This window comes from Clostridium beijerinckii HUN142, from assembly GCF_000621745.1.
GTDB classification, from domain to species: Bacteria; Bacillota; Clostridia; order Clostridiales; family Clostridiaceae; genus Clostridium; species Clostridium beijerinckii_A.
The window spans coordinates 124,339-182,009 of the sequence record NZ_KK211338.1 but is presented as its reverse complement, the minus strand read 5'-3'; the positions used below and the strand labels follow the sequence as shown (position 1 = coordinate 182,009).

Below are 57,671 nucleotides of genomic sequence, written 5' to 3'. Positions count from 1 at the left end.
AAATGGTGTTAATGCCTTACTTTAATTATCTATGAAGAATACCTTTCTCATTTAAATAGCCATAAAGATCCTGATTAAGGACCTTTATGGCTATTATAGTCTATATATACTTCAATAATGAATTTACATTTAAAATTCTAGGAAATCATGCACTTAACTAACACTAAAATGTAGAGGCTTTATTTTAATATATATAAATTTAGCATTCCTTACTTTATATACATTCCGCCAGGAGTTTCTGATAAATTAATTATAATATTTTTCTTTTGAGTATAAGCTTCTAATATAACCTTGTGAGTTTCCCTACCTATACCAGATTCTTTATATCCACCAAATGTTGCACCTGCTGGAAAAGTATTATAAGTATTAACCCATATACGTCCAGTCCTTATTCCTTTAGCAACTCTTATGGCACGATTTAAGTTAGTAGTAAATACTCCACCACCTAAACCATACTCACTGTCATTTGCCATAGCAATGACTTCTTCTTCAGTCTTAAATTTAATTACAACTCCAACTGGCCCAAATATTTCTTCTCTAGCTACTCTCATATCATTAGTGGCATTTGTAAGTAAAGTAGGTTTCATAAAGTATCCATTCTTAGCATCACCCTCAATGAATCTTTCCCCTCCTGTAGCTACTTTTGCTCCTTCTTGTTTCCCTATTTCTATATATTTAAGAATTTTCTTAAGTTGAGCTTCACTAACTTGTGCTCCCATTTGAGTACTAGGATCTAATGGGTTTCCAACTTTAACTTTTTCAAAAGCAGCAATTGCTTTTTCCATAAATTCATCATAAAAATCTTCTTGTACAAATATTCTAGAACCTGCAGAACAAACTTGTCCTTGGTTAAATAAAATTCCCAATTGAATACCTTCTAATGCAATGTTCATATTTGCATCACTAAAGAAAATATTAGCTGATTTTCCTCCAAGCTCTAAAGTTGCAGGAATAATACGTTTAGCCGCAGCAAGTCCAATTTGTCTTCCAACTTCTGTAGAGCCTGTAAATGCTAATTTATCAAGTCCTTCATGATTTTGCAAATATTCACCGCTCTTTGATCCTTTTCCTGTAATAACGTTAATTACACCATTAGGAACAATATTTTGTATTAGTTTCATAAGCTCTAATACACTCAATGAAGTAGTGCTTGATGGCTTAAATACTGAAACATCTCCTGCAGCCAACACTGGAGCTAACTTCCAAGCCGCCATTAGGAATGGAAAATTCCAAGGGACTATTTGCCCTACAACACCAATTGGCTCACTTAATATTAAATTTAAAGTATTTTCATCTATCATTGTTGCAGAACCTTCATCAGCACGAATAACACCTGCAAAATATCTAAAATGATCTGCTGCTAATGGAATATCTGCTCCTGTTGTTTCTCTAATTGGTTTTCCATTATCTAAAGTTTCTACTGTAGCTAAGTATTCTGCGTTTTCTTCAATAATATCAGCAATTTTATTTAATATATTTGCTCTTTCTACAACAGTAGTTTTGCTCCATGTAGCAAAGGCTTGTCTTGCAGAATTAACAGCATCATCTACATCCTTTTCTGTAGCATCTGAAATCTCAGCTAAAAGTTCCCCATTAGCTGGATTATAAGTCTTTATTGTAGCTCCATCTGAAGCGTCTCTCCATTCTCCATTAATAAATAATCTATATCTATTTTCTAATTTAATATTCATAATAAACACCTTTTTCCTTTATATAATCGATCCTTTATAACTTTATTATAGCATTAAATTAATTGTATTCAATATAAAATAATTATTTAACAATAATAATTATCTATATTGTATTGGTAAATATTGCAATTGTAAGGTATTCCTATAAAAATTTTTTATTTAAAAACAAAAAAGTATAATATAAAACAAAAACTTTGTTAAGAATTTATTTTATATTATACCTTTCATATTTGAAAAAGGTGCTATATTTATTCCTTACTAATAATTAAAATTTAGCTCTCTTACTTTCTTTCCCTATTCCTTTATTAAAATATCTAACGTATGTGCACTTGCTCCAAGTAAATCTGGCCTTTCACATGTAGAAAAATGATAATTAATAAAAAGCTTAAATGTCTCTTCATCCATAGCATTCAAAACAGATCTCATATAATTCGCTGGTCCATCTGCTGAAATTAATTTTATCCTTTTTAGTCTTACTTCTTCATTTAACTTATTGATATCTTCAATCCTTACATAATCATATAAATCTTTTGGTTCAGATATAACATGAAAATCATCAGTAAGCTTTCCATTTTCAATAGACGCACGAATATTATTTTCCTTAAAACCATATGTTATTACGCTATACTCATTCATGCAATAAGCTACTAAGATAACTCCTCCAATTTTTGTTACTCTCTTCGCCTCTTGTAAGGCTTTTGCTTTATCCTGAAAATTGTATAAGTGATACATCGGTCCAAATACCAATGTCATATCAAATGTATTTTCTTCAAATCTTGATAAATCTAATGCTGTCCCTTGATATGCTTTTACTGAACTTCCTTTTGATTTTAAAATACCTAGATTATGCTTTACAAGCTCAATTGCTGTAACATCATACCCATCGTTTGCTAGCTCCACAGAGTATCTTCCTGTTCCAGCACCAACATCTAAAATTTTGGAACCATTATTCTTTTCTAGATACTCATGAATATATTTCATAGAAGTTAAAAACTCAACTTGTGCATATTTTCTAGTTAATCTTTTATCTTCACAAAATTTATTATAGTATTTCTCTAATTCCATTGTCATCTCTTTACGTTCCTCACCTATCATTTATTAGAAATTATTAAATATAAATATTAATTTCTTTCCTGATTTCTAACAACTATTATACTATATATTGCAACTATTAAAAATATAGATTTATTCTTTAAACATCTATAAATAAAAATGCCCCCAAGAACCTAATTCCCAGATTCTTACGGGTTTATCATGAAATATAAATACTATCTTTACAAATACACAACTATTAGAAAAATAATATTTTATAAGTTGATATAAATATTATTCCCTATCATCTTATAATTGTCACTATATTTTCCTTCAGTATTTTTTTATCTGGCTTAACACCATCTATATAACCAATACAAATAGAACCACAAACCTTATGTTTTTCTGAAATTCCTAAGCGTGTAAGTAACTTTCTTACATTTTCATCATTGTCAAACCATGTTAATTGATTTATCCAACATGCTCCAAGTTCCAAGTAATTTGCGGTTAAAAGCATATTTTCTATAGCACAAGCACTATCTGCCATTGCATTACTATAGTTAGACTCATTCGATACTATAATTAAGGTTGGAGCATTGTAATAAAAATTGTAGTTATCTTTCTTCGATGCAACTTTACCTGCTTTTTTACTTTTATAGGTATTTTCATCAACTTCAAGCTTTTCAAAAGCTTCTTTAATATATCCATTTAACTCTAGAAGAATTTCTTTATTTTGAACTACAGTAAATTGCCATGTTTGAGAGTTACCTCCACTTGGTGCATGTTTTGCTGAATCTAAAATTGTAAATAGTTCCTCATCTTTTATTTGTTCCTCTTTGTATTTTCTTATACTTCTTCTTGATTTTATATTTTCAATTACATTTTCCATATTAATCCTCCCTTTTAATAATTATATTCTAAGTCTAATTCAAATAAAATGCTAATCTTGGATATTAGAAAAGTTATTAAAACCTTGCAATCACTTTTCTTTGCCTATTTAATGATATCTAAAGATATAAATTAATAAATAACTTGCCATAACCTATGCCATATCAACTCTTTCTTTAATATTCTCTCCTCTTTTAGAATATAAAAGAAATAAACTTAACCCTAGTGCAACTACAAAGAAAATTGTAAAAAATCTGAAACTTGAATCTATAGACTTAACTAAATTCCCACTTATATTTACATTAGCAAAGCTTCCCAAACCTATAATTGCCTTAGAGACTACATCCGCAGGTATAATAACTTCTATTGTTAATATTGCCAATGTCTGACTTAATGCTTTACCAACATTCATTATAGTATAATGCATCCCTGATGCTGAACCAGATTGTTCTTTAGGCACTGCTGACAATACAGTTTTCGCTAACGACGGCCAAGCTAAGCCATTTGCTATTGATAATAATATTAGTGGTGTAACTATAGCTTTAACTGATAGCTCTCCCCCAAGATTTCCAAGAAAGAATATTCCTATAATAAGAAATACAATTCCAAATGTAAGAGTCTTTAATGATCCGATATTATCTACAAGTTTACCTGCAAACGGACCCAATATAAGCTGCGGTACAGATAGTGAAATCATCAATAGCCCCGACATAGTAGGACTCAAATGTAATGCACTTTGCAAATATATACTCAACAATAAAGGTAATGAAAAATATGCAATACAATAAAATAATGTAATTACAAGTCCAATTGAATAATTTCTGTACAAGAGCAGCTTGAAATTAAATAATGGATTTTCTACGCGTGATTCTGTGATTATAAATGCAACCCATAATAGAATTGTAACTATACATACTCCTAAAGTTTTATATGATACCCATCCTAATGATTGTCCTTCTGAAAGTACTATCATCGTTAATATTAGACCTAAACTAAATGTTAATATCCCAATCCAGTCATTTTTTTGATTAATATTAGGTTTGGTCTCTTCCATTACTAAAAATGCTCCAATTATGCAAAGAAGTACAAAAGGTACTGTAATAAAGAATATTGATCTCCAACCAAAGCTGCTAATTAAAACACCACCAGCTACTGGTCCAATTATTGCTCCAATAACCCATGAAGTAGCATTAATACTCAAAGCTAATCCAAGTTCACTACTAGGAAAAGTCTTGATTATAGTTGGAGTTGCAGTTGCCATAGCTAATGCTGCTCCACCTCCTTGAATTAACCTATATAAATTTAAAGCCAATCCGGAGTTTGCAATTCCACAAAGTATTGTACCGACTGCAAAAATTATAAGTCCCAACATGAAAATACGCTTTGTTCCAACTGTATCTGCCCATTTTCCAGCAGGTAATATTAAAACTGTACTTGCAATAATGTAACCAGTAATTATCCACAATCCAGTAGTTACTGAAATATTTAATCCTTCCATCATATTAGGCAAACCTATTATTACAATAGTAGAATCCAAATTTGTAATAAATGAAACTAATGTAACAACAAGTAAGATGCTCCATTTGTGTGATTTAAAATTTGTCATATAATCTCCTTATCTATAAATGGAATAAATTTTCGACTGCAAATAAAACCTTATATAGTTCATCCCATCGAAGCCATTTAATTTTGTTTTCTACATATAGTTTACAGGAGATAACACATCATGTAAAATGATTATATTAGATACTAAGATTCACTTTTTGTGATTTATATATTGGGGTGATAAAATGGAAAGTAACGAATTAAGAATTTTCAGAGCTGTTGCTCAAGCAGGCAGCATAACAAAGGCAGCAAAAGCTTTAGGCTATGTTCAATCTAATGTCACAGCTAGAATTCAGCAATTAGAATCTGATTTAAATACACAACTTTTTTATAGACAGCGAGGCATGATTTTAACTCCTACAGGCGAGAAATTGTTAGCTTATGCTGAAAAAATCATTTACTTACTAGACGAAGCTGATAAAGCCTTAAATGATTGTTGTGATCCTTCTGGAAGCTTATCAATTGGTGCTGTTCACACAGTGTCTTCCATACGTCTTCCTGAACTCTTAGCGCAATATCATAAAGCTTATCCAAAAGTTGATCTGTCCCTTATAACAAGTCAATCAGATGAACTTATTTATAAGATAAAGCACTTCCAGTTAGATGGTGCTTTTGTCAAAGCCCATTCCTTTAGTGATGAGAATATCTTAAGTGAACTTGTAGTTGAAGAAACCTTAGTGCTAATATCAAATCCTAAATATACTAATATAGAAGATCTATATTCCAAGCCATTTTTGATGAGTACAACTGGATGTCCTAATAGAATTCAACTTGAAAACTGGCTTAAATCTAAAGGGGTTTATAATATTAGATATATGGAATTTAATAATTCAAATTCTATTATTGAGGGTGTTATTGCTGATCTTGGTGCATCTTTTATACCGAAATCCACCATTAAAGATTATGAAGAAAATGGCCTACTAAAATCATTCTCGGTTCCTGATAAATACAATACTACAAAAACATTTTTTATACGGCGAAAGGATTCCTTAATGACTACATCTCTTTCAAAATTCATTGAAATGATCGAACTAAATACGCCATATAAAAGAATTTAAAATGTTAGGTAAATAAAATCCCCATGAAAAATTAGACTTTCGTGGGGAATAGTTAAAACTACTCCTTGACCTATAAATCTAATATCAAATTATATTGTTCTTTCGGATCTAAAACGACCACTCACTAAATACACTTTCGCCTTTACATAAAGGCTTTCTATCTCCTTCATAAAAACCAAATTCATCATCTTCTTCCTCATCAGTAACTTCAATATCCGTATTTTTCTTTATATTTTTCTTTGACTTCTTATTTTTATTCATTCCTAAAAGTATAGGGATATTATCCATCAGTCCGCCAGTAATTTTTCCTGTACCTATTATGTTTTTACTATCCCTTATTCCTGTATTTTCAATTTCTATATTATTCTTAGTATCAATGACATTCTCCATATTACACATATTGTTATCTTTTTGCTGCTGTTTTTCACTAATTTTATTACCAATTTCTTTTTCTTCACTATCATGATTTTGATCATAAGTCTTCCCAACAATTTTAGTCTCTTCACTTTTTAAATCACTCTCTTTTGGTTTTATTTTTTCTTTATTCTCATCAATATCCTTTGTTTTTACTTTAATATTTTGATGCTTTGCAAAATTCTTTACTTTATAAACATTTTCTTCGGTAACTTCAACCATTTCTAAGTCCTTAAATGTATCTAATGCCAATTTCACTTGACTTTCATCTCTATTAAATTCTATAGCTAAAGTCTTTAATGTATATGGAATGCTTTTTGACATATATAAATTACCATCTAGATTAACTCTCCCAGCTAAAATTACAATTCTGGTCCAGATATAATAAATAACATCTCTTTCTGGCATTCTATCTATTATTTTAAACTTTGTATCCTCATACATATCAACTCTAAATCTTACATATCTTCTCTCTTTCATCTTAATTGCTCCTCCTAAAAATTTTTATTTTTCTATTCTTTTCAATTAAGATATATGTCCCAATTCATAAAATAACAGAATATTTATAAATTTTTTTCTAAAACTTTCTATAAACTAAAACAACCCACGAAAATCAAAATGTTAGATTTTCGTGGGGGTTATGATGAAGGACAATTTATATACTCTAAAGTTCACTACGCCCTCCAAAGACAGTTACCTGTATAATGGTTTTAATTATATAGTTTTATAAAATTTCGCCAATGAATTATTTATGCTTAAATATATAAGTGGTATTATATTTAATTGAATTTGGCATTAATATTGTACTTGTACTCTATTTACATCTCTTAATAAAATTACTTTTACTTAATATTATTGGAGTTACAGGTTCCCCATAAAAATCTTCTACATCTCCAATTACTTTGCATTCAAATTTCATTAACATATTTAGAGTTGCATCTCTTGCTTCGATATAAATTTCGTCAGTATAAGAATTAAAAATTTCTTTTAATGAAGCTATGGCAAGCTTTTGACCAATTCCTATGCCTCTTAATCTTTTATCAACAGCAAATCTTCCCCAATGCCATTTATCTTTTTCTTTCCAGGCTGATACCACTCCAATGATATCTTCTCCGACTCTTGCACACCACCAAATTGGTTTTAAATACTCACTCACCGGAACCAATTCTTCTGGAATGCTTTGCTCATTAGTAAATACTTCTGTTGCTAATTTAATTGCTTCTTCCATATAATTCTCAGAAATTCTTTCTATTAATATTCTAGAATCATTCTTTTTAAGATTGTTTTTTAATGCAAGAACTCTAAATACTCTAAATGCTCCTACAATATTTTCTGTGTCCTCGCTATCTCCTAAATTTAAAATTTCATTGATAAATTTATTTGCTTCATAATCTCCATTATTTATGGCATCAATACCTGATGGAAGAATACAAATATCTTTCATTCTTTTATCAGCTTCAGATTTCTTTAGTTCCAAATAATTTTTATCCTCTAGATTATTAAGTATCCTACTTAGTGAGGCTTTATCAATACCTAAATTTATTAGTAATTCATTAAAAGGAGTTTTTCCATTTTGTTTTATGTAATTTAATATATGAGCTTGAGCTAGTGTCAATTCAGAATTTAAGCAATTGTGATTAAGTAATCCTAATTCTCTTACAATTAATCTTATCTCTTTTCTAATTATTTCTTCATTCCTCATATTCGCCCCCAAATTAATTGATATTATCAACAATTATATCTCATTTTCGTTTTTGTTACAAGTTAACTTTATAAATGAGTTTGAAATTTGGTTTATATTTATAAATAATACAGAATAAAAAGGAGTATAATTCATCATTTTTCAACGCTTATCATAAACACATAATCTTATATTTATATTTCTTTTTAACACTCCTATAAAAAAAGAACCCATGAAAATTCTAATTGGATATATTCCCTTTATAGAAACAGTTTCATTATTTTAACTGTCTATTATAAAAGGAGCATATCAATTTTAGATTTTCATGGGTTCTATGTTGAAGATTAAGCATAACCTCTAAATTTATCAATAAATCTCACCTGATTTTACCTATCAATATATTACGCAATTAACAACTTTATTTATAAAATATTAGCTGAAATCGGATTACCTTATAGCTTCTTTAATTGATCAGCTCTTCTTAAATGTAGATTTCACTGCTCGTTTTACCACATCAAGAAAACTTAATGAATAAACCATATGATTTGGATCAACATAATTTCTAACAGAACGAAGTACTTTCTTTGCTTCTTTAGAAGAAAAAGTATATGTTCCATTTTTCTTTGTTCGAATTGCATATCGTGGAATCCATTTTCCTTTAAATAATACAGATGCAATTACATAGTCAACCTCTTCCCAAGGGATTTGAATAAATTTACGATAATCACGAGAATTATAGAACTCAAAACCTTTGTCACCTATCATAATCTTGCCATAATTTGCAAGACCTGTAAAAGCTGTTGCTTCAATTGTTAGATCTACTTTTGTATTGAGTGATTGAACCATCTGCTCTACCTCTTTTCTACTTAAATATATGCACTTATATTTATTATATATTTTTTATATGTTTCTATCAATTATTCGAAAATCCATTAAACTTAACAGATATTTCACCAATTTAGCCGATACCTAGCATTCATAACTCTCCAACCCAAATCAAGTTTCACTTGATTTGTTAACAAAAGCCTAGGCTAAAAAGCCTAGGCTAAGTAAAAAAGTATTACATTAAACCAATCAAATGGAAAACAATACCAATTGCAAATAATCCAAGGATGATAACAATTGGAGATACTTTTTTCTTAAGTAACCACATACAAAGAAGTGTAATTAGCAACCCTGCAAGACCAGGAATTAATGAATCCAAGTTATTTTGTAATGTAGTAACCTTAGTATCAGTTAATGACATGCCAGATGATTGTTGTAATAAAGCTTGCTTAACACCCTCTGCTCCAGAAGGAAGTTTGCTCCAATCAATAAATGCACCATCACTTAATTTAACAGATGATACTATTGGTGAAAATTTAACAGATACCCATCTGTTAACTAATGACCCTAAAATGAACATACCAAGGATGGATGCTCCTTTTGTGATATCTTGCAACATATTACCTGATAAATCATCACTAATACGAGATCCTGCTTTGTAACCAAACTCTTGTGTATACCATGTAAATGCCATACGGATGATATTCCAAGCAAGGAAAAAGATAATTGGTCCAAGAATGTTACCACTCATAGCAAGTGAAGCACCTAATGCTCCTAAAATTGGTCTTACAGTAAACCAGAAAACTGGATCTCCAATACCAGCTAAAGGCCCCATCATACCAACTTTAACACCTTGAATAGTTACATCATCAATTGCCATACCATTTGCACGTTCTTCTTCTAACGCTAATGTTACACCAATAATTGGTGAAGCTACATATGGGTGAGTGTTAAAGAACTCTAAGTGACGTTCTAATGCCGCTGCCCTATCTTCTTTAGTCTTATATAATTTTTTGATTGCTGGAATCATTGCAAATGCCCAACCACCATTTTGCATTCTTTCATAGTTCCAAGAACCTTGAAGGAAAAATGAACGGAACCAAACAGAAATACGGTCTCTTTTACTTAATTTTAATTCTTTTGACATTTTCGTTTCCTCTCCCTTCTTAGTATCTATCAATTAGATCCCCTAAAGGATCACCAGTATTTGAACTTCCACCATTGCCTGAGCCACCTTGTTTGCTAAGTGCTAAATAAATAAGAGCTATAGCTACACCGATAGCGCCTAGTCCGATAAGTGTAATTTGTGAAATAGTTGCTAGTACAAATCCAATTGCAAAGAATGGCCATACTTCTTTTGTAGCCATCATATTGATTACCATTGCATAACCAACAGCTACCACCATTCCACCACCAACTGCTAAACCACCAGTTAACCAAGAAGGCATTGCAGCAAGTAATGAACTAATTGGACCAGCACCGATTGCTAATACTAGTGCTGCTGGAATCGCAATACGTATACCTTGCAAACAAATACCAGCGATTTGCCAAAATTCAATAGCTTTGATATTTCCTTCTTTAGCAGCAGCATCCATAAAATGTACAAATGCTGTAGCTATCGTACGACAAATAATTGTTAATAATAATCCTGCAACTGCTAAAGGAACAGCAATAGCAATTGCTGGAATAACTCCTGCTTCACCTTGACCTCCAAGAACTAGAATAATTGCAGATGCAACAGATGCAAGCGCTGCATCAGGTGCCACGGCAGCACCGATATTTGCCCAACCTAAGGCCATCATTTGAAGACTGCCACCTAATATTAAGCATGGTACTAAATGCCCTGTAACTAAGCCGATTAACGTACAAGCAATTAATGGTTGATGGAATTGAAATTCATCCAATATACCTTCTACACCAGCTAGAAATGCTATAAAAATGACTAATATAATTTGAACTATATTTAAAGTCATGGTTATTAATCCTCCTTTATCTCTAAATAATTAGATTATTTTAATTTTTTTAATTCATCTTGTGCTTTTTTAAGTATTTCGTTCATATTTGCTTTTGAATCATTTGGTACTTTACGCACATCAAAAGTAAGTCCAGCTTGTTTAAGCTTATTAAATATATCGATATCTTCTTGATTGAAAGCAAGCACTTTGCTTGGTTGAACCTTACCTGGAGAGTGAGCCATTGAACCAACATTGATTGTCTTTAGTGGTATTCCGCCTTCTACAGCTCTAAGCACATCTTTTGGATTTTCAAAAAGAAGCATTGCACGTTGGCCTCCAAAATGTTGGTCATCTTTTGCAAGTTTAATCATATGATCAACTGGAACAACATGAGCCTTAACCCCAGGAGGAGAAGCTTGCGTAATCAAATTCTTGCGAAGAGTATCTCTAGCTACATCATCTGACACCACAATAATTCGTGTAGGATTTACAGTTTTTGTCCAAGCAGTTGCTACTTGACCATGAAGTAAACGAGAATCAATACGAGCTAAAACATATTCGAATGATCCAGGTGTACCTGCATTAGATTGCCCTGCTCCCGCTCCTGAAGTTTTACCAGTATCTGCTGGTTCTAATTCTTCCGGCTTAACTTTAACTCCTTCTTTACCTGCATTTAAGATATAAGTTGCAATTTCATGAGCAGATTCCATTGAAAGACGTGCACCATAAGCTTCAATCAGCATTGGTAAATTCAAACCAGCTACGATTGCCCATTTATCTTTGTGTTCTTCAAATAGCATATTAGCTTGGTTGAATGGTGTACCGCCCCAAAGATCAACTAAGAATAAAACCTCATCTTGGTTGTCAAAGGATGCAATTGCGTCTTTCATTTTTGCTCTAAGATCATCAGGTCCTTCGCTAGGCATCAACGTAACAGCTTTTACGTTTTCTTGTTCTCCGAAAATCATCGCACCAGATTGCATGATGCCTTTAGCAAATTCTCCGTGACTAGCAAGAATAATTCCTACCATTTTTATACCTCCTATTTTTTATTTGTTACAAAAACAAAAGGCATAAGCATTAGAAAATAAAACAAGATTATATATTCGTATTTCGTCACAATTTTTGTACACTAAATTAAATCATAAAAAAAATATGATAATACCCTATAAAAACTGTACAAAATATGTGATATAACGAATAAATATTACTTCATTTTACTTCTCTATGCTTATGCCTGATCGAATCAGTAACATGCTAGATATTATTATTTTATAGTCCACTTAGGAATCTTAATTAGATACCCCACATCTGACTACGTTTTCATGATAACACGTTTTTTATCATTATGCAACATGTTTTTTAAAATTTTTTAACTTATTTTTATACAATAAGTTTTATACTATGATTTCACCCTTTTTATAAAAAAACACTCTCTACTCAAACTTAATTTATTTAGAAATTCCTTAACTATTTTAAAAACATCAAAAGAATAAACTGGAGTAATATTTTTAAATTAACATGTACACTATTTATATAAGGTAACAGAAGTCTAGATAGTAATTATTTATTTATATTCAAACTTTTTGTATTATTTTTGCTTATGCCAAATAGAAACCTGATTCCAGGAATTCTATAAACTACTTCGGATATAATAATTGTTACCACAAAAGACAATATCAATACAAATATATAGTTGAAAATTAATGGAAGTTTCAACTATATAGTAAGCAATAATATTCATAGGAAGGCGGTGGAATATATAAATCAAGAAACCTTTGCTACTTAAATATATTTAGTAAATCTATTAGAATAGTTAAAATAATTTTTAAAGTTTCCAATGGCTATAAACATGCATTAAAAAATAAAAAACCCATCAAAATCCAATTTTTAGATTTTCTGGGTTTCATGGTGGAGGCGAAGCGTGACTTTTGAAATCCACTATTCTCTATCTTATTATTTCCGATTTAAAAATTCATATAGTCACGTTTTAAGTATAGTGAAATTCGACTTTCATATGATTTATTAATATTAGGTTAATGTTACCAATTTCAATTTTGCAAACTATATTTACTATAATTTAAATAACATCAATGCTTTCACATAATTAGTTTTAATTAATATTTCAATCTGAACACCAAACATTTGCTTTTAATTCTACAAATCAGCTATAGATACTTTCCCAAAGACTGACTCCCAATCTGTAGCAAAATCATCAACAGCTTTTTGGATGACTGGCATTTTTAATGCATCAAATAAGATTTCGGGTGCCATTGTTGCGGTTTGTGCTCCAGCAGCGTACGAATCATTAACTTGACCTATATTTTTAAAGCTTGCCGCAAGTATTTTGGTTGGGTAGTTATATTTTTCAATCATATCCGCAAAAGCTTTTATAACTTCGCGTGGGTTAATATTCATATTTTCCATACGATTAAAATATGGGGCAATAAAATCTGCACCTGCTTCCATAGCTAACATTCCTTGAGCAGTTGTATAAATTGCTGTAGCAGTTATAGAAACTCCTTGTGCTTTAAGTATTTTAATTGCTTTTAATCCTTCTGCATTAACTGGAATCTTAATACATACTTTATTATCAACATTTTCTAAAATAGCTTTTGCTTCTCTTAATATTCCTTCACAATCCTCAGCAACAACTTGAATATGAAGTGTTTTATCCATTCCTATTATTTCACGAATCTTTTTGAAATGATTGAAGAAATCAATTTCCCCTTCTTTTTTTAGTATACTTGGGTTACTTGTAACACCTGTTATAGGAAAAATTTCATTACATTCTTTAATTACTTCAATATTAGCTGTATCTAACATATACTCCATTTTAACTCTCTCCTTTTCAAACACATACATTCGCCAGGAATATTTCCCAAAAACAGTTTTATCTTGTTCTTAATGTTTAAAATTAAGTTTCTTCTATGGAAAATATTTACCTTGAGAAATATCTTAGTGTAAAATTTGTCTCAGCTTTACAAAAAGTATTCAGCTTATAAAACCAGTTCTGTTCTTTCAATTATATCATCTTGAGTTTGCTTAGAAAGTACATTAAAGAATGCGCTATATCCTGCAACTCTAACAATTAAATCTCTATATTTTTCCGGATTCTTTTGTGCATCAAGAAGGGTATCTCTAGATACTACATTATATTGTACATGAAATCCCTCTAATCGATTAAAGAACGTTCTAATTAATAAAATTAGCTTCATTCTATCCTCTTCTTTAGATAACATTTGTGGCGTTACTTTTTGATTTAATAATACTCCACCTGTGATATCATGTGTTGGTAATTTAGAAACTGATTTAAATATTGCTGTAGGACCGTTTTTATCCATAGCATGAGATGGTGAACAGCCTTCTGCTAAAGGCTCTCCAGCTTTTCTTCCATCTGGAGTTGCTAAAGTTCCTGCTCCTTGTGGTACATTAGCTGAAATTGAAGAAGTTCCAGCATAATAGCATCCTCCAATTGGTCCTCTACCATATCTAGTATTTTTATGTTTCTTTATCTCATCAATATAGATTTCATAAGCCTCTCTTAATAATAAATCTATATAATCATCATCATTTCCATACTTAGGAGCGTCGTTAATTAATATATCTTGAATCTTTTTACCCTTTTCGCCTTCAAAATTATCAAGCAGTTCATTCCATAATTCAGCTGGGGTAAAACTTTTATCTTCAAATACGCATTTTTTAATTGCTGCAAGAGAATCTCCAAGGTTCGCAATACCTACTTGTAGATCACTAATAAAATCATATACTGCTCCACCTTCTTTTAGGTTCAAACCTCTTTCAATACAATCATCAGTTAAAGCTGAGCATAATATATCTGCTGTAACTTCTTCTATTGCTAAATCTGCGCAACTATCAATTATTACGCTATGTCTTGTAAATTCACGAATTATCTTATCCCAAGCTTTCATAACTTCATCAAAGGTCGTCATATCCTTAAAGTGGCCTACACCATCACAAAGCTTAGTTCCTGACTGCAAATCTACTCCATCATTTAAAGCTATTAGTAATGATTTAGGGAAATTTAAAAAGCTCATTCCAGTACATCTATAACCCCACTTACCCGGAACCGCAACTTCTACACATCCAATTGCACTATAGTTATAAGCATCTTTTTCATCTACACCTTTTTCTATAAATGATGGAATAATAACTTCATCACTATTAAAGGCTGGCATTCCAAAACCTAATCTTACTACTTCAATACATTCTTTCATAAAATCATCAGATAATCCTCTATGGTAACGTACTGTTAAGTTAGGTTGTGGTAATTTTGTCTCAGCAACACTCTTTAGAATCAAGTAGCTTAATGGATTTACTGCATCTTTTTTATCTACAGTCTGTCCTCCAACTGTGACATTTTGATATAGCGGACTACCTGCACTAAAACGCGTATGTGACCAGCTTCTTATCTTATTTATTGTAAAGGTCTTAAGCCACAAGTTTGTTAATAATTCAGTAGCACTATCTTCAGTAATCTTTCCAAGTTTTAAATCTTTTTCATAGAAAGGATTTAAATATTGATCCATTCTTCCATATGAAAGTGAATGTCCATTTGATTCAATTTGCAAAACTAAGTGAATTATCCATAAGGATTGAACTGCTTCCTTGAAAGTTTCTGCTGGATAATATGGAACCTTATTCAATATTCTTGACATTTCAAGTAATTCTTCTTTTCTACTTACATCAGATTCTTTTTCTGCTAATTCTAATGCTAAATCTGCATAACGTTTTGCAAAAGCTGTTACCGCATCAAGTACTATTAAAATTGCTCTATAAAAATAAGACCTATTTAAATTCCTATAATCTGTAAGATCCAATCCCTTTAATTTCTTTTCTGTTCTTTCTTTATAATTTATTAATCCAAGGTTTAATACAGTTTCATAATTTACCGCTATATGAGCATCCCCTGAAGTAATATTACCTTCTGCTTTTATAATACCTAAATCATAAAAAACTCTACTTTCAGCAGGCATCCCTGCAAGACCTCTGTCTTTTAAAGTTTTATGCTCCCAAAAAGGTGCTATTTCTCTTAAAACTTTCTTACTTTCTTCAGTAATGTAAAATATATCACCTGCACGTTTTTCAAATTCATCAAGTTCATCTATAACCCAATCCATTGCATATTCAGGAAAAATAGGAGCTGAGCGATTTGATTCTGCTTGATTTCCTGCAATTATTGAGTTATCTTCAATAAATATACTCATATTTTTTAGTATATTTTCTAAGCATAATGCTCTACGTAATACCATTGGCTTATCAGCGTGTTCTTTGTAACTTTCCGTAGTAAGTTTAGCTCTTTCTACACTCACCATAGATTTTGCATTTAATAATTCCTCTCTGAAATTATGCATTCTATCTGTCAATTCTCCAAAATGATTCATAAATATTCTCCCTTCATTTCAAGTACTTATTTCCCATTTTCATTTGAAACTATTTTATTTTCTTTCATAACTCAATTATATATCAACAATATCCTTTGTCAATATTTTTGTTTCATTTGAAACCTATATGATTATTTTCGAAATGAATTACAAATTTTTATTAATTAAAACATAAAAAATACATAGATTATAATTTTTACTCATTGAAGTAAATACTATACCTATGTATCTTATAATTTCCTATACTACGATTGATTCATATAAACCATATTAACTTACACTTACCATTTGAACATCCACTTTTTCCTTCTTTAAACTTTCTAAAACATCTTCCGTAATATTAGTATCTGTAAATAAATAGCTTATTTCTTCTGCCCTAAATTGAGCTACTACTCCACGCTCAGAGAACTTTGATGATTCTGTTAATATTATAATTTTATTAGAACTTTCAGCCATGGCTTTTACCGTTTCTGTACGCATTAAGTTTTTTCCTGTAAACCCTATTTTAGAATTATAACCATCAGTCCCAATAAACAATTTATCTACAAAAAAATCTTTCACACATTTTCTTGTAAGAGGGCCTACTGATACCTGAGATTCTGGCTGGTAATCTCCCCCAAGTAACACTACTTTCGCATTTCCTTCTCTAATATAGTTTGCAATAAATGTAGAGTTGGTGATCACAGTTATATCCCTTTTGTTATATGCAAGTTCTTCTGCAAGTAAGGCACAAGACGATCCTGATTCGATCATAACTGTTTCACCATCATTTACAAGTTTACTTGCCAATTGTGCTATTTTTCTTTTTATATCATAATTAAAAGCTAACCTACTGTTAATATCATCACTTGAAGTCATAACAGCATATCCATGTTCACGCTTCAATAATCCTTTTTCTTCTAATGCACCAAGATCTTTACGTATAGTCACTTGAGATACATTTAAAAGCTCTGATAATTTACTGACTTCTATACGCTTGTTTTCATTGACAATTTCAAGAAGCTTTGTATACCTACTTGTCATAGAAACTCCTCCTTCTCTTAGGTATATTCAAAAAAATAACTAGTCTATATACCTAAATCCAATGGTAATTATATCATAAACTACTTACAAAATGAACTATTTATATTTCGAATAAAAGCAACTCCGCTTATTATTGATTATATACTACTTCAAATAATATTAAACATCAAATTATTATTCTTATGAAATCAACACTTATTTCAAACGAAACTTTTTTTATTTACACTTATATTTTTTCATGTTAACATTGAATCATCAATTGAAACTTAAATTATTCCGGTTCAATCATAATACTAATCTTGCTTTTACTATATGGGGGTGTTTTTATGAAAGATATAAAGGCTTGCATTTTCAATATTCAAAAATACAGCATACACGATGGTCCTGGAATCAGAACTGTAGTTTTTTTCAAGGGCTGCCCCTTAAGTTGCCTATGGTGTTCAAATCCAGAATCTCAAGATAGTAAGATACAAATCATATGTGATAAAACTAAGTGCACACAATGTCTTCATTGTATAGACGTTTGTAAAAATAATGCTATTTCCTTAAATGATAATCATATAAAAATTGATTCTAACAACTGTATTTCTTGTTTTGCTTGTAAAAATTCCTGTCCTCATAAAGCTCTTTCAGCAGAAGGTGAATTTTTAACCCTTTCTCATGTTATGAATGAAGTTATGAAAGATGAAATGTTTTATGAAGAATCAAATGGTGGCGTTACTTTATCTGGTGGCGAAGTATTAATGCATCATGAATTTGCATCACAGCTTTTAAAGGTTTTAAAAGAAAAAAATATACACACAGCAATTGAAACTACGGGCTATACTTCAAATGAAATATTCTCAAGTTTTATAGATAATGTAGATTTATTATTATTTGATATAAAACACTATGATAGAGAAAAGCATTTTAAAGTAACAAATGTTTATAATGATTTAATTATTGAAAATTTGAAAATTGCTATAGATAACGATAAAGATGTCATTATTCGTATTCCTGTCATTCCAAACATAAACTCTAGCTTAGAAGATGCTAAAGAATTTTGTAAATTACTTGAGTCCGTTAATGCTAAGAAAGTAAACTTACTTCCATTTCATCAATTTGGTCAGAAAAAATACGAACTCCTGAACAAACCATATACTTTCCAAAATACGCAACAACTTCATGAAGAAGATCTATTAGAGTATAAAAATATATTCGTTGAAAACGGATTTGATTGTTATTTTTAAGAAGCAAAAGGGAGAATACTATCAATATTTTTAATTAAAGTCCTACATCATTTGTATATAGTTCATCTTTGCTAATTCTAAAATACTTTTCTATTGCTACTTTTTAATATATTTTTATAGTAATGTCTTTCTCTAAATGTCTATAAACTGAAATAACCCGCGAAAATCTAACAATTTGATTTTCGTGGGGTTCATTTTAGAGGCGAATCATAACCTTTTAAATCCACCACTTTATATAATTATATCAATACATAAATACATATTTTATTACTTTCACATTCTGCCCATATCTTGCCTCCATGTAGCTCTACAATACTTTTAGCGATTGAAAGTCCAATCCCTGAGCCTCCAGTTCGATTATTTCTTGATTCATCGGTTCTATAAAACATATCAAAAATTTTATTAAGTTCATCTTCTTTTATAGGCTTACCTTCATTTTCAATGCTTACCATTGCTCTATTTTCAGTTTTAAGAATCTTTATATTTATGTCACTTTTCTTATTACTGTACCTTATAGCATTAGAAATTATATTTTCAAAGACTCTTACCATCTTTGCTGGATCTACATTTACATTTAAATCTTCATTTGGTGCTTCAAATAAAATATTCAAATCATTTTGGTTACATACAGCTATCATTCCCTCTACAACTTGTCTCATAAGCTCATTTAATGAAATATCCATCTTTTCAAGTTTAATATTGCAAGATGTAAGTTTTGTGTATTCAAAAAGATCATTTATTAACTCTTCTAACCTATTCGACTTATTATCAATTATATCAATATACTTGCTTATGTCATCTTTTACTTTATAATTCTCTTTTATCAATTTTATGTAACCAATAATTGATGTTAATGGTGTTCTTAAATCATGGGATACACTTACTATAAGTCTGTCTTTATTTTTTTCAATCTTCTTTTCTTTCTCTTTTAAATTCATTAGTTCTTCAGCCATATAATTTATATTTTTTCCGAGAATAGCTAGCTCATCTCTTCCCTTCACTTTAACTCTATAATTTAAATTTCCTTTTGATATTTCTACAAGTCCTTTTGACAGACTATTTATATACTTTACCTTTCCATAACTTAATAATGAGAATAAAGCTACAAATATTAATATTGCTAAAGGAAAAAGGGTTGAAGCTGAAATATCTCCTTTGTATAAAACATCTGAAACTACAATATATCTATCTTCCCCCAAGGATTTTATATCATAGTACATTATGTTATTTTTATCAAAGTTAGATTTGTATTGCTCACTTAAGATTTTATTTATATCAAACTGCTTTACACCACCATTTTCAGGACTAAATAGCACTTTTCCTTGTTTATCAACTATAAATACTTTGTATTTAATTATATCTCTACTTACAATCTCTTGAAGTTTTTCATCATTATTTATGCTTTCATGTATTTCTTTATATATTTCCTTACAACTATGAGTAAAATTCCTTATTTGATTTGAATAATCTGTTTGCTCATCTCTCCAACTATCATTTATAACAAGAGTAATTACTATACTTAAAATTAAGGATACTAAAAAGATAACAAGAAATGTAAACCTAATTCCCCCCAAATTTTTACCCTTCAATTTTATACCCAACTCCCCATACAGTTTTTATATACTTAGGATTTTTTACATTATCCCCAAGCTTTTCTCTTATATTTTTTATATGAGTCATAATCGTAGAATCCGATTCATAAAACTCTTCATTCCATACACTTTCATATATCTTTCTACTGCTAAACACCACATTTTTATTTTCTGCCAACAATTTTAGTATCTCAAATTCCTTACCTGTAAACTTTATTTCCTTATCTCCTATTGTAACTCGATGCGTATCTGAATTAATTGCCAAATCATCAATTACTATTTCATCATTTTTAGGCAGTGTAGTAGTCTTAAGGTATCTTCTTAGTTGAGCTTTTACTCTTACAACAAGTTCTAAAGGATTAAACGGCTTGGCTATATAATCATCAGCACCAGTAATTATACCTAAAATTTTATCATTATCTTCTCTCTTTGCTGACAGCATTATAATAGGAACATCTAAGTATTCTCTTATGTTTCTGCAAACTTGTATTCCATCAATATTGGGCAGCATAATATCAAGAACGATAAGATGAATTGTATTTTTCTTTGCTATATCCAGTGCTCTAAGTCCATCTTCTGCTGTAATTACATTATATCCTTCATTTTTTAAATAGATTTCTATAAGCTCCCTAATTTCCTTTTCATCATCAACTACTAATATGGTGGGGTTTAGCACTTAGAATTCCTCCTTTAGTATCTAAATTAAAATAGCAAATCAATATTACAATCTTAATTATAGATACCGACCTGCTATCTTTCTAATGTATTTAATATTGTGAATATATAATTATTGGAATCATCATTAAGGTTGATATAATACTATCTCTTACCTTAAGCTTGTCCTTTCTTGTTGTTAAAAGTGTTATACCTTCACATATACAAATCACTGTAATAAAAATTATTATAGGATTTAAAGTTTTATTTCCTATTATAATAATACTACTAACTGCTACAGCCATAAACCCTATTAATACATAAAGCACTAGTTTAAAGAATTTCTTAATAGCAGCTATAACAATGTTCTTTTTACTTTTAAATGAAGCTTTCATAACAAATAAGTAATAAGTTATGAAAAAAATTACAAACCACATCATAGTTCTTGATATTAAATGTTTAAGGTTAGCTATAAATATAGTAGAAAAACTCTTTTCAAATTTACTTTCATTCACAGTACTTGTTACCTTTTCAATCTGCTCTTTGCTAATGCTATTTTTTAATATTTCTATGGCTTTATAGCTTACCCCTTCAATATGTGAGATTTCATCAGCATTTTTAAATCCATTATTTTTATCTCTATATGCAATTATTCCTTCTGCATCACTTTTACTTATACCCTTTAGTTTGAGTAAATCTTCTTTTTCGCAGGTATTTATATTAAATATATAATATGGAAACTTAAGACCTCTAAATTGATCAAAAATAATATTGCTATGTTCCCCTTCACTAATACACCATATTTCTGGAGCACATTCTTCAGTAAAATCATGACCTGTACTATCTTTAAATATCTGTAATATCCTCTCCTTTTCCTTAGGATATTCCTTTATATATCCACTAACAAATTCTATCAATTGTGGTTTACTATCCTTATTTAAATACTTATTGAAAACATTAAAAACCTTATAATATCTTTCATTTAGCTCTCCAGTATCAGTTGTTATAAGCTTAATAAAGAAATTAGAAACAACTATTTCCGTAGATAAACTCTGCTCTAAACTTTTCATCTTAGTCTTATCTTGATGAAGTCCCATATTTCTATATAAAATTGATTTCTCAGGATCCATAAAATCATAACTTAAATTTTTATATTTACCCTCTCCATTTAACCCAAGTTCATGCCTCTTTAAATTTTCATACTTTTGCTGCCAAAATCGTGATACTTCTCTATAATAATCTAATCTTAAGGGCAATGTAAAATCTCTAGATCCACTATTTACTACAGATTTAGTACTATTCTTTGTTCTTTCTATATCTTCATAGATTCCATTTTTAATTTCATTATTTTCTTCATACATTCGTGAAATAACTTCAAAATGCTCTCCAAACCCTTCACTAAACGCAGTGCTATATTCTGTTTGTATATTTGAATAATGCATATCTACTACATTTTGATTCATATTCTTATTATTGGATGTAGTAATTTGCTGCAGAACATGTCCCATTTCATGAGGCAAAATTTGTGTTATTGATTCAAGGTCATTGTACCTTTCCAATTGCTCACTAGAAAGTTCAATATAAGGTGATTTTGTCTTATCATAAAGATGTCCATTCTTTTTTAGATAAAAACCAATCCTTCCATAGCATCCTGAGTTTTCTCTAAAGGCAAAATATATATCATTACTTTCTAAATTAGAATATTGCAAAGCCTGCCCATAAAGTTCAACTGATTTCTTTATAAAAGATTTGTTGTAAATATCCATAAATAATTTATCGTCATCCATAGGTTCATAAACTGGAAATCCATCCTTAGTTTCATCTGTTCCTTTAAGTACTATTACATTTGGTGTTTCTGTTATTATTTCTTTTGCTGACACATCTTCTTCTATCGCAAAAGACATTATGCATAAAGCAAAAATTAACAAAAAAATATACTTCTTCATAATTCGCTCCTTTAGTTTTATTGATATAAAATATATAATCTTAATTAAATGCTTCCTTTATCTTCTTTAGGTACATTCAAATTGTATTTCTTAGTTTAATTGTAAAATGTATATATCAGAAAAATATGGAGCAAATCTGAAGAATTTCTGAAGAAAAATTATCACAGCAATTATAAATATCAAATTCTTTTATAAATTTCTGCAAACTAAAATAACCCAAGACAATACTAATAAATATTGTCTTGGGTTTTATAGTTGCAGTGCAGCGTAGATTTTAAACTCCACTAACATTCTAAGAAAGATTACAAAAGAATGTGTCATAAGTAATTATCTGTGTTTCAGAAGATAACAGTGGCACGACCCTAGATAAGTTCAAATAACCTTCAGTGGGAGATTTACCCTCAAGGGGCACCTAGAAAACTCCCTCTGAAGCTAAGTTTCACTTTATATTAAACAATCACCGTTTGTTTCTATTACTTTTTTATACCAATAAAAAGATTTTTTTCTTTTTCTCTCTAAAGTTCCAGTTCCATCATCTTGTTTATCTACATATACAAATCCATATCTTTTACTCATCTCTCCAGTGGATGCTGAAACTAAATCGATACATCCCCAAGATGTATATCCTAATAGTTCAACTCCATCCTCCATGGCTTCTTTCATTTCCATGATATGCTGTCTAAGATAATCAATTCTATAATCATCGTTTATTGAGCCATCCTCTTCAATTGTATCTTTAGCACCTAGTCCATTTTCTACTATAAATAAAGGTTTTTCATATCTATCATATAGAGTATTCATAGTTATTCTAAGACCTAATGGATCAATGGCCCATCCCCATTCACTAACTTCTAAATGAGGATTTTTTATAGATTTAACAACATTAGCTTCGGTTTGATTTTCCATATCCTTAGATGCACATCTAGAAGCATAATAACTAAAAGATATAAAGTCTACTGTATTTTTTAATATATCCAAATCATTTTCTTCCATTACAATACTAACTTCTTTTTCCGCAAATACCCTCCTTGAATATGATGGATACTTACCTCTAGCTTGTACGTCTATGAAAAATAAATTTTCTCTATCCTTTGTATGAGCCATCCATACATCTCTTGGATCACATGAATACGGATAAAAATCTCCTCCTGCAAGCATACATCCAACTTTATTTTCTGGATTTTGTTCATGAGCTATTTTAGTTACTAAGGCACTTGCTACTAACATATGATGCGCTGCCTGATACTTAACCTGATCCTTATTTTCACCTTCCTTGAAATATATACCAGCCCCCGAAAAAGGACTATGTATCAATATATTTATTTCATTAAATGTCAGCCAGTATTTAACCAAGCCATCAAATTCTTTAAAGCAGCATCTTGCATAATTTTCAAAAAATGATATCATTTTTCTGCTCTTCCATGATCCATATTTATTAACCAGTTCCATTGGAACATCAAAGTGACATAATGTCACTAATGGTTCCATATTATATTTTTTACATTCTAAAAATAAATCTTTGTAAAATTTAATTCCTGCTGCATTAGGTGTGCTATCATCTCCATTAGGGAAGATTCTTGTCCATGCGATTGAAGTTCTAAAAACTTTGAATCCCATTTCAGCCATCAGAGCAATATCTTCTTTATAATGATGATAAAAATCAATTGCCTCATGACTTGGATAAAATTCACTATCTTTCAAAGTCAAATCTTCTTCTAGCCCTAATTTTACTTTCATTCTGTTTATTCCATGTGGTATAACATCTACAGTGCTTAAACCTTTTCCATCTTCTCTATAAGCACCTTCAGCCTGATTTGCTGCAATAGCTCCGCCCCACAGAAATTCTTCTGGGAAACTGTATTTACTCATTGTCTGCCCCCATTATTTCAATATTATCTTCTGCTGGAATATCTTCAAATCCAAATATTAGAGTTAATACGAAAGATAATACAACTGCCAATATCATTATTCCAATTATCCAAATAAGGCTTGATGGATTTTGTGGATCAAAAAACTGAACACTTGTGAACAAACCTGGTGCAGCCATAGATCTACTTGCGAGTCCTGCTATCCCTGCTACGGCACCACATACACCACCTGAAATTAATGATGCTATCAAAGGCTTTTTAAATCTTAATGCTACTCCATACAATGCTGGTTCTGTGATTCCTGCAATGATTGCAGAAGAAGCCGCTGCAATTGCAGTTTGTCTTAACTCTCTATTTTTAGTTTTGAAAGCAACAGCTAAAGCTGCTCCTCCTAATGAAAGGTTCGCACCTATTTCCGAAGGCATTACCATTCCTTCCATGCCTGTTTCTGCTATAGTTGTTAATATAGTTGGAGTAAATACTCTATGCATACCAGTCATAACAAGTAGTGGCCATAAAGCTCCCATTATTGCTACTGATACCCATCCTAATTTGCTGTGAATAAAATAAACTAAACCTGATATTGCTGTACCAATCCATATACCGAAAGGTCCTATCAATCCAATTGCTATTGGTGCTGCAATCAATACTATAATCGCTGGTTTTAAGAAATTTTTAGTTACTTCTGGTGTTATCTTATCTACAAATCTTTCAATATATGATAATATCCAAGTCATACAAAGTGCTGGTATTACAGTATACGTATACTTAACGGATGCAATAGGAATAAACGCTAAAGTTACAGCCTTACCTTCTGATGCGCTTACCATTAGTTTCATAAAATCTGGATGTACCATAAGTCCTGCTATTGCAATAGCTAAATAAGTATTAGTTTTAAATTTCTTAGATGCTGATACTGCCACCATAATTGGAAGGAAATAAAACGCTGCATCTCCCATAGCATTCAGTAAGGTATATGTAGTACTGTCTGCTGGTAGTACTTTTAACATAGATAACATCATTACTACTAACTTTACCATTGAACCACCAATAATTGCTGGTATTAATGGTGACATTGTACTTACTAATGCATCCAATATATTAGTTCCAACTTTTTTGATAGTTAGCTTTTCTTTTTTTATTCCTTTTGCAATGTCACTTTGATCTCCAAAGTTTCCTAATTTTAAAACTTCCTTATAAACATAAGATACATTATTTCCAATAATAACTTGATGTTGTCCACCTTGGTTCACATATCCCATTACTCCATTAATCTTTTTAATCTCATCTACATTTACTTTTGAGTCGTCCTTTAAACAAACTCTTAAACGAGTCATACAATGAGTTACACTTTCAATATTTGAGATACCGCCCAAATTTTTTGCAATCGTTTTCGCAATTAATTCATAATCCTTTGCCATTTTATTACCTCACTTATATTTATTATTTTCGAATAGCTATTGAATGTATCTTAATATTAATTGAAAAAGCGTATTCTGTCACTATGTAAACCATTATAAAAAACATGTATGTTTTTTAATAATTTGTTATTCTAAAAAAACAAAATGTTTTTTTGCAATTAAAATCTAAATATGTTCTTGACATTTCATATATTTAAAAAACTGTTATTAACAAACAAAAAGAGTAATTAAAATAAGCTTTATCAACTTGAGTTAAAAACTTCAAATCAATAAAGCTCTATGTAAAATACTTTTATTTTTCGCGCATAGCTATTTACTCATCTTGTATAGATTCTTCTCGACGATTTTGTAGTTTCCTTCCAATCCTTTCTATTATACTAATGATTGGAATTTGAGTGGTAATATCATATATTCCTACCTTAACATATGGCACATAATATGGGATATTATAGTCAGACATTTTCGCTATAGTGCAATTTTCAGTGTTAGTAATACTAACAATACAGCAATCATCTTTTTTAAATCTATTTATATGACCTATAATATCTTTTGATTCTCCAGACACAGAACATACTATGACAACTGAGTTTTCATAAAACTTACCTGTAGTCGGGTAATACGGATCATCAATACATAAACTAAATTGTCCAACACTTGATAGATATCTTGCTCCATATCTTGCTACAATTCCTGACATGCTACTTCCTATAAAAATTGTTCTCTTTGCTTTTAATATAGCTTTTACAATTTCCTCTATCTTTTCATCATATTCTTCAGTATTTGTTTTCTTAAAAAAATCAATTATCTCTGTATTATCTTCACTTACTTTTTTAATTTCTTTTTCTTCTATAAATAATTTAAATTTTAGTTTAAACTCTGAATAACCACTACAACCTACTTTTTTGCAGAAATTTAATATGGTTGTAGTTGATACATGAGATTCAACTGCTAATTCCCTTATTTTCATATACCGGACCTTATCTTTATTATCCATAATATAGTTATAAACAGAAATTTCTAAATCATTAAGACTTTTGATTTGACTATAACTGAACATATAATACTTCCTTCCATTGGACTATTGCCTACATTATATCAACTGATAACGTTTTTTTCAATCGATGTCTGTAGTAAGTTTGAGTCAATTAAAAGTTGGAAATAATTTTTATCTTAAGTTTTCCTCCAGTAAATTTTTCAGCTTCATTAAAAATTTCTAAGGTATTTTCAGCATAATCACCTAATAAGTCTTTACTTTTTTGAAAGTCAATCCATTCAATTGTAACTGGCAATTGAATATCAGCAGTTAGACAATCCCATAGTGCATCTAGGTTTTCTCCGTAATGATCAGGAAGCTTTAATTCCTGTTTTAAAATTTGGTGTAACATATTTTTATCAGTAAGCTTACTGCCTTGTATTACTACTTTATTCAAGCTATTCACATCCTTAAAAAACTACTTTCCTTTATATAATAATTTGAATGTTTTATAATGATCTGAGGTAGAGTAAATTAATCCATCATTTGAATAAAGAATCCTATCATCTCCGCGATGTCCTCCATTATAGTTAATATCACATTCATACCAAATTCTATTAGGCGCATCCGGTAGAGATTTTTCAGCATTCTTAAAAATATCTCCTCCTATGCTTTTACCAGGCGCTACTTTGCTAAGATCGTCTCCTGGCTTCCATCCAAGTTTATTAGCCTGCTCTTTTGTTATAAAATTTTCAGGTAAAGTTCCATTTTTATGTATATAATCTGCAACACCTTGAAAATCATTAATTATTTTTTTATTCTTTGAATCTCCATTTTGGCTGGAATCTATCTTTTTATCTTCTGACTTTGTAGTGTCCACATATTTATCCTGCTGCTTATTCTCAGCAGTTTTATTTGTTGCTGCACATCCAAATAAACCTATGAACATAAGTAAAAGTATAAAAAGAGCAAAAATTTTCTGCATAAATATTTTTTTCATTTTCATAACCATTCCTTTCACGCTTCTCTAAATGCACAAAATACAATGAAATTTTATTCATTCTTAGCTTTTAGCGAATTTATTTTATATTCCTTATTCGCAGGGATAACAGCTAGCTATAAATCATGTTGAGACGAGTGGATTACACCTATTTAGAGGAATGAGCACTTTATCAAACCCATTTGTATCAGCCGTAAAAGTGAGTAATTCTGAAAATTCTTTTTCCATATGTATCTCCATCCCATAAATTCTTTTGTATAATTCTACTCTTTTTATTATATCTAATACTTCTTGTTTTTTCTATAATTTTACACATGAATAATAAAATTTACTATTCATCTATATATTATGTAAATCATAGCATTTATCTATAAATTCTCCAAAAGTATAATCTTCTACAAAATAAAAAAGCTAGGGATATTATCCAAAGCTTTTTCTTATTTTATAGCTAACTAACTTTTTATCATAGATATTAAATAATTGTATTGATACTATTCACTCTTGAGTGCATCTATAATATTCTCCCTTTTTACTCTTGAGCTAGAATAAAGCATTGCTACACCCACAATTATAAATACAGAAACTACGGCTGATAAAATGCTTACCCATGGAAGAATAAAATGAAAATTAAATTTTCCCATGATTATTCTATGAATTAAATACATTATTCCAATGCTTACTGGAAGTCCATATGCAAGTGATTTAATGCCATAGAATATACTTTCATAGTTTATCATTTTATTGAAGCTTTTTGGTGTCATTCCAACAGATTTTAACATGGCAAACTCTCTCTTCCTAAGAGCAACACTAGTGGATATTGTGTTAAGTATATTTGCAACGCAGATAGCTATAATTAGTGCAACAAATCCATATCCAAAAACTGACATAAGTACAATGATCTGATTTTCTCTTTGTCTATTCATAAATACATTTTGAATAGACATTCTATTGTCCCCTCCAGCATTTATAATAGTTTCAATATCTGTCTGAAGCGTTACAGGATCATTACTCTTTATAAATAAGTTTGTTTCTATGCTTTCAACTATATTCCCACGAACACCTATTATTTTATCAAATACTTCTCTAGATACTATAATGTTAAACCCTGGATTTGCCTCTTGAGAAAAAACTCCTGTAGGTAATTTATCTGTAGCAGCTGCTATTTCTACTGATGTTAGCGGCTCATCTTTTTCTGTTTCAAAGTTATGATAAAGTAAATCTAGCTTTTCTCCCTTATTTACTTTTACGGCCTTTGTTTGAATATATTTTTTAGTCTGCATATCTTTATATTTAACTGTGTCAATAACTATTGCAGAAATCTTATTTGTATCTTTTAATAAGTTAAAATCTACTCCAACTTCTTTTGCATATATTTTAAGAGCTTCGTTATCTAATGCATTTACATTAATACTATAAGGATATGCTCCATTTTTCATTATACTTTTGTCGTCACCTTTCAAGTAGTCTGCCATGGAGTTTTCATTAATCCATACCCTTGCATCAAAAGTATTTACTTGGTTAAGCTCTTTTATATTATCAAGAGCGCTTATTTTTTTAACTGTATTGTTTTTTTCCTCTACATTTTTACCTGTGATTAATACATTTATATCAAAATTTATTCCATCTTGACTTAAAATAACAGACTTCTTTAAATCCGAAGCAAAAGAGTTTACACTTAAAAACAATACCATACTGATAGTCAAAGAAAATACTGTTGCCTTATATCTACCTTTATTTCTTTTTAAATTCTTAAGTCCTATATTTCCCTCAATACCAAACACTTTTTCTGTAAACCTTGAAGTTTTTATCTCTTTACCTGTTAATTTTATATCCGAGGTTTGGCGAATAGCATCGATAGCAGATATACTTGAAGCTCTTTTTGCAGGAATATATGTTGATATTAGTATAGTAAGAGCAGAAACTACAATTGCAGCAATAACAATTAACGGCGATACAACTACCCTAAAGTTTTCAGTAATTCCCAAAACTCCCCTAATCATAGAGTTTACACATAGGAACGTAAGGCCCATACCTAAAAATCCGCAAATAATTCCAATCGGAATACCTATTACCCCTATGACTGCTCCTTCAAAAAACACTGAATCTCTCTTTTGTCTTTTAGTAGCTCCTACACTTGATAGCATTCCTAAATACCTTGAACGTTCTGATACAGAAATAGCAAAAGCATTATATATGAGCGAAATAGATCCAACCATTATTATTATAATCATTATAGCTGATAGACCAAGAATCATATTGTGCATTGAATCATCCTTAACAACCCCATGATATCTAAGTAAGCTATTATTAAACTCTACTGTTTTTATTTTATTTTGTACTGCCATATCTTTTGCATGATCAAATAGTCCTCTGTTAATACTTTTTAATATTACAAACGCATTTTCTTTTTCCTGCGAAGTAACATTATTTTCATCTACATAACCAAGTACTGTAAAACCTGGAGCCCATGTGGGCTCAAACTTAGGACGCTTTATTATACCTACAATTTTATAAGTTTTTGTATTTTCCTTTGTTAAAGTTTCTCCAAGAGTATCTTTATTCTTTTGAAAATAATCGTTCTGCGTCAAAACTCTATTGTCGGAATATCTCTTTCCAATATCAGCAGTTAGAGTATCTCCTATTTTGTAGTTAACTTTAGCATTGTTTATAATGTCCTCTGAAATTACAACTTCATTTGTAGCTTCTGGGAACCTACCCTTACTTAATTCAACTGGAAACTTCCTAAAACCTTCTTTGTTGTACTCCTGTATAAATAAGTAAGGTTTACTAACATTTTCACTTCCATTTAACAATGCATATCCTAAATCCCTACTCAAAATAACATTCTTCGTATTTTTATCACTTTTTATTGATTGGAGCTGAACGTTATCAATATCTTTATAGACAACATGCCACTCCCCTTCATTAGCTATACTTTGTCTTTGCATTACATCCATAAAAGAAACTACGAGAGTAGCCACACCAGTTACCATTGCCGCTGAGATAATTACACCTATTATAGTTACAATTGTTCTCTTTTTATTTAATTTTAAATGCCTTAAAGTCAATTTATTTATTATATTCACGAGCGAACCACCTCATCCTTTTTAATTTCACCATCTTCTATTGCTATGATTCTGTCAGCTTGTAATGCAATACGCTCATCATGAGTAATTATTATAAGGGTTTGCTTAAAAGTCTTGTTAAACATTTTTAATAAATCAACTATTTCACTACTATTCTTACTATCTAGATTTCCAGTTGGCTCATCAGCAAGCATTATAGCCGGATTACTTATAAGAGCTCTTCCTATAGACACTCTTTGTTGTTGTCCACCAGAAAGTTGGTTAGGCAAATGATTGAGCCTTTTCTCTAAGTTAAGTATTTTTATTATCTCATCAAACTGCTTCTTATCTACTTTGTGTCCATCAAGCAGTAGTGGGAGAGTAATATTCTCTTCTACATTGAGTACTGGAATAAGATTATAAAATTGATATATAAGTCCGATTTGTCTTCGCCTAAAGATAGCCAGCTGTGTTTCATCTAAATTATAAATATCAGTGTTATCTACTAAAACCTTGCCACTAGTCGGTCTATCTACTCCTCCAAGCATATGAAGTAAAGTTGATTTTCCAGAACCTGATGGTCCAATAATTGCGACAAATTCTCCTTTTTCTACTGAAAAGGATACATCATTAAGTGCCTTCACCTCAGTATCCCCACTGCCATATACCTTAGATAAGTGTTCTATTCTTAGTATTTCCATCTTAAAACCTCCAAGTTTTTTATCATGGTTTTAGTATATATAGTTCAGATGACTTTACAGTGACTTTATTATTACAATTTAGTCACTTATGAATTTTTAAGCTTTAAATTTTGTTTGATATAAATATCTATCTTTTATACAGTTACCTTATAAAATTTTATAATAAAACATGTCCCCTCATTTTTCCTGCTGCTTACATTTATATCTCCATTTTGACTTGTAACAATGGTTTTAGCCATAGCAAGACCTATTCCCACGCTATCTTCACCTGCATTTTTTCCCTTATAAAATCGCTTGAAAATATATGGTAAATCTTCTTTTTCTATTCCTCTTCCGTTATCTAAAATCTTTATTTCTGTAAACAAAGGATTTTCATCAAAGAAGATAGATATTCTTCCATCTTCTCCAGTATGCTCTATGCAATTTTTTATTATGTTGATTAAAGCCTCTGTAGTCCAGTATAAATCTCCAATAAAGCTTACATTACTACCGCCTTCTATCACTAGTGTTTGATTCTTAATTTCTATAGGAATCAGAAGAGGCTCAGTTGATTTTCTAATTAGTTCTGATACAGCTACTCTATCCTTTTTAAAGCTCACCGTTCCAGCATCTATTTTAGATAGCTTTAGTAAAGAAGTTAACAGCCACTGCATACGATCAAGCTGCATTTCAATATTATTAGTAAATTCAATTCTTTTTTCCGCCTCTAGGTCATTATTGCTTAATAAGTCTGACATAACCCTCATAGATGTAAGCGGTGTCTTCAGCTGATGGGATATATCCGATATGGCATCAGCAAGCTGCATTTTCTCTTTTTTAAGAAGTTCCCCTTGCTTTGAAAGCATAAGAGTTACCTTATAAATCTCATTTTTAAGAATGCTTAGTTCTCCCTCTTCATTATCTCTAATATCCAGTGAATACTCTCCATTGCAAATACGCCTCAAATAACCAGAGAGTTTCTCAAGCTCTCCATATTCTCTTTTAATAAACCAAAAACTACTAACAAACAAGATAACAAAGGCTATAAAAGAAATTATTCCTGCTAGAACATTCAAGAAAAAAATACAGGCTGCTGCTATTGTAGATACTATAAAAGCAATAATAAAGTATACTCTAACCTCTCTATTTCTTATCATTTTAATCACCAACCTTATATCCCAAACCCCTGACTGTCTTTATAATTGTAGGCTTTTGTGGATCATCTTCCAACTTTTCTCTTATCCTTTTTATGTAAACCGTTAGCGTATTATCATTTACGAAATCTCCTGCTACATCCCATATTCCCTCTAAGATTTGATTCCTTGATAAAACCTGCCCCGGATTATTTGCAAAGATTAGCAATAGACGATACTCAAGCGCTGTTAAGGTAATTTCTGCATCATTTTTATATACCTTTGCATCAAGAGTATTAATACGAATATTATTTAATTCTAATATTGCTTTTGAACTGCTGTCCTTACCATATCTGCGTATTACAGACCTTATGCGAGAAATAAGTTCTCTGATACGAAAAGGCTTTGTTATATAATCATCTGCACCAATATCAAGTCCCATTACTACATTAACTTCATCATCGCAAGCAGTTAGAAATATGACAGGTGTATCATCTTTTCCTCTAACTATCTTACATAGTTCATATCCACTTCCATCAGGCAGGGATAAGTCAAATAAGCATAGATTAAATTTATTATCTTCTATAACACCCTTAGCTGAGGAAATATCATAACAAACCATTGTATCAAACCCCTCCTGCTTCAAGGAATATTCTAGTCCAGATGCAATAATTTTATCGTCTTCAACTAGTAAAATCTTCAAGTTATATCACCTCTCTTATAGATTTAACACTATTATAACAGCCTATACGATTTTTAAGTGACTAAATTGTAATAAAACAAAAATTGCAATTATTCTAGTCTCCTAAAAAGTAACTAAAACAACTGCAATTTAATAATTTTAATTTCTTTATATAGTAGTATCTTTTTTCCATCATTGCAAAATAAAAAAGATATTAAATTTCTTATTTTTTACAGTTCCACCATCTAAAGTTAAAGCCTCAATATATTTATTCATATGAAATTACCCCCATTCTCTTGAAAACTATATAAAAATCTTTATAGAACTTTCATATAGTTTTAATTCATGTGCGGTTATGATTTTTTCTTTTGCATTATTACAAATACTACCAAAAACACCATCACCATCATGAAGTTGCAGTATTGCTTTACCATCTTAAGTATCTCATAGAGGATATCACTAATTATTATGACTCTCCTATTTGTTGAATAACTTTACTTATCCTGTTTAAATTTTGAGTAATATTTTCTAATAGAATAATAAATGGAGACTACAAGTATGGTTAAAAAGATAAAAGGCACAATTAAGTTAATCCTATTTATAAACAGTACAAATAACATACGAAATCTAAATTATATCTTTTAGATTTTTATAGATTTTTCTAATCTCCAAATTTATAACCAACACCCCAGACAGTTTTTATATACTTAGGGTTCCTATTATCCTCTTCTATTTTATCTCTCAAATTTCTAATATGAACCATAACCGTGTTATCTACTTCGAATTCTTCTTTATCCCATATTATTCCAAAATTTTTTTCTGTAGAAAATATTATTCCTTAATGCGGTAATGGAATCTTTTTATCGAACAATAAAAAGAAAGCTTGTTCAAGATAACATTACGAGTCACCTAGATAAGCTCAAAAAGAAATCTTTAAATACATTGAAATTTATTATAATACTAAAAGAATGCATTCTTCATTGGGATATATCTCTCTATCTCAATTTGAAGAATTAAATTCATAAGGCTTACGTAACTTTGTGTCTACAAAACCTTGACAATTATAAAAAAATCTCTAAAATCCACAAGTGAAAAAAATTCAAAAAGTAAACTCTTTATTTATTCTGATTATATGTATCTTATAAGGAATTATCCTCATAAATAAAAAACCACGACCATCTGTAAGTAGCTATTTAAGCCACATACAAATGGTCGTGGTTTTTATGGTGGAGGCGATGCGTAGCCTTTGAAATCCACTACTATTCAATTATAATATTTCTTTTTTAGGAAATTTCTAAACTTATTGTTGCACAATTTTATAATAAGTGTTAGCTGTAACTCTGTAAAAGATCCCAGACAATGCTGCAAAAATAACAATAGTTACAGTAATGCAAATGAAAAATATATTAAGGTCAAATAAACCAAATACAGTTAGTACTATAATTAAAAATTTCAAAGCAAAAGCAATATGAATTATTGATACTACTAATGGTAAAAAGAACATTATAAGCATCTGTTTATTAATAGTACCCTTTATATCTTCATTACTCATCCCTGCCTTTTGCATCACTTTAAATCTATCCCTATCATCATAACCTTCAGAAATTTGTTTGTAGTAAATTATTAATGCGGTTCCTATGGTAAGTAATATTCCTAGAAAGCTTCCTATAAATATAAATCCTCCATTCTTTATATTAGCCTCTTCTCTTTCAAAAAAAATACTTCCAAAATCAAATTCTTTTGTACTACTAGAAGTATTTTTTAATGTATTACAAAATCTGCTAATGTCTTCTTTGTTACCATCAATATTGAATGAATTATAATAATCAAGATTTTCTAAACTGTTTCCCTTTGTATCTTTATATATATTCTTTATTATATCTTTATCCTTAACAATGACAAAGTACCCTTCAAGATCATTGGTAATTTTATTCGCTGTATTTAATTTATCAATTTTTTCTTTCACTTTAAACTCATTATCATTGATAATTATAGAGTCATAATTATATTCTTTGCCTACTGAGAAAATAAGTACTTCATTATCCTCAAGAGATATATTTCTATTTTCGATTTTATTATAATCATCTAGGAGATATAAGCCAATAACTTTAGGATCATTAGTAGAAGTAAATAAAACATTACTAGCAGAAGTAAATGAATTATTACTTCTTAATACTGCCATTCCCTTACCACTCTCTTCTATATTATTTTTTAGACTTATATTATTCTCTTTTGCTTCTTCTTGTAAAATATTTTTCACCTTATCTTTTTCCTCTGATGTTGCATTTTTAATAGAAATATGTGCATCAAATGGATTAGCAAGTCTTAAGCTTTTTTCCTGCCCAACATACAAAGAAACTGTTGTTGATATTGTTAGTATTACAGCTGTTGTAAGAATACATATACTAGCAAGTCCTACTGCATTTTGTTTCATCCGGTATATCATTCCAGATATCGATACAAAATTCTTTGTTTTATAGAATAACTTTTTGTTTTTCTTTAACAGTTTCAAGAAAACAATGCTTCCACCTATAATTGTACTATATGTTCCCAAAATAACCAAAATCACAGCTGCAAAAACATAATAAATCTTCGATAAAGATTCTATACTAAAATTAAAATTAAGAGCAATACCATAACCAAAAGCTAATTCAATAATACCTGAAATAGTTAATATCCAAGAGGTTTTTGATTCTTTCCTGCTCCCTTTTAATAAATCAATTGTTCTAGTATTTTTTATCTGCACTATATTTGCAACTAAAATAACTAGAAAAATCAAAGCAAATAATTCTATTGTGTTTATTACTGCACTTAATGATATTGAAAATGAAGATGAAAGATGAATATCAACTCTTAATAAATTTAACAATATTAAAAATATTAATTTTCCTATTATAATTCCACCTAAAATACCTAAAATTAAACTTGCAGTAGCTATAATTAATGTTTCAATAGAAAGAACTATAGAAATATGCCTTTTTTCCATTCCAACCACATTGTAGATTCCTATTTCTTTTTTTCTTCTCTTTATTAAAAAGCTATTGGTGTAAAATAGAAATATTACAGAAAATATGCCTATTAAGTTAACGCCAGCACTTATTAGAAACTTTAATAATCCTGAAGTACTAATACCCTCTAATTTCTCATATATCTCTTTGTTTAAGTTTATGCAATCCATAATGTAAAACATCATAACTGTACATATGCACGCTGTTATATATGGGCGATAAATTCTCCAATTTTCCTTTAAATTAGTCTTAGCTAGTTTAAAATAGAACGGATTATTCAACTTCAACACCTCCTGCAGTTAAAAGAGTTAACGTATCTGAAATCCTTTCATACATTTTATTATTATTCATAGCTCCACGATAAACTTGATTAAAAATCTTTCCATCCTTTATAAAAAGCACACGACTTGCGTGACTTGCAGCAGCAATACTATGTGTTACCATAATAATAGTTTGTCCAGATTTATTTATCTTTGAAAATAAATCTAAAATCTCCGTAGAAGACTTTGAATCTAATGAGCCAGTTGGCTCGTCTGCAAGGATTAACTTTGGATTTGTTATAACAGCTCTTGCTATTGCTGCCCTTTGCTTTTGCCCTCCTGAAACCTCATAAGGATATTCTTCTAATATATCCTTAATTCCTATCTTCGCTGCAATAGGCTCCAGCCTGCTCTCCATTTCCTTATAGTCTTTTCCTGATAGTACTAAAGGCAAAAATATATTATCCTTTATAGAAAAGGTATCAAGTAAATTAAATTCTTGAAATACATAACCAAGCTGACTTCTTCTAAATGCTGCTATTTCTCTTTCATTTATACTTATAATATTTTTACCTTCCATAAAAACTTCTCCACTTGTAGGCTTATCAAGGAGAGCCAATATATTTAGCAGAGTAGTCTTTCCCGAACCTGACTCCCCCATTATGGCAATATATTCACCTGCTTCTACAGAAAATGAGATATCAGCTAATGCTTGAACCTTAATTCCTCCAAATCTCGTAGTATAAAGCTTCTTCAAACTTTTGACTTCAATTAATGCCATATTAATTCCTCCATTTCCTAGTTTTAAACCAGTTATTTTAATTAATTTCCTCATTCATTAATTAACGTAAGCTTTACTTACAAATTAAGTATAATAAAAAAAGAAATGCATTGCCTTAACATTAGCTTACATTTCTTCCTTTAACATTACATCTATGTAAGGTTATTCGCCCGAAATTTCTTTTGCAGAAAAATCAATGGCTACCTTAGTCCCCTTTCCTATTTCCGAGGTAATAGATATCTTATGAGAAAGCCTTATGATAATCTCCTTACATAAATATAATCCTATTCCTGTTGACTTCTTATCCATTCTGCCATTATATCCTGTAAATCCTCTTTCAAAAACTCTTGGAATATCTTCCTCTGCTATACCTATACCTGTATCTTTAATTATTAAGGTTTTTTCTAAATTCTCATCCATATAAATCGAAATACTGCCTTTTCTTGTGTATTTCAAAGCATTAGATAAAATCTGCTCTAAAACAAAAGTAATCCATTTTTCATCAGTTATTACCTTGCAGTCAATTTCATTTAACTTTAATGTAATCTTATTATAAATGAAAACTGTTGCAAACTTTTTGATTGTCTGACGCACAACATCCTTAAGCGAATACTCTTCTAATTTTAAATCTGAAGACAAATTTTCTAATCTTATATAATGCATAACCATCTCTACATACTGCTCTATTTTAAATAACTCTTGATTCATAAGTTGTTTTTCCTGAGAACTTTCCATTGACTGTACAAGCATAGAAAAAGCAGCAATTGGAGTTTTTATTTGATGTATCCACATAGTATAATACTGCACCATTTCACTATATTTATAGTCAGCATTAAAAAGTAATGTTGTCTTATCTATATGTATAGATTTAATAATCTCCTGATAATCTTTTTCTATTAATTTCTCAGCATTCGGAAGATTGTCCAATTTAAATTTAATCTTATTTAATACATCTTTTAGAAAAATATGCTTATTGTAATAATTTTTAAAATCATATATACAAAACAAAAAACCTAATGTAATCACTAGTAAAGCTGCATATAAAGCAGGTTCTAACGGTATATTATATAGAAAATATACAATAAAAAATATCATTATAAAAACAAAAAACTTAACGGCTATATTGATTTTTTCTTTGCAATAACATATTGCTATATTCCAAGTAGATTCTTTTATCATATCAATCACCTATAAGATATCCTATGCCTTTTTTTGTCTTGATAAACCCCTTAATACCTATGTCCTCCAACTTTTTTCTTAGCCTTGTAACATTTACTGTTAATGTATTATCATCTATGAAACTATCACTATCCCATAACTGTTTCATTATTTCATCTCTAGAAACTGTTTTATTTTTATTTTTCAAAAGAACCTCTAATATCTTAAATTCATTTTTACTAAGTTCCACTTTGTGATTGTTATATGTAAGAGTCATATTTCCCAAATTAAGGACAATTCCATTGCTTTCTAAAATATTCATTTCTCCTTGAAACGAATAAGTTCTTCTAAGCAACGCTTGTACCTTTGCCACCATCACATTTAAATCAAAAGGCTTGGCAATAAAGTCATCAGCTCCCATATTAATAGCCATAATTAAATTCATATTATCACTGGCTGAAGAGGCAAAAATTATTGGAACCTTTGATATTTTCCTAATTTCAGTGCACCAATAAAATCCATTATAAAAAGGCAAAGTAATATCTAAAATCAGTAGTTGTGGATTATATCTTTTAAATTCATCCATAACATTATTAAAATCAGAAATTTTTTCTGCCTCATACCCCCATTTGCGCAAATAATTCTTTAATATGTCCGCTATGGTAGTATCATCTTCTACAATTAATATTTTATACATATAATTGCTCCTTTACCCTCATTCCCCATTATCAATTTAATATATACCTACAAATCAATAAAAGTATTTTACTTTTTTCTTGTTTATATTATATACCCTTTTATTAATATGAACATAATGCTTAAAAGATTTATTATGAATATTATTTTTTCTATGGTCAAGGCAAAACCTAGTGCTATAAATTCACTGCTTATTTCATATATTCTTTTATTTTATTTATAATGATCCATTTTTTTATTTTCTTCATCAGCTGATTTATTACAATTACGCAACCTTTTATATACCACTCTTATATTAGTATCACTGCACATTCTGTTTGATATAATACCTCATTTGTTCAATATCTCCATTAAATAAAGAAATACCGTTTTCTTTTTAAAATATCTGTATCTATCATCATTTTCATCTTTATAGCTAACATATTTTTCTGCACTTTCAGTAAATGTCGATGAATTTATTTCTATAAAATAAAAGGCCCACGAAAATCTTAGATTTTTGTGAGTTTAATTGTTGCGCTACCCGTGACAATAAAAAACCACGGCCACCTGTAAGCAGCTATTTAAGCCACATACAAATGGTCGTGGATTTTATGGTGGAGGCGAAGCGTGACCTTTGAAATCCACTAATAATTAGCACTATAAGTAACACTATCTTCATATAGTGTTTCAGGATCTATATCAGCCTCGTTCTCCCATTCCACTGTGTCAAAACTAACTCCCGCAGATTTGAATAAAGATAAATCTTTTAATTCTCTAAATATACCTTTTTCTAAATATGAGCTCATATCAAACAATCTTACCTCTCCATTTTCAAAAAAATAAGTGCTGTTATTTTTAAAGGGATTAACTTCTCTTTAAAAATAACAACACCAAATAATACTGCTATCAATGGATTGATACAAAAACCCATGCTGACCTCAAGTACATGTCCAGAGTTAACTGCCCATATATAAACACGCCAGTTGATACATATAACTATTGAACGAAAGCTAGAGAGACTTATTACTTTGTGGAAAGAATATCTTCTATCCAGCTGAAAATTCTCTCGTTGCCAATAAGTTTTGCACCGCACTGACAGTGTGCTCCTGCACCTTCTTTGCCTGTAAAGAGCATATAATCCTTTCTGCAAGTGAGAACATCATAAAGTGGCTTAGCCTGTGAATCAACAAGTCCGTCCTCATCGGTATCAACAACCAGTGTCGGGCATTTTATATTTTCTGCAATGTCTTTCATTAGATATTTTCCTGCAGCTATAACAAATTCGGCTGGAGTGCTACATCCGAATACATACATGCCTTGAGAAATTTTCCATCGGAATTCAGAACTTTTTTTCGTAACATCATACAGCTGCTTATTAAGAGTTTCAGGATCCTTTTCAGCAATGGTGAGTATCTGTTCTCTTGTTAAACCAAAACCCTTTATTCCGCCTCCAAGGAAATCGTAGATTCCACTGTTTGCTATACATGCAGCAAGACGATGTTCAAATGCTGCTGCTCGTGGTGCGAGGTATCCTCCAAAACTTTCACCCCATAGAACTATCTTTTCCGGGTCAATTGATTCATTTTCAATGAGATAATCTACAGCAGGGGTAACAACAGCTTCATAGTCAGCTCTGAAATATAAATGCTGCATTTTAACAGCTTCACCTTGTCCAGGACCTTCTATGGCAAGACAGTTCATTCCGTGTTCAAGGGCTGTCATAGCTAATCCATAGAATTCTTCCTTTGTACCGTCAAATCCTGTTAAAAGTATCAGAACTGGCTTTGGCTCATTTGTATCATTTAGCTGATAATAATGGGCAGGCAGAGTTGTACCTTCATACGGTACCATAACAGACTTAATTACTGGATTATTAAGTTCCATAACCTTTGAAAAGCATTCTGTGCTTGCGTTAAATAGCTTTTCAATTTTTTCTGAATTTGGATTTTCATGAAGGAAAAATTCTGCAGTACGGTAATAGTTCGAAGCTCGCAGATATGCCTTTCTGGCACTTATTAAATGACCATCCACAAAGGCTTTGTTTCCTATACTATGCAACCTTTCAGCCGTTTTAGTCCATTCATCACACCAACTGTCATAATCACCTTCTGTTATCCTATTGCTTGTAGAGACAACTTCTCCTATATCAGCTGCACAATATGCTGTTTCACCAAGTAATCTTAGTACCTGAAAATCAAATTGATCATCTTTAAATAATATACTCATAGTGTATTAACCTCCTTAAAATTATTTGCTTTGAATAGCATAGTTAAAGTCGTTGAACATTTTTTCGGCAACCACTTCTGCTCTTTTTTCAAAGCCAGGTTTTATGCTCCATTCTGCAACGTAAGTCCCAATAACAGTGGTTTTGAATTTATTTCCTTTATTTATATCAAAAGCACGTCTAAACATTGTTTGAAGAAGATCTGCGTTGTTGGCTTCTTCACCTCCGCTAGTAACTAGTAGTGCTGAAAGTTTGCCTTTTAACAGATCCTTATTCATTAGACTGAAGTGTCTGTCCGTAAGTGGTTTAAGTTGAGCGCTCATACCATAGCAGAAAAGCGGTGTTGCATATATTAAAGCATCTGCAACGAGCATTTTCTTAAATACCATGTCCCAATCATCCTTTTGAGGACATCCATGTTCTGAACTTTTATGTGTGCAGGCGTAACATTCTTTGCAGCCGTTAATATTTATATCTATGGCATTAATTCTCTCAATTTCATGGCCAGCTTTTCTCATCTGGTCTTCCAATAGTGACAGTGTAAAAGCGGTTTTTCCGTTTTTCTTAGGACTTCCCATAATGGTTATAAATTTCATTTTTCTTCTCCTTAAAAATCTTTTTCAATTTTAGTCAACTCGTTGTCTAAAATTAATATATACCTTTAAAATTATTTCGTCAACCCATTGTCTATATGTGATATAATATTTTTATAAACTTTATTAGTCGGGAGGATTGAAATTGGATAACAATAATATTAACGAACTTGGGTATATAATGGATCAGACATATGCTAGTCTCGTAGCAGTTTCAAACAAACTTCAAACTGCTGGTGACAGTTACTCAGATGATCTAACAATCAAGCAACTGTTGACACTTCTAGCAATACTTCATATACCTGAAGGTAATGCTACAATCATAAATATAGCAGGTAAATTGGCTACGACTAAGCAAAATGCAACAAGGATTATCAAAAGCCTTGAGAAGAAAAACTATATTAAAGTAGTTCCATCAGAAAACGATAAAAGAGCTGTTAACGTAGTGTTAACCGAAGCAGGCATCCATTCTCTTTCGAAAAATTCAAAGGATGCTAAAAAAAATTTTATGACTGATATATTTAATGATTTCAGCAAAGAAGAGTTGAAAACACTATGGCAACTTCTAAAAAAACTATATAGTTATGATGGTGTTCCAATGGATGGGTTTGAAGAAAGAGTAAAAATGCCGAATATTTCTACTGAAGTGTTAGAATAATTGAGCAAAAAAAGTTTGATTTAGGTAAGCGATGTAGCATGTGAAAACAAAGTTTTCACAAAGATGCCCGATACCAGCGAAATGCTTTAATTTGATCTCATATACTCTTTATGATAATAATTCTACATAACTGTAGCAATGGAATTTTATTAATAAAATATACAAGGCACTTTACGTAAATTGAACGTAGAGTGCCTTGTTTTACTATATCGTTTTTTTTAACTTCTGTCACTAAAGATAATTTGCTATGTTAATCTTTGATCCCTTTGATATTTTTTGATTTAAATTTTAACGAAGTATTCTAAATAATAAGATTTTTTTTCACTAACATTATTATCACGAGACCAACCACTAACAGAAATCCCACTATATAAAAATTTGTTCTGTATGTAAGCTGCTTATAGCAATAAAAAACACGACCACCTGTAAGCAGCTATTCAAGCCACATACAAATGGTCGTGGATTTTATGGTGGAGGCGAAGCGTGACCTTTGAAATCCACTATTATTCATACCTTACCAAATTAACATATTGCTTTTTGAAGTTTACACAAAAGTCTTGACAGACTCTTTTAAATCTCTATATACTTAGAAAAACTGTATATTCTTATCAGAATAATACAGCTTTTTTAATTGTTATTTATATTTTATCTTTTAACGACTTTATTAAAATTTCTCTATGTTAAACTGATTCTACTTGATTGAATATATTTTTACTCCATCATTACTTCTTTAATTAAATATCTTCCATCAAATCTTTTAATCCCTTTACTCTATTATGAAGCTCAGACGATTTATCTCCTCTTTGTTTAACCTCATTTTCGTTTATCCCTAAAGTTTTTGCAACTAAATCTCTAACTCTAGGTCCACAAAACGCACCTTGACACATTCCCATTCCAGCTCTTGTCCGTCTTTTTATTGCATCTAAGGATCTTACTTCAATCCCTCTATTTAACGCATCTACAATCTCAGTTTCTGTTACTTTTTCGCATCTGCATATCATATGTTTGTTAGGATCTTCTGAATTAATATCACCTTTGAAATTTTCATCTTTTTTAGCTATGATAGGTTTTCTATATGATTTAAAATCTTCCTTTTCTTCTAATGTCAACCCTGAATCTTTTAATATTGTTACCACCTTTTTAGCAATAGCTGGTGAAGAAGTTAATCCTGGTGAATCGCCTGTTACATTTAAAAATCCTTTTACGCCTGTCTCTTCTACTATAAAATCTTTTTTTGTATTCGTAGGTCTAACTCCAGCAAAAGAGGTTAATGCTTTTTTCATATCAAAACCATCTACGGATTTCCTAGCTGCTTCTATAATAGCTCTTAGTGACTCTTCATCTGTAGATACATCATCTCTATCCGTAACCTGCTGTGCATCTGGTCCTATTAAAAGATTTCCATGATAAGTAGTCGTTACTAATATTCCCTTCCCATTCTTTGTTGGCACTTGGAATATTACTTTATTCACCAAGTAAGATTGATCTTTGTTAAATATTATGTATTCGCCTTTCCTTGGTATAATATCAAAATCATTCACACCTATCATCTTTGAAACCTTATCACTATAGGCACCTGATGCATTTATAATATATTTAGTTTCAAATTCACCTCGATTAGTAATTACCTTAAAATTACTCTCTGACAGTTTTATATCTGTAACCTGATTATTAAGCTCTAACTTAACCCCATTTTCTAATGCATTTTCAGTAAGTGCTATAGTAAATTCATAAGGTGAGCATACTCCTGAATCTTTGCAATATAAAGCCCATTTTATCTCTTTACTTAAATATGGCTCCATTTTTCTTACTTCATCGCCATCAATTATTTCCATACCACCAACACCATTAGCAATTCCATTTCTATAAAGAACTTCTAAATTTTCTTTTTCTTCCTCTGAAAAAGCAAGCACTAAAGATCCTGTTTCCCTATAGCCAAAATTCAATTCTTCTTCAAGCTGTTTAAACATTTTATTTCCCTTTACACAAAGTTCAGCTTTTAAAGTACCTGGCTCATCTGAATAACCACCGTGTACTATACCACTATTTGCTTTAGATGAACCACAACTTACATCGTCTTCTTTTTCAAGTATACAAACATTAATCTTGTACTTAGAAAGTTCTCTAGCAATATTTGATCCAATTACCCCAGCGCCAATTATTATTACATCATACATAAAAATACCTCCACCTCAGATAAACGTTTACGATTCTAATTGCATACTTCTACCAATATTAGATCATCCATATTATATATGCTGAGTAAATAACTATAATTACCAACAATTTAGTTTATCTGATCTATTGCTACTTCTAACATAGTTTTGATATAACCAAATAATTCATATATATCCATTAATTTCTAATCTACAATACAAATTATAACATATAGGTAAATACAGTCCAACTTTTTAATCTGTTTTATTAACATTATAAATTTCTAAAATTTTTATATTATATAGATTGATAACACCTAACTAACCTTAAATTTGCTCACAACACGAACACCAGACTATTTTTAAGCAAATTAAAAGACACTTTGATGATAATTTCAATATATTGTTCAAAAAAACATTTTTTACAAAAGTAACATCTGCACTTTTTACGCTTTATAATATTCCTATTTGCTAAAATAGTTCAACGTTTACCTCTCAACTTGCTAGGCAATAAACTATTCGATTTTACTAATTAAATAATGTGTTCACATTTCTACTTTAATAATAACTGTTCCTCTTATCGTGGTTGTACGCGAAAAACCTTGCTCAAACATATATAAACTAAAATAAACCCACGAAAATCCAAAAATTAGATTTTCGTGGGTTTCATGGTGGAGGCGACGGGTGTCGAACCCGTGTCCGAAAGTAGATTGATTTGTCTTTCTCCGAGTGCAGTCTAAGTTTTAAAATTCCCTCAAAGTATCGCCCTTAGACAGGCTATACTTCTCAGTAGCTTCATAAATACCCCTCTAGCTCAAAGCTTTGCTAGGCTTCGTTTCCTACTTCAATGACACCAGTGATCCAAGCCGTAGGCAGCCTGGGCTGATGAACAGCTATTAAACTAAGCTGCTAATGCAAAATTGTCTTCTGCGTTTACATTTAGTGCATACTTTTTTAACGAGGCTCCATGCGTCCCTCGACTCGCTTAACAAACCCTTCTTACCCCCGTCGAAGCCAAAACGCCCCCAAGTTAAAGATGGTTTAATAACATATTTTGTTTTCAAAGAAATGTTCATCTTGTATAACCTATTCTAACTTAATAGATGCTAAGTGTCAACTGGTACATTGTTACTTAGTTAGAATCAACAATCAATAAATCCTGTATTATAGCTTAAAATCATTAAATACTTTTATTGAAAAGTTTTACAAATTTTAAGTTTTAAATTAATAATCAAAGGATAATATTTATTATAAATTTTACCCTTTGATATAAATCAATAAATCTTAATTTACTTTATTTCTATTGCAACCATTGTACAATCATCTTTTAGTTTTCCACTCTCTAAAATACTATCACTTAAGAAATCATCTAAGTAATTCTTAAATTCAAATATGCTTGCATCTCTCATATATTCTTGTATAACTTTATCCTCTTCTAGAATAAAATCTAATCCATCAGTAAAAAAGAAAATTTTATCTCCTGATTCAAAAAAGATCGTTTGCTCACAGAATTCACTATTATCAAACATACCTAGGAAAGATCCTTCTACAATCTTCTCTTCTAAACTTTCTCCTTTTTTTTGAAAAAGAAATTGATTAATTCCGGCTCCAACTACTTTAAGCTCATTACTATTAAAATCCATGCTAAAACAACATACAGCAACATAATTTTCTTCGTAATATTTTACTAACTTCTTATTTAAATTTTTTACTATCTCCATTGGATCATGATGACCCTTATTAACTTCTTGAAAACACAAAATATCAAATGCAGAAATATTTAGAGCTGCCGATATTCCCTTACCTCTAACATCAATTATCATTCCAATAATAAAGTCTCCGTTTATTTCATAAATTCTATAGAAATCCCCACTAATTGTATGGGCTGGCATATAAACACTCACAGTATCAATAAATTTTTGAGCAGGAAATTCTTTTTGAAGCGTACTCCTTTGTAACTCAGCAGCTTTCTTTATATCTCGCTTCATTTCAGTAACATCTCGTATTGCTGCCAATATGGCTTGATTACCTTCGTATAATATGTAGCTATATGAAATTTGAACATTTATTAATTTATTATTTGGAACGTAGAAGTCATAATCATAAATTTCTTTCATTTTTCGTTCAGATATTATATTTCTAAATACTTTATGCAAAGCCTTTTTATATTTGTCTTGAAAGTGTCTATATACATTACTCCCAATCAAATCATTATAAAGCGTTGCAAACAAATTACATGCTTCATTATTAGCTAAAACAATTTTATTATCTACTATAATAATTACAGCATCAGGCGAATTATCAATTATTTGTTTATATCGTTCCCTGCTATCTTTAGTTATGTTATCAAGCATTTTTTTCTCAGTTATATCTCTAAGCCTCTCAACAATAAATAATAATTCCCCATCTCTGCCTAATACAGGATTATAACATACATCCATAAATTTATTTAATTCTGGAATATACCTTTCACGAGATAGCATTTTCTTAGTCGCCACTACTTCTTCAAATGAGCAATCTAAACATTTTTCTTTTCTAGATAGTATCTCATAACACACTTTCCCCTTTATTTCTTCTGAGGTTTTATTATAAAACTCATATCCTGCTTCATTAAAAAAAGATATAGTATAATCTGTATTGTATACTTTTATTACATCAGGTATTCCATTCAATATGCCTTTAAGCTCTTCTTCTAATATTTTGTATTCAGTAATATCAGTTGCAATTACTAAAACAAAATCTTTTTCTTCATGACTAAATAGAGATATATTAGATTTAGCGTAAATACGTTTTTCATCCTTTGATTTTAATGTAAGCTCTATTTTATCGCATACTCTCTTATTACTTAAATTTTCAAATATACTAATCTTATCTTCTATATTAGTTAAATTTAAAACATTTGAAGGTAAAATTTTAATAAGTTCCTCTCTAGAATAACCCAATTTACTACAAACTTTATTATTAAAATCTATAAAATTCTTTGGAACAAATCCCTTGCTAATCTCAATTACAAACACTAACTCATTTACCTTGTCCCAAATTTCTTTGTAATTACTTTGACTTAATTCTAATCTTTCATCTAATGTTTTTATACTTTCTTTACCCTCACGCATATAATCGAAAGTCCTTTCTATCTGAATTTTACTTCATAAAAACTTCAGATATCTTTATGGACAAATTTCAAATACCTTATCTAACCTTGTTAATTTAAATAACTTCTCAACTTCTGGCTTTAGTCCTTTTAATTTTATACTTCCATTCTTTTCAGCGCATTTTTTATAAACAGCTACTAATGCACCAAGTCCTGTACTATCTATAAAATTACAATCATTAAAATTGAATATAAAATTCTTTTGTCCTTCATCTATTAATTTATTTACTTTTACTCTAAAATTTGCGACTTCATCAACAACAAAGTCTTTTGGTATACTTATTTCCATCAATTATCACCTCATATTTTAAATCTTTCTACAAGTTTAGTTAATTCTTCTGCCATAGCGCTTGTTTCCTCTGCTGTAGCTGTTAAATTATTAATTGCACTAGCTTGTTCTTCTGCTGCCGAAGATACATTTTCACTATTTGACGCATTGCTTTCTGTTACTGTTGCTATATCATTTATAAGCCCAATTACCTTATCAGACGATGCTACTTCATCACCAGTAATGTCAAGTATCTCAGTGACATGTTTAACTATATTTTCTATTGCATTAATTATATCTACAAATGCTTTATCTGTTTCTGATACTATTTTTACTCCATTGTTTACTTCTGACTTGGATCTTTCCATTGCTATTACCGCATTCTGTGTTTGCTTTACCATTTCACTAACTAGTACAGCAATCTCTCTTGCCCTATCATTTGATTCTTCAGATAATTTACGTACCTCATCTGCAACTACACTAAATCCCTTTCCATGCTCCCCTGCTCTAGCAGCCTCTATAGCTGCATTCAATGCTAAAAGATTAGTCTGCTCTGCAATAGAATTTATTATGTTTATAATACCATCTACTTTACTCGATAATCCACTTAAAGATTCTAATGCCTGCGAAGTTTCTTCACTGCCTTTACTTATAATATCCATTGCCTTTACAGTTTCCTCAACTTTTTCTCTTCCAAGATCAGCTGCTGACATTGTATTAGCTGCATTTGAACTTGTAGCTTTAGCTCTACTTTGAGCTAATTGAACAAGACTTGAAAGCTGAACTAAAACTTTTGAAACATCAACTATAGACTCATTTTGTTTTTCTGCATCTTGCGCCACTTGATTAACTGTAGCACTTATTTCTTCAGTTGCAGCACTTATTTCTTCTGAAGAAGCTGCCATTTCTTCTGATGCTGCATTCAACTGTTCTGCTGCGTTAGTTACATTTCTCACTATTTGATCTTGATGCTTTATCATTTCATTGAATGATTTTCCAAGTTCCTCAATTTCATCTTTGCTTTGTATATCAATCTTAACAGTTAGATCTCCTTCACCTGCTGATCTCATTAATCTCTCTAGTTTCTTAATTGGATTAATTATTCCTATTGTTGAATATGTATAAGCACATATCATTGCTATAATGATTGATATTAAAGAAATAATTATTGTATAGTTCCTTATACTTAAAGCCGCTGACATATATTCGTCATATTGCGCTGTAACTGCAATCACCCAGTTACCAACAGGTTGGAATACAACATATTTATATATATTCCCATATGTATAGAATCCTTCTGAAGATTTTCCTTCTTTCATTTCCTGAATTAAGACTTTTAAATCTTCTCCTGCATTATCACTTGCATTTTCTTTTAAAATCTTACTTGAATCTGGATGATAAACAATTAACCCATTTTTATCAATCATATATGCATATCCACTTTTACCAACTTTTATTTGAGATGCATAACTTGATATACTATCAAACTTTATACTTCCTACAAGTGTACCAATCAATTTGCCATTTTCCTTCAACGGATAAGCTATAAAAATAGCTGGATTTCCAGTAAATCTAGACGTTAATACTTCACTAACAACTTCCTTACCGCTACTAAGCACTTGCTTCATATAATCTCTATCACTTAAATCTATATCATTCTCTTTTGACTGAGTGTTTACAATTACCTTACCATAAGCATCTGTAATAATTAATACTTCCATAAAATCTTTATTTTTCTCTTGGACCTCTCTTATATATTCAGATGCTGTATCTAGATTGCTTGTATTTGAATTTTCAACTGCTTTTATAATATCGCCATTCAAACTTGCAACTTCCAAAGAATGTTTCGTTGAATCTATCGTTTTATTTATTAAATTAGATGTATTGTAAGTCTGTTCCTTTAATTGTTGTTGAACAGCCGTTTGTATAGATGTGCTAGACATTCTATACGAAATATACCCAAGTAATCCCATTGGTAAGGATATGAGTATAAAAAAAGTGATCATAAGTTTTATCTTTAAAGAAATTTTCATCGAGCTGCCTCCCTAGCATGTACAATATTCATTAGGTACTAATTACCAATTATATATATCAATCTATATGTCACATAAAAGACTCTTGCGCATAATTATAGAACTTCCTTCTAATATTAGTTCATCAGTATAGCAACTTATAATATACAAGCCTCTACCTGATTCGTCTAATATATTCTCTTCGTCTATTTTCTTATGCAAATTTATATTCTCAAACCCTTGCCCACAATCTTTTACTATAACACTTAGTAAATTATCTTTCAATTCCCAATCAACATAAATTGGTTTGCTGCTATCACTATTATTTCCATGAATATACGCATTATTAACAGCTTCAAATATTATAAGTTTCACTTCAAAAGATTGTTTTTTTAAATCCAAAACCTCAATAATATCATTCACCTTCTTATCAAGATCATCTAGTCCATGAAATATCACTGATCCTTTTGTTACTGACATATTAACTCCCCCTCTTTGACATAGTTAAAATATTTTTTCATAATTAACTCAAAATCCTACTTATCTTATCATTTTTCATTAATATCAACTAATTTTTCCAATTAACCAATTAAAGATAAAATATCCCCATTACATTATTACACTTATTTCATCCGCTTTCAACATATTACATCATATCCATTGTTTTTTTTAATATGCTATATTGTATGAAATATAACATATTCAAAAAATAATTTTTACAATATATTTTTCTATGAACTTCTCTTAATCAAAAAAAACATAAAGTGATAATGTATTTTCAACATCACTCTATGTTTTATATGATTCACCTTCTATTGTCCTAGTTTTATTTTATAACTAATCATATCATTAGTTTGTATTTTTCATTTAACTCCCAAAGTCTATCTCTTCTTAAAGTCAATAAGTATTACTATATCTTAAATTTTTGTACCATTTCATTAAGTTTTTGAGCAAGCTCTGCTTGACTTTGAGCAGTTAATGCTACTTGTTCAATAGCTTTTGTTGTTTCATTCATACTATCTTTTATCATTTCAGCTCCTTCACTTGATTTTTGCGATGTCTCAGCCATATTTTGAATTGCTTCACTAACTTGTCCAACTGTAGCTGTTATTTCTTCTGACATAGCAGCAATTTCTTCTGACATGTTACTTACAAAGTTTGAATCATTATAATACTTGTTCCCTACCTCACTATAATCATTAAATTGTTCTTCTACATTTTTGCTTATAAACTCTAATATATCACTGCCTGTGTTTATGCTACTATTAAATGCTAACTGAACTTTATTAATTGTATCTTGAATATTTATTACTGCATCAGATGATTGTTCTGCAAGTTTTCTTACCTCTTCTGCTACTACAGCAAATCCCTTTCCTTGCTCTCCAGCCCTTGCAGCTTCAATTGCAGCATTTAATGCAAGTAAATTTGTTTGTTCTGCTATTCCTCCGATTGTTTCTGCCATAACTTTTATACTCTCTACTACTTTTCCATCTTCTATAGCTTTTTGCATTTTTTCTTGCTTTTCAATGTATAATTTCCTAGTTTCATTAATAGCTTTTTGACTATTATTTTTAACTTCCATAGATTTTTTCTTAGACTGACTTGCATTATTGCTTCCTTCCATAGCTTTAGAAGAAAGTACATTAACGCTTGAATCTACTTCTTCAATAGATGCACTTATTTCCTCAGTAGTCGCGCTAGATTCTTGCATTGCAGAAGCAATATTATCTACTGCTTGATCTATGGTGTTGGCCTTTGAAGATATTTCTTCAACGGTTGCTGAAAGTTCTTCTGAGCTTGCACTTAAATCCTGCGAGTTCTCCATAATTACTTTAACTAAGCTACTTACATTTTCTTGTGCAGTGTTTAAAGCCACGCCAGTTTGTCCAAACTCATCTCCCCTTGTAATTGTAATTGCAGTTGCAAAATTATATATTGATAACCTTTTCGCAAAATCCTTTATCTCTCTCAATGGATTCAATATATTTTTACTTAACATATATGCCATAAAAAGAATGATTAAGAATGCTACCGTTGTAAAAATCAATATCGTATATCTTACACTCTTAAATTGAGCTATGCTATTTAAATTAGCTTGCTCCGCAGATTTTGCATTTGCATCAATACTTTTTTGAATATTTTCAAGTAAAGAATTTTTAATTGTGGTTAAATCGGAATTGCTAATTTTAACTGCTTCATCATAATTCCCAGTTTTCGCAAATTCAATTGCTTTATTTCTTACTTCTATATATTTTGACAAGTCATTTTTTAAATTATTATAAGTTTGCTTTTCTTCTGACAAAACAATTAAATTTTCGTAGTCTTTCATACTTTTATCATTTTTTGTATCCAAATCATTTATAACCTTTAAATAATCATCTAATTTTGTTCTATCTCTTTCGAAAACTAATCTATTATATGTAGCTCTCATATCATTGATATTTCCCTTTATTTCCCCTAAGTCTTTAATTGATGTTAAATTATTTCTATACAAGACCTCTGCATTATCATTTATTTTTGCAGAACTTAAAATCCCTTCTGTTCCTATTGCGGCTATAAGAATACAAATCACAAAGAACACTGAAACAAGTTTCTTCTTAACACTTAAATTAACAAGAATTTTCATTATAACACTTCCTTTTTTTAATAATATATCCCCAATTTTTCGTACAGAAATTAATTTAAATAAAATAATCCTGCGATTATAGATACATAGTTATTTTCCATTATAAACTCTAGTCATTTTTTATCGACTTATTTCATTATTTGTAATAATTTTACACCATTTCAAAATATATTTCAATATTCGCTATATAATTACTACATTTCTTACTCTAATGTCTTGTGATCAAATTACTACATTTAAATTGTTAATATACAATTAATTAAATTTAAATAATAAACTTAAATAACAATCATATATAAAAATCCGAATATAATACTAGAACCGATATATTGAATCATTTTTTATAATTAAATTATTCTATTGAATTTTATAACATATATGGTATAATGTTTACATAAATTGCATATAATTACCAAAATAATCTCTTTTTAATTAATGTAAAAATTTATGCAATTTTATATCTTCAAAGACAAAATTTTTTTAAGTTTAGTGCAACCGATTGCAGTATGAGCGAAATAAAAACTTTAGTTACACATTATTTAATTTGTGACTAATACTCCATAGAAAGGGGGAATAATTACTACTTTACATGTACAAACAAATCACTACAAGATTTCAGTATTTTTTGCAATCGGTTGCGTTACGGTAAGGAGTGTGTATCAATGAGAAAAAAATTAATATCAAGATTAATTGCTTCAGGTTTATTTTTGAGTTTAAACTTACTTCCAATTTCAATACCAGGCTTTGGAACAAACGAAATTTTAACTACAGCTTATGCCGCTAGTAGTACTAGCCTCCCATCTAATACTAAAGATGGAGCTATTCTTCATGCCTTTGACTGGTCTTTTACAACTATAAAAAGCGAACTTCCAAATATAGCTGCTGCTGGATACAAATCTATCCAAGTATCTCCTGTACAAGGGACAAAAAGTACAAGCAAAGATCCAAGTCAATGGTGGCTATTATACCAGCCAACTAATCAATCTATAGGTAATGCTCAGCTGGGAAGTTACGATGATTTCAAAGCTCTTTGCTCTGAAGCTGATAAGTATGGAATTTCAATTGTTGTAGATGTAGTAATGAATCATATGGCTAATAACGGAAATAAGGATCAACTGGATTCCAGTGTAGATCCTGGCTTCAAAGACCCTAATTTATATCATAACCAAGGGCAATGTAGTAATTGGACTAGCAGATGTGATGTGACGCAAAAAGGTATAGGTATGCCAGACTTAAATACTCAAAGCGCAACTGTTCAAAACAAGGCTATCACATTTTTAAATCAATGCATAGATGCTGGGGCTGATGGATTCCGTTTTGATGCCGCTAAACATATCGAGACTAATATCGGACTAGATTCTAATCAATCTTGGGCCGGAAACTACTGGAGTAATGTTTTAGGAAATCTACACAATAAATCTAATTTATTTATTTATGGAGAAATCCTACAAGACGGTACAGTAGATAATATTGCCTCTTACGAATCATTCATGAATGTTACTGCAAGTAATTATGGCGGAGCAGTAAGAAGTGCAGTTACTTCAACAAATTTAAGCTCGCTTGGTAATACTTTAGGTGGTGTTGATTCATCTAAAGCAGTAGATTTTATTGAAACTCACGACACTTATGAAGACGGATCAAGTAAGAACTTAACAGATAATCAAAGAAAACTTGGTTGGGCTATATCTGCCGCTCGTGCAAACGCTACACCTTTATTCTTTGATAGACCTACTGGTAATATTGGAGCTGAAGGTGATGCCCTTTGGAAGGATCCTGATATAATAGCAATCAATAAATTCCATAATGCAATGGTTAGTCAAAATGAATACCTAAGATGGACAAACAATAATACAACCATGTTAATAGATAGAGGAACTGCTGGGACTGTAATAGTAAATGATGGTGGAAGCACTTCTATTAACTCTCCTACTAATCTAGCAAATGGTACTTATACTAATAAAGGTAGTGCTAATTGTACTTTAACAGTTTTAAACGGAACAATTTCTGGAAACATTCCTGCTAATTCGGTAATTGTTCTTTACAACGATGGATCAATACCAACTCCACCTCCTGTGCCTTCTACTTATTCCCCTCATTCAGGCTATAAAGTAGATTATGATAGCAGTACTTTACTACAAGGTAGTAGTTTTACTTTATACTATAATGGTTCTTTAGCAAATTCTAATTCAGTTAAACTCCACTGGGGATATAATGGTTTTTTAAACCCATCAGATATCACAATGACTAAGGGTTCAGATGGGTTCTGGGCAGCAACTATTACGCTTCCATCGTCAGCTACAAAATTAGATTTTGATTTTACTAACGGATCTAACTGGGATAATAACTCTAGCAAAGATTGGCACTTACAAGTATGTTCATCATCTGTGCCAGTACAAGTGAATCCAGCACCAACAGCTAGTAAAACAACCACTGTATACTATAATGGAAACCTAGCAACAAATTCAACTTCAGTAATTTTACATTGGGGATATAACGATTTTACCAATCCAACTGATATTACAATGACTAAACAATCTGATGGAAGATGGGCTGCAACTATTACTATTCCATCGGGAGCTTATGTTTTAAACATGGCATTTAAAAATAATTCAGGAACTTGGGATAGCAATAATTCGGCTAACTACAACTATTCTATATCTCAATAACCGTAATTCACAGTTACGTTATGCCTATTCTTCAACTTGATTAATATATAATTAAAAACAGGATTTGCTTAGCAAACCCTGTTTTTAATTATATTTCTATTCTTTTAAACTAACCTAATCAATAAATAGTATTTATAGCTTTACTCTTATTTTTGTAAATTAACTATACAGTAGCTGTAACACTGTCTTCTACATCCGCATCTTTTTCATTTACTAGTAAGTTTACAAACTTTTCTCCATAAGGAAGGCAGAATTGTATAAATGGTCCAGTCGTTATCATTGCTATCACAGTACCAATACCAACTTTTCCTCCTAATATAAACCCTATTATTAAAAATCCAGCATCTAGTGTTATTCTAATCCAACGGTATTGCACCTTAGTCTTATCTTGTATTATAAATGGAACAATATCATTTGGAGCAACCCCTACATTTGTTGCCGATAAAACTGCAAATCCTATTGCAATTATTAAGCATCCAAATATAACTAACAAAGCTTTTATAAAATAGTTGTAAGATTCAACTGGAAAATAGGAAACAACCTTTACTCCAAGATCTATAATTGGTCCTACTCCTACAACACAAATTAAAGTTCCTATTTTTATACGCGTTCTCTCAACTAAAAGTATAATAGCAAATAATACAATTAATATAATCATATTAGCTACTCCTGGTGTTACCTGTTCTGTTCCACTTATCATTTTAACTACAGAAAAATTTCTTAATCCCGTCTTATTTAATGCAAACGCTAAACCTTGCGTAAATACAGTAAACGGATCAGAACCAATATTAGTTTTCAAAAATAATGCCACACCAAACTGAATTATACTCATTCCAACAAAAAATAAAATAATCCTTTTTAATAAGTCCATTGCTTTATTCATATTATTTCTTCCTTTTTTATTATAATTTATTGCTACATCTAAACTGAATAAACATAAAATGTAATAATTATGTATTACTTTTTATTCCATGATTTCCATATATAATCTCAAACAATATGTACATGCACAAACATAAAACCATTTTACTATTTGACATTGATTTTGTCAAAAGAAAATTTCATTTTCATTCATTTTCCATCATATCCATTCACTATAAAACAATTTAATTTATATTAAATAAAAAAAAGGATATTTGTAAAAATGGCTTTTATTTTTAGCCCTTAGAACAAATATCCTCTAATTTTTATCTAAAATATTAGCTTAAATACATATATTATTATTTACCAAAACTTAACAAAAATCTTATTTACTTTGTAAATACTCATCTATTGCCTTTGCTGCCTTCTTACCAGCACCCATAGCAAGTATTACTGTTGCTGCTCCTGTAACTGCATCTCCACCAGCATAAACTGCTTCTTTAGTAGTGAGACCTGTTTCGTCTTCAGCTACGATACATCTTCTCTTATTAATTTCTAATCCTTGAGTTGTTGATGAAATTAATGGATTTGGTGATGTTCCAAGTGACATTATTACAGTATCTACATCCATAATAAATTCTGAACCTGGAACTTCAACTGGACTTCTTCTTCCAGATGCATCTGGTTCTCCAAGTTCCATTCTTACACATTTCATTCCTTTAACCCATCCATTTTCATCTACTAAGATTTCTGT

44 protein-coding genes, 1 other RNA gene and 3 pseudogenes (1 of these 48 running past the window's edge) are annotated in these 57,671 nt (G+C 30.3%); 6 read left to right on the top strand and 42 right to left on the bottom strand.

The features are described from left to right. A protein-coding gene (locus T483_RS0126140) for a DUF4317 domain-containing protein (protein ID WP_026889492.1) crosses the window boundary here: on the top strand, window positions 1–25 show its final stretch. 1,442 nt of this gene lie to the left of the window's left edge; the window shows 25 of its 1,467 coding nt (coding positions 1,443–1,467); its start codon lies beyond the left edge, outside the window; it ends in the stop codon at window positions 23–25. Window positions 26–209: 184 nt separating this feature from the next. Here T483_RS0126140 and T483_RS0126135 read toward each other — a convergent pair whose 3' ends face one another. The 4 genes from T483_RS0126135 to T483_RS0126120 form a co-directional block, all read right to left on the bottom strand. Further along, entirely contained in the window at window positions 210–1,691 is a 1,482-nt protein-coding gene (locus tag T483_RS0126135) for an aldehyde dehydrogenase family protein (RefSeq protein ID WP_026889491.1), read from the bottom strand. A 294-nt stretch (window positions 1,692–1,985) separates the two neighbouring features. Continuing rightward, window positions 1,986–2,762: a class I SAM-dependent methyltransferase gene (locus T483_RS0126130; protein ID WP_026889490.1), complete on the bottom strand. Its 777-nt coding sequence runs from the start codon at window positions 2,760–2,762 to the stop codon at window positions 1,986–1,988. 265 nt (window positions 2,763–3,027) lie between these two features. Continuing rightward, window positions 3,028–3,612 carry a nitroreductase family protein gene (locus tag T483_RS0126125; RefSeq protein ID WP_026889489.1) on the bottom strand — a complete coding sequence of 195 codons (585 nt, stop codon included), beginning with the start codon at window positions 3,610–3,612 and terminating at the stop codon, window positions 3,028–3,030. Between the two features lie 153 nt (window positions 3,613–3,765). Next, window positions 3,766–5,217 carry a DHA2 family efflux MFS transporter permease subunit gene (locus T483_RS0126120; protein WP_026889488.1) on the bottom strand — a complete coding sequence of 484 codons (1,452 nt, stop codon included), beginning with the start codon at window positions 5,215–5,217 and terminating at the stop codon, window positions 3,766–3,768. Window positions 5,218–5,401: 184 nt separating this feature from the next. Here T483_RS0126120 and T483_RS0126115 point away from each other — a divergent pair, with 184 nt between their 5' ends. Next, window positions 5,402–6,274: a LysR family transcriptional regulator gene (locus T483_RS0126115; protein WP_026889487.1), complete on the top strand. Its 873-nt coding sequence runs from the start codon at window positions 5,402–5,404 to the stop codon at window positions 6,272–6,274. 108 nt (window positions 6,275–6,382) lie between these two features. Here T483_RS0126115 and T483_RS0126110 read toward each other — a convergent pair whose 3' ends face one another. The 9 genes from T483_RS0126110 to T483_RS0126070 form a co-directional block, all read right to left on the bottom strand. Then, window positions 6,383–7,168, bottom strand: a complete 786-nt coding sequence (locus T483_RS0126110; protein WP_026889486.1) for a phage replisome organizer N-terminal domain-containing protein — start codon at window positions 7,166–7,168, stop codon at window positions 6,383–6,385. Window positions 7,169–7,502: 334 nt separating this feature from the next. Further along, on the bottom strand, window positions 7,503–8,390 hold the full coding sequence (locus T483_RS0126105; RefSeq protein ID WP_026889485.1) for a bifunctional helix-turn-helix transcriptional regulator/GNAT family N-acetyltransferase: 888 nt from the start codon (window positions 8,388–8,390) through the stop codon (window positions 7,503–7,505). A 450-nt stretch (window positions 8,391–8,840) separates the two neighbouring features. Then, complete coding sequence (locus T483_RS0126100; protein WP_026889484.1) at window positions 8,841–9,215, bottom strand: DUF956 family protein; 375 nt, start codon at window positions 9,213–9,215, stop codon at window positions 8,841–8,843. A 214-nt stretch (window positions 9,216–9,429) separates the two neighbouring features. Further along, complete coding sequence (locus T483_RS0126095; protein ID WP_026889483.1) at window positions 9,430–10,341, bottom strand: PTS system mannose/fructose/sorbose family transporter subunit IID; 912 nt, start codon at window positions 10,339–10,341, stop codon at window positions 9,430–9,432. 19 nt (window positions 10,342–10,360) lie between these two features. After that, complete coding sequence (locus T483_RS0126090) at window positions 10,361–11,167, bottom strand: PTS mannose/fructose/sorbose transporter subunit IIC (RefSeq protein WP_026889482.1); 807 nt, start codon at window positions 11,165–11,167, stop codon at window positions 10,361–10,363. A gap of 35 nt (window positions 11,168–11,202) precedes the next feature. Further along, complete coding sequence (locus T483_RS0126085) at window positions 11,203–12,180, bottom strand: mannose/fructose/sorbose PTS transporter subunit IIA (RefSeq protein ID WP_026889481.1); 978 nt, start codon at window positions 12,178–12,180, stop codon at window positions 11,203–11,205. 1,126 nt (window positions 12,181–13,306) lie between these two features. Continuing rightward, the gene (locus T483_RS0126080) at window positions 13,307–13,984 is read right to left on the bottom strand and encodes a fructose-6-phosphate aldolase (protein ID WP_026889480.1); all 678 of its coding nucleotides are present in this window, start codon (window positions 13,982–13,984) and stop codon (window positions 13,307–13,309) included. 164 nt (window positions 13,985–14,148) lie between these two features. Next, the gene (locus T483_RS0126075) at window positions 14,149–16,554 is read right to left on the bottom strand and encodes a glycyl radical protein (protein ID WP_026889479.1); all 2,406 of its coding nucleotides are present in this window, start codon (window positions 16,552–16,554) and stop codon (window positions 14,149–14,151) included. Between the two features lie 270 nt (window positions 16,555–16,824). Next, the gene (locus T483_RS0126070; protein ID WP_026889478.1) at window positions 16,825–17,577 is read right to left on the bottom strand and encodes a DeoR/GlpR family DNA-binding transcription regulator; all 753 of its coding nucleotides are present in this window, start codon (window positions 17,575–17,577) and stop codon (window positions 16,825–16,827) included. 326 nt (window positions 17,578–17,903) lie between these two features. Between T483_RS0126070 and T483_RS0126065 the strand changes: the two genes are divergently transcribed. Continuing rightward, complete coding sequence (locus tag T483_RS0126065; protein ID WP_026889477.1) at window positions 17,904–18,806, top strand: glycyl-radical enzyme activating protein; 903 nt, start codon at window positions 17,904–17,906, stop codon at window positions 18,804–18,806. A gap of 239 nt (window positions 18,807–19,045) precedes the next feature. On the opposite strand, the gene T483_RS29840 is transcribed toward T483_RS0126065, so the two are convergent. The 13 genes and pseudogenes from T483_RS29840 to T483_RS31335 all read right to left on the bottom strand — a co-directional run. Continuing rightward, complete coding sequence (locus T483_RS29840) at window positions 19,046–20,395, bottom strand: sensor histidine kinase (protein WP_051560569.1); 1,350 nt, start codon at window positions 20,393–20,395, stop codon at window positions 19,046–19,048. Continuing rightward, window positions 20,385–21,074 carry a response regulator transcription factor gene (locus tag T483_RS0126055; protein ID WP_026889476.1) on the bottom strand — a complete coding sequence of 230 codons (690 nt, stop codon included), beginning with the start codon at window positions 21,072–21,074 and terminating at the stop codon, window positions 20,385–20,387. Before T483_RS0126055 ends, T483_RS29840 begins: the two co-directional genes overlap by 11 nt. Before the next feature lie 91 nt (window positions 21,075–21,165). Then, entirely contained in the window at window positions 21,166–22,998 is a 1,833-nt protein-coding gene (locus T483_RS0126050) for a helix-hairpin-helix domain-containing protein (RefSeq protein ID WP_026889475.1), read from the bottom strand. A 444-nt stretch (window positions 22,999–23,442) separates the two neighbouring features. Continuing rightward, window positions 23,443–24,867, bottom strand: a complete 1,425-nt coding sequence (gene ascB / locus T483_RS0126045; RefSeq protein ID WP_026889474.1) for a 6-phospho-beta-glucosidase — start codon at window positions 24,865–24,867, stop codon at window positions 23,443–23,445. Beyond that, a complete protein-coding gene (gene ascF / locus T483_RS0126040) occupies window positions 24,860–26,287 on the bottom strand; it encodes a PTS cellobiose/arbutin/salicin transporter subunit IIBC (RefSeq protein ID WP_026889473.1) in 1,428 nt (475 codons plus the stop codon). The genes ascB and ascF overlap by 8 nt, the downstream gene beginning before the upstream one ends. Window positions 26,288–26,600: 313 nt before the next feature. Continuing rightward, on the bottom strand, window positions 26,601–27,344 hold the full coding sequence (locus tag T483_RS0126035; protein WP_023975752.1) for a MurR/RpiR family transcriptional regulator: 744 nt from the start codon (window positions 27,342–27,344) through the stop codon (window positions 26,601–26,603). Between the two features lie 88 nt (window positions 27,345–27,432). Then, window positions 27,433–27,717: a barstar family protein gene (locus T483_RS0126030; RefSeq protein WP_026889472.1), complete on the bottom strand. Its 285-nt coding sequence runs from the start codon at window positions 27,715–27,717 to the stop codon at window positions 27,433–27,435. A 21-nt stretch (window positions 27,718–27,738) separates the two neighbouring features. Then, window positions 27,739–28,260 carry a ribonuclease domain-containing protein gene (locus tag T483_RS0126025; RefSeq protein ID WP_026889471.1) on the bottom strand — a complete coding sequence of 174 codons (522 nt, stop codon included), beginning with the start codon at window positions 28,258–28,260 and terminating at the stop codon, window positions 27,739–27,741. Window positions 28,261–28,751: 491 nt separating this feature from the next. Beyond that, complete coding sequence (locus tag T483_RS0126015) at window positions 28,752–31,346, bottom strand: ABC transporter permease (RefSeq protein ID WP_026889470.1); 2,595 nt, start codon at window positions 31,344–31,346, stop codon at window positions 28,752–28,754. Further along, entirely contained in the window at window positions 31,343–32,026 is a 684-nt protein-coding gene (locus T483_RS0126010; protein WP_026889469.1) for an ABC transporter ATP-binding protein, read from the bottom strand. Before T483_RS0126010 ends, T483_RS0126015 begins: the two co-directional genes overlap by 4 nt. Window positions 32,027–32,160: 134 nt before the next feature. Then, complete coding sequence (locus T483_RS0126005; protein ID WP_026889468.1) at window positions 32,161–33,162, bottom strand: sensor histidine kinase; 1,002 nt, start codon at window positions 33,160–33,162, stop codon at window positions 32,161–32,163. A 1-nt stretch (window position 33,163) separates the two neighbouring features. Then, entirely contained in the window at window positions 33,164–33,841 is a 678-nt protein-coding gene (locus tag T483_RS0126000; RefSeq protein WP_026889467.1) for a response regulator transcription factor, read from the bottom strand. Window positions 33,842–34,481: 640 nt separating this feature from the next. Beyond that, window positions 34,482–34,655 (bottom strand): annotated as a pseudogene (locus T483_RS31335) (winged helix-turn-helix domain-containing protein); the annotation flags it as partial. A gap of 5 nt (window positions 34,656–34,660) precedes the next feature. Between T483_RS31335 and T483_RS32325 the strand changes: the two are divergent. Next, window positions 34,661–34,845, top strand: a pseudogene (locus T483_RS32325) (IS3 family transposase); the annotation flags it as partial. Between the two features lie 275 nt (window positions 34,846–35,120). On the opposite strand, the gene T483_RS0125990 reads toward T483_RS32325, so the two are convergent. From T483_RS0125990 to T483_RS0125960, 7 genes and pseudogenes are all read right to left on the bottom strand, one after another. Then, entirely contained in the window at window positions 35,121–37,109 is a 1,989-nt protein-coding gene (locus T483_RS0125990; RefSeq protein WP_026889466.1) for an ABC transporter permease, read from the bottom strand. Further along, entirely contained in the window at window positions 37,102–37,869 is a 768-nt protein-coding gene (locus T483_RS0125985) for an ABC transporter ATP-binding protein (RefSeq protein WP_026889465.1), read from the bottom strand. Before T483_RS0125985 ends, T483_RS0125990 begins: the two co-directional genes overlap by 8 nt. A gap of 162 nt (window positions 37,870–38,031) precedes the next feature. After that, window positions 38,032–39,048, bottom strand: coding sequence for a sensor histidine kinase (locus T483_RS0125980; RefSeq protein ID WP_026889464.1), 1,017 nt, complete (start codon window positions 39,046–39,048; stop codon window positions 38,032–38,034). A 1-nt stretch (window position 39,049) separates the two neighbouring features. Then, window positions 39,050–39,724 (bottom strand): response regulator transcription factor, encoded by a 675-nt coding sequence (locus tag T483_RS0125975; RefSeq protein WP_026889463.1) that lies wholly within the window; start codon window positions 39,722–39,724, stop codon window positions 39,050–39,052. A gap of 622 nt (window positions 39,725–40,346) precedes the next feature. Further along, window positions 40,347–40,526, bottom strand: a pseudogene (locus tag T483_RS29835) (DUF2442 domain-containing protein); the annotation flags it as partial. 199 nt (window positions 40,527–40,725) lie between these two features. Continuing rightward, window positions 40,726–41,928: an alpha/beta hydrolase family protein gene (locus tag T483_RS0125965; RefSeq protein ID WP_026889462.1), complete on the bottom strand. Its 1,203-nt coding sequence runs from the start codon at window positions 41,926–41,928 to the stop codon at window positions 40,726–40,728. Window positions 41,929–41,949: 21 nt separating this feature from the next. Then, window positions 41,950–42,522 carry a flavodoxin family protein gene (locus T483_RS0125960; protein ID WP_026889461.1) on the bottom strand — a complete coding sequence of 191 codons (573 nt, stop codon included), beginning with the start codon at window positions 42,520–42,522 and terminating at the stop codon, window positions 41,950–41,952. A 142-nt stretch (window positions 42,523–42,664) separates the two neighbouring features. Between T483_RS0125960 and T483_RS0125955 the strand changes: the two genes are divergently transcribed. After that, a complete protein-coding gene (locus T483_RS0125955; RefSeq protein WP_026889460.1) occupies window positions 42,665–43,177 on the top strand; it encodes a MarR family winged helix-turn-helix transcriptional regulator in 513 nt (170 codons plus the stop codon). A 734-nt stretch (window positions 43,178–43,911) separates the two neighbouring features. On the opposite strand, the gene T483_RS0125950 is transcribed toward T483_RS0125955, so the two are convergent. From T483_RS0125950 to T483_RS0125925, 7 genes are all read right to left on the bottom strand, one after another. Then, window positions 43,912–45,354, bottom strand: coding sequence for an NAD(P)/FAD-dependent oxidoreductase (locus T483_RS0125950; RefSeq protein ID WP_026889459.1), 1,443 nt, complete (start codon window positions 45,352–45,354; stop codon window positions 43,912–43,914). A 648-nt stretch (window positions 45,355–46,002) separates the two neighbouring features. Continuing rightward, window positions 46,003–46,360: a transfer-messenger RNA gene (gene ssrA / locus T483_RS30730) on the bottom strand. A 262-nt stretch (window positions 46,361–46,622) separates the two neighbouring features. Next, entirely contained in the window at window positions 46,623–48,446 is a 1,824-nt protein-coding gene (locus T483_RS0125945) for a PAS domain-containing protein (protein ID WP_026889458.1), read from the bottom strand. 54 nt (window positions 48,447–48,500) lie between these two features. Continuing rightward, window positions 48,501–48,773, bottom strand: coding sequence for an STAS domain-containing protein (locus tag T483_RS0125940; protein ID WP_011968016.1), 273 nt, complete (start codon window positions 48,771–48,773; stop codon window positions 48,501–48,503). Between the two features lie 11 nt (window positions 48,774–48,784). Next, complete coding sequence (locus T483_RS0125935) at window positions 48,785–50,785, bottom strand: methyl-accepting chemotaxis protein (protein WP_026889457.1); 2,001 nt, start codon at window positions 50,783–50,785, stop codon at window positions 48,785–48,787. 63 nt (window positions 50,786–50,848) lie between these two features. Beyond that, window positions 50,849–51,244, bottom strand: a complete 396-nt coding sequence (locus T483_RS0125930) for an ATP-binding protein (protein ID WP_026889456.1) — start codon at window positions 51,242–51,244, stop codon at window positions 50,849–50,851. Between the two features lie 430 nt (window positions 51,245–51,674). Next, window positions 51,675–53,390 carry a methyl-accepting chemotaxis protein gene (locus T483_RS0125925; RefSeq protein WP_035790610.1) on the bottom strand — a complete coding sequence of 572 codons (1,716 nt, stop codon included), beginning with the start codon at window positions 53,388–53,390 and terminating at the stop codon, window positions 51,675–51,677. Between the two features lie 662 nt (window positions 53,391–54,052). Between T483_RS0125925 and T483_RS0125920 the strand changes: the two genes are divergently transcribed. After that, the gene (locus T483_RS0125920) at window positions 54,053–56,056 is read left to right on the top strand and encodes a carbohydrate-binding protein (RefSeq protein ID WP_026889454.1); all 2,004 of its coding nucleotides are present in this window, start codon (window positions 54,053–54,055) and stop codon (window positions 56,054–56,056) included. Window positions 56,057–56,219: 163 nt separating this feature from the next. Here the strand turns inward: T483_RS0125920 and T483_RS0125915 are convergent, their stop codons facing one another. After that, complete coding sequence (locus tag T483_RS0125915) at window positions 56,220–56,939, bottom strand: YczE/YyaS/YitT family protein (protein ID WP_026889453.1); 720 nt, start codon at window positions 56,937–56,939, stop codon at window positions 56,220–56,222. A gap of 363 nt (window positions 56,940–57,302) precedes the next feature. Next, on the bottom strand, window positions 57,303–57,671 hold a 369-nt coding region (locus T483_RS0125910), incomplete at its 5' end, for an FAD-dependent oxidoreductase (RefSeq protein ID WP_026889452.1).

Bases quoted from the DNA above. Each gene is read 5' to 3' on its own strand.
- T483_RS0126130 (WP_026889490.1), bottom strand. From the start codon at position 2,762: ATGACAATGGAATTAGAGAAATACTATAATAAATTTTGTGAAGATAAA.
- T483_RS0125930 (WP_026889456.1), bottom strand. From the start codon at position 51,244: ATGTCAGTAACAAAAGGATCAGTGATATTTCATGGACTAGATGATCTT.
- T483_RS0126135 (WP_026889491.1), bottom strand. From the start codon at position 1,691: ATGAATATTAAATTAGAAAATAGATATAGATTATTTATTAATGGAGAA.
- T483_RS0126005 (WP_026889468.1), bottom strand. From the start codon at position 33,162: ATGATAAGAAATAGAGAGGTTAGAGTATACTTTATTATTGCTTTTATA.
- T483_RS0126080 (WP_026889480.1), bottom strand. From the start codon at position 13,984: ATGGAGTATATGTTAGATACAGCTAATATTGAAGTAATTAAAGAATGT.
- T483_RS0125950 (WP_026889459.1), bottom strand. From the start codon at position 45,354: ATGTATGATGTAATAATAATTGGCGCTGGGGTAATTGGATCAAATATT.
- T483_RS0125960 (WP_026889461.1), bottom strand. From the start codon at position 42,522: ATGAAATTTATAACCATTATGGGAAGTCCTAAGAAAAACGGAAAAACC.
- ascB (WP_026889474.1), bottom strand. From the start codon at position 24,867: ATGAGTAAATACAGTTTCCCAGAAGAATTTCTGTGGGGCGGAGCTATT.
- ascF (WP_026889473.1), bottom strand. From the start codon at position 26,287: ATGGCAAAGGATTATGAATTAATTGCGAAAACGATTGCAAAAAATTTG.
- T483_RS0126105 (WP_026889485.1), bottom strand. From the start codon at position 8,390: ATGAGGAATGAAGAAATAATTAGAAAAGAGATAAGATTAATTGTAAGA.
- T483_RS0125935 (WP_026889457.1), bottom strand. From the start codon at position 50,785: ATGAAAATTTCTTTAAAGATAAAACTTATGATCACTTTTTTTATACTC.
- T483_RS0125980 (WP_026889464.1), bottom strand. From the start codon at position 39,048: ATGATAAAAGAATCTACTTGGAATATAGCAATATGTTATTGCAAAGAA.
- T483_RS0125915 (WP_026889453.1), bottom strand. From the start codon at position 56,939: ATGAATAAAGCAATGGACTTATTAAAAAGGATTATTTTATTTTTTGTT.
- T483_RS0126120 (WP_026889488.1), bottom strand. From the start codon at position 5,217: ATGACAAATTTTAAATCACACAAATGGAGCATCTTACTTGTTGTTACA.
- T483_RS0126110 (WP_026889486.1), bottom strand. From the start codon at position 7,168: ATGAAAGAGAGAAGATATGTAAGATTTAGAGTTGATATGTATGAGGAT.
- T483_RS0126100 (WP_026889484.1), bottom strand. From the start codon at position 9,215: ATGGTTCAATCACTCAATACAAAAGTAGATCTAACAATTGAAGCAACA.
- T483_RS0125985 (WP_026889465.1), bottom strand. From the start codon at position 37,869: ATGGCATTAATTGAAGTCAAAAGTTTGAAGAAGCTTTATACTACGAGA.
- T483_RS0126115 (WP_026889487.1), top strand. From the start codon at position 5,402: ATGGAAAGTAACGAATTAAGAATTTTCAGAGCTGTTGCTCAAGCAGGC.
- T483_RS0126075 (WP_026889479.1), bottom strand. From the start codon at position 16,554: ATGAATCATTTTGGAGAATTGACAGATAGAATGCATAATTTCAGAGAG.
- T483_RS0125975 (WP_026889463.1), bottom strand. From the start codon at position 39,724: ATGTATAAAATATTAATTGTAGAAGATGATACTACCATAGCGGACATA.
- T483_RS0126125 (WP_026889489.1), bottom strand. From the start codon at position 3,612: ATGGAAAATGTAATTGAAAATATAAAATCAAGAAGAAGTATAAGAAAA.
- T483_RS0125940 (WP_011968016.1), bottom strand. From the start codon at position 48,773: ATGGAAATAAGTATACCAAAAGACTTTGTTGTTGATGAAGTCGCAAAT.
- T483_RS0126070 (WP_026889478.1), bottom strand. From the start codon at position 17,577: ATGACAAGTAGGTATACAAAGCTTCTTGAAATTGTCAATGAAAACAAG.
- T483_RS0126010 (WP_026889469.1), bottom strand. From the start codon at position 32,026: ATGGAAATACTAAGAATAGAACACTTATCTAAGGTATATGGCAGTGGG.
- T483_RS0126035 (WP_023975752.1), bottom strand. From the start codon at position 27,344: ATGTTCAGTTATAGTCAAATCAAAAGTCTTAATGATTTAGAAATTTCT.
- T483_RS0125945 (WP_026889458.1), bottom strand. From the start codon at position 48,446: ATGCGTGAGGGTAAAGAAAGTATAAAAACATTAGATGAAAGATTAGAA.
- T483_RS0125965 (WP_026889462.1), bottom strand. From the start codon at position 41,928: ATGAGTATATTATTTAAAGATGATCAATTTGATTTTCAGGTACTAAGA.
- T483_RS0126050 (WP_026889475.1), bottom strand. From the start codon at position 22,998: ATGAAGAAGTATATTTTTTTGTTAATTTTTGCTTTATGCATAATGTCT.
- T483_RS0126085 (WP_026889481.1), bottom strand. From the start codon at position 12,180: ATGGTAGGAATTATTCTTGCTAGTCACGGAGAATTTGCTAAAGGCATC.
- T483_RS0125920 (WP_026889454.1), top strand. From the start codon at position 54,053: ATGAGAAAAAAATTAATATCAAGATTAATTGCTTCAGGTTTATTTTTG.
- T483_RS0126065 (WP_026889477.1), top strand. From the start codon at position 17,904: ATGAAAGATATAAAGGCTTGCATTTTCAATATTCAAAAATACAGCATA.
- T483_RS0126090 (WP_026889482.1), bottom strand. From the start codon at position 11,167: ATGACTTTAAATATAGTTCAAATTATATTAGTCATTTTTATAGCATTT.
- T483_RS0126095 (WP_026889483.1), bottom strand. From the start codon at position 10,341: ATGTCAAAAGAATTAAAATTAAGTAAAAGAGACCGTATTTCTGTTTGG.
- T483_RS0125925 (WP_035790610.1), bottom strand. From the start codon at position 53,390: ATGAAAATTCTTGTTAATTTAAGTGTTAAGAAGAAACTTGTTTCAGTG.
- T483_RS0126025 (WP_026889471.1), bottom strand. From the start codon at position 28,260: ATGAAAAAAATATTTATGCAGAAAATTTTTGCTCTTTTTATACTTTTA.